Origin of the sequence: Siminovitchia acidinfaciens, from assembly GCF_003605385.1 — a bacterium.
GTDB lineage: Bacteria > Bacillota > Bacilli > Bacillales > Bacillaceae_C > Siminovitchia > Siminovitchia acidinfaciens.
Genome location: NZ_QYTV02000003.1, coordinates 115,018 through 172,688, shown reverse-complemented (window position 1 = coordinate 172,688; position 57,671 = coordinate 115,018). Strand labels below are relative to the sequence as shown.

The following is a 57,671-nucleotide window of genomic DNA, read 5'->3' as shown; positions in this document are numbered from 1 at the left end:
CAACTTCTCCTCGAAAACCTTGCAAGCTGCTTCGATTGGTGCAGCTGATGTCATATCGACCCCTGCTTTTTTCAATACTTCAATTGGATAATCGGAGCTTCCCGCTTGCAAGAACTGAATGTAGCGTTTGACGGCTTCTTCCCCTTCATCCAATATCTGCTGGCTTAAAGCTGTTGCCGCACTGAACCCTGTAGCGTATTGGTACACGTAGTAATTGTAGTAGAAATGAGGAATCCGTGACCACTCAAGTCCGATTTCTTTGTCTATATGAAGATTCTCTTCTCCAAAATATTTTTTGTTCAGTTCGTAGTATTCATTTGTCAGCAAATCAGGTGTCAATGCTTCGCCATTTTGTGCTTTTTGATGAATCAAATGCTCAAACTCAGCAAACATCGTTTGGCGGAAAACAGTTCCGCGGAAGCCCTCTAAATAATGATTGATTAAATATAAGCGTTTTTGTTTGTCATCAGTTGTTTTTTGCAAATAATCGCCCAATAAAGCCTCGTTACACGTAGAAGCCACTTCTGCCACGAAAATGGAGTAATTGCCATATGGGTATGGCTGCGACTTTCTGGTATAGTAGCTGTGCACGCTGTGACCGAATTCATGCGCCAGCGTAAATAAATTGTTCACGTTATCGTGCCAGTTCATTAAAATATACGGGTTTGTCCCATATGTTCCCGAAGAATAGGCACCGCTTCGCTTTCCCTTATTCTCCACAACATCCACCCAGCGGTTCTCAAAGCCTTCCTTCAAAATATTGTTATAATCCTCACCAAGCGGTTTCAGCCCTTCCAGTAAGAGTTCCTTGGCTTCCTCATATTTCACCTTCATATTCGCTTCTTTTACAAGCGGAACATAAAGATCATACATGTGCAGTTCATCAACCTGAAGAACTTTCTTTCTCAAGCCGACATACCGTTGAAGAAGATTAAGATTTTTATTAATTGTTGAGACGAGATTGTCATATACGCTTTCAGGAATATTATTCGCTGCTAATGCCGCCTGTCTGGCTGAATCGTAATTTCTCGCTTTTGCATAGAAGTTATCCTTTTTAATTGCTCCACTTAAGGTGCTGGCAAATGTATTTCTAAACTTACCATAAGTTTCATACACATTTTTGAATGCCTGTTCACGTACTTTCCGATCCTGGCTTTCCAAGAACTGAATGTAATTGCCATGTGACAGCTGGACATCATTGCCGTCTTCATCTTTAATAACAGGAAAAACAAGATCAGCATTATTCAACATGCCAAAGGTCGTGCTTGATGAACCAAGCACCTCCGATGCTTCGGCCAGTAAAGCTTCCTGCTCCGCGCTCAATACATGCCCGCGTTTCAGGTTGATCTCATCTAACGCCTGCTTATAAAGCTGAAGACCCTTGTTTTCCTCTAAAAACTGATCCAGCTTACTCTCATCCATATCAAGAATCTCAGGTACAACGTATGAAAAAGCACTTGCAAATTTGGAATAGAGTGATTCAGCGCGTGCATTGAATCCCTGATAATGCGAATTGGCCGTATCCTGATCATAACGCATATGTGCATATGTATATAATTTCCCCATCCGTTCTGAAAGCTGTGATTGGAATTGCAATGCTTCGAATAATGTATCTGCACTTTCATCCAGCCTGCCTTTATACTGTTCCCCTTCTTGAATCGTTTCCTGGATAGAGGTATATTCCTGTTCCCATTCATCGTCCGTTTTAAATATATCCTCCAGTCGCCATGTCAGCTCTTCTGCAACCTCTGACCGGCTTGGAAGTGTCTTTACATTAGTGTCTTGTGCCATAAAAAATCCTCCGTTCGTTTTGTCTAATACCAAATTTTTCATTAAACTATAATTACATATTCTCTTTTTAATAAAAAAGTCCTGCCGTACTGCAGGGAAAGTCATAATTGTTTAACATCTATACTCCATCCATTTTACTAGTATCTCTTCGGTTTGCAATCCCACTTCTTCGATATGGTTTGGCCTAGGTAAGTCCCGGACCATTCTATATAAGTCTTTCCCTGTCTTTTGAAAATAAAACAAATCTTCAAGTAATCGAAAGTAGGCACATACAGCCTTTTCCCATTTATTTTCCTCGTGAAGCGGAAGTACTCGGCAAACAAGGTCCCCTTTTGCAATTCTTTTCCGGAGTTTATAGTTAACATATTTAAGTGAGATTTTCTTGTGAGGTTTCAACTTTGCCAGGCAGTCGGTCCATATGAAAAACTGCCATTCCACTGAGTGCGAAAGGAAGATTTCCATGTAAACAACCGGCAGGCCTATAAGAGGAGATAAAAGAAATGGGTTGGACCCGTCCATATATACAGCTTTTAAAAAAGGATCTGTGACCAGATTTCCATATCGTACCTTTTGCTGAACCCATTTCTGTTTTTCATTAAACCATCTTTCTAATGGGAGATCCAGCTTGTCAACTATCGGGAGGGGAAACTTAATCATGGGGAGCGGCATCTTCTTCAGCCGTGCAAAGACTTTTCTCGGGGTGTACAGGGTTATATTAGAAAGTAAAGACACGATTCCACTCTCAGGTTCATACCCTGCAAGAATTACATTCTCTTGATTTCTGAATGTTAGTGACCAATGGTATTCCGTCAACTCGAACATTTCACTTGCCCTTCTTTTATGGAATGGCAAACCGCCGACGATCCATATCGGAGTAATACCTTGCGCCAAATAACGCTTCGACCTTTTGTCTACAGCATGGACGGAAATAGGCGTACATTGAAACTCGATGGCAAACTGCTCACCATCCTTCTCTACAAGGAGATCTGGCCGCTGTTTGATATCCGGAAGATATCGCTCTAGTGACACATCCAGTCGGTTAGACCTGCACCACTCAAATAAATCCTGCTTTCCTTTTAAATGCTTGGAACTTTCCGGTTCAGAGGTGGTATTTTTACATTGTGAATGGTGACGATGGGAGAAATGGGGAATTCGCACGTGGCCTGCTTTCAATATGAGAGCCTCTTTGCAAGCTGGACAGAAAAATCGTTGATGCTTCCGTAATTGAATGACTTGCTCCCGCATTTCACCTAGCAGCGTGATCAATTTACCTTCATTTGTCAACGCGGTTAACAACAAACTCACTCCTTTCTTTCTCTAAAGTATTCTCCAACCTAGCCCGTTTCTCCTGTTAACGGAAAAAAAGAAAAGCGCAAAGCGCCCGCCTTTAGGCGACAAGCACAAGACGAATTTTGATGAGGGAGTTTTTCAGCCACCGCAGCAAAGCAGCCTATTTCAATCACATCGTGAGCAGCATCTCCATAAATGCTTCATGCAGCTTTGCAACGAGCTGAACAAGGCTTCCTTGAATAAGCTAGCACAATCTTCCTGAATAAGCCTCCTGGAAGCTTGTGATCTCAAGCCGATGGCGCCTGGAACTGGACAAAGCAGATCATAATTCGAAGAAATTTTTTTATCTGATTTTTACTTCTTCTAAAAACAAAAAAACCGATTCTCACTGAAATCGGTTTTTATGCGAAATATTCATTTAAGGTATTGAATACATCATGGTCGATAATTTTTTTGCCGTACTCTTCGAGGCGATGAATTGTAAACGCTGACTCGTGACCATATTCCAGAAGGACGCTTAACACATCTTCTATTTGATCTTCGTCAGATTCCTCATCTGGAAACTTCACGTATAAGTAATATTTATTTTCATACGCAAAAAGCTTTGTTTCGATCTCTTCCAGCCCCTGCCGCTTGGCAAGTGCAAGTACATCCTCAAAGTCATTAAACATTAGAATGAATTCAAGTAAATCATCATCAGATCGCTCATAATGATTCAATTGCAAGTGGTGGTCAAGAAACTCTTCGATCCTTTCGTCAATCGGTAGGTCCTTGAGCTTTTCATCAGGAATAGGCAGTTCAAACCTTTGTCCATCCTTGGACAACTGTGCTTTAGTCACTAAGACCTCCAATCCTTTGTCCAATGCTTGAACCTGGATCCATAATGGGCCTTCCGGCACAAATTCTTCTTCATGATGGATTTCATCCATCATTTCCCAAAACAGTTCTTCGCTTTTTTCGCGGCTGTACCAAATTTCTTCGCGATCAAAGCCTCTTTCTTCTATATCGACATATGAAATATAAAATTTTACTGTATTTTCATTTATACGCTCAATCTCCACAATACAACTCTCCCTTCTTTTGTAGGGTGGCGGTGTTGAAGGGACAATTTATCCCGACAAAGGTATAAATTATTTATTAGTCTTCCCCTTGTACTCTTTATTTTATGATAAACGTTTGCAAAATGGAAACAATAATTGTTCCCATTTTATAAACCATCAAACGCCTATGAAAGATTATCATTGTTCCGCTTATCTTAACCAATAAATCGGAGGAAATCAAGCAATTTTTCCAAAAATTCGACAGTTATTAAAGAAAAGCGCAAGCGCCTTGCTTAGCCCCGACAAGCACAAGACGATTCCCGAGGAGGCAGTTCCTCAGCCACCACAGGGAAGCGGCTTGTGACCTCGAGGGGCTAGGCGCTGGAGCTGGACAATAAGAAATGCGCAAGACGGCCGCTTAGGGGCGACAAGCGCTGGAGGTCAGGCCTGTGAAGTCGCCCTTTGACTTCATTGGCCTGACCGAAGCGACCTCGAGCCCCTGCCGTCTGCAGCTGGACAATAAGAAAAGCGCAAGCGCCTGTCCATCGACTAGAGTGCCTTCGACGAGGTAAAGGAAACACGGTGACGAAGGAGCCGATGTTGACTTACCGTAGGAGGAGGCGCGAAGTGTCTGCTAGTCGATAGGCGCTGAAGCTGGACAAAGAAAAGCGCAAGACGGCTGCTTAGGGGCGACAAGCGCTGGCCGCCTCAAATCGCCACATCCTGTGGCTTCTGTGGCACTAGGACCTCCTGTCCGTCGGAGGCCAGGCCTGTGAAGTCGCCCTTTATCTTCATTGGCCTGACCGAAGCGACCTCGAGCCCCTGCCGTCTGCAGCTGGGCATTAGGCATTGCTTAGGGCGGGCAAACAAGATTTCGGACAAAGCAAACACATTTCTTCAGTATTACCAAAAAAACCTTCATACATCTGATACAGAGCATGAAGGTTTGTTAATATGCTTACGCAAGCTAGCTTAGTTTACCATTTTCTGCGCTTCGCGAAGTTGATACGTTCTGACTTTACGAGGTAAGAAACGTCTGATTTCGTCTTCATTGTAGCCCACTTGCAGACGTTTTTCATCTAGGATGATTGGTCTGCGGAGCAAACCAGGGTTCTTTTGGATAATATCAAACAACTGTTGGAGCGGCAGGGAATCCAAATCGATATTTAGTTTTTGGAATACCTTTGAACGCGTTGAAATGATTTCATCCGTACCGTCCTCGGTCATACGCAAAATTTCTTTGATTTCCTCAAGGCTCAACGGCTCTGAAAAGATATTACGTTCTGTATATGGAATGTTCTGCTCCTCTAGCCATGTTCTTGCTTTTCTGCAAGATGTACAACTTGGTGAAGTGTATAATGTGACCATATTTTAAGCACACTCCCATTTTATTTTAAAATATATTAAGGGTTATTTTTGCTCAGCTTTTAAGTAACCTACATTAGAGTTACTATTATGAAACACTTTATATTATGTATTATACACTATTTATGCCTTAATGAATAGATTTTTTTGGAATTTTTATATGCTGTATTCCTCCCGGTTTTCATTCTGTTATAGTTGGATATAATATATTACTACCCTTAAAGCGTTAGTTTGAAACGCTCTTATCTGAACTTTTTCTTAAATAATTTACCCCATCTTTATTTTTCCATTCATTTTATCAGCTGATCACTTTGTGCCTGGGGTGTAATCCACTCCCTTGGAATATGTATTGCCTGCATTCCAAAGTAAATATTCTTCTATCCCTGAATCATAAAGCGCCTTGATTTGCGCTTCCACTTCAGCTTTTCCATATACACGATAATTTCCACTTCCTAGATAGGAAGCCGTGAAATCCTGGAGCCATGGCCGGGAAATTGGAGGATTCTTCAGTTCCGAAAGCTTTTTATTTTCCACTTTTGCATATTCATGGACAAGTTTATAAGGTTCCAAGTCCGGTTTTGCAATACCAAAGTAGGAAGTCCAATGGCTAGGGTAAATCATCGACGAAATGACATCTACATTCTCAGATATCTTGCTGAAGTTTTGGCCGATGCCCGGAGCTTCAGGTAAAGTGGCTGTATAGCCAAAAATATCCACGGATACTTTGACTCCGTACGGCTTCAATTTTTCCCGTGCATATGCAACAAAATCGGTAACGGCATGGACGCGCTTTTGCACATTGTCTTCCTTCATGTCTTTATACTCGCCCATTCCATATTTCAACTGTTTATCACGATTCTCGAACCCTTCCGGAAACCTGACATAGTCAAATTGGATTTCCTGGAATCCAAGTTTTGCAGCCTCGATGGCAATATCTACGTTATAATCCCACACCTCTTTTAAAAATGGATTGACGAATGCTTCGCCTCTTCCATTAACCCAAACTTTACCTCCATCCTGGAAAGAGAGTTCAGGCTTTTCTTTAGGCAGAATAGAGTCTTTGAAGACCACAATCCTTGCAATAGGGTAAACTTGTTTTTCTTCCATTTTTTCAAGCATGCCTCTCGGGTCTTTTATGTAGCTTTTCCCGATTTTAGCAAATGGCGAATTTTTATCTCCTGTGAATGTCACATTTCCCCAGTCATCCTTAATGTCTATGACCATTGCATTTAAGTCGGTTGAATCTATGAGCTTCATCAGCTCATCAAAACGGCTCCCGCCTGCCGAGTGCCCTGTCACATAAATACCGCGTATGGCATCCGGATATTCAAATGTCAGGCCGGAATCATATACAAAGCGAGGTGATTCCAACGGCAAGGGCTTCATTGTTATTGCTGTTTCCCTTTTCGCATTGGAGTGGATCTGTTTATCATCCTGCGCTAATGCAGGCTGGGATGTAAGCATCAACATGCCAATTAATCCTGCAGTAGTCAGCAGCTTTCTAAATCTCAAAATGTCCTACTCTCCTTTTTCTCCCGGTTATTACTCCTTATATATCCGTTAATTCATTACTATTTTAGCAATTATTACATGAGAATGAAATGATTGTTTTTTCCTGTTACTTCTAGTACTAAAGTAAGATGAAACAGCATGTCTGCTTGATTGTCGTGCAGCCAACAGATATAATAAAAAAGTAGATTGATGATAGAACTTACACATATTTTACATATTTTTTTGCAGCTTATATTAATGGTTCATCATTAATAACCATTCGTCTTATTTTCATGACGAATGGTTTTTCAAAAGAAATAAAGAAAAGCGCAAGGCGCGCAGCCTTAGGCGACAAGCACAAGACGAATTTTGATGAGGGAGCTTTTCAGCCACCACAGCAAAGCTGCTGACTTCAATTACATCATGAGAAGCTTCCTTGATTAGACTTCATGAAGCTTTGCGACGAGGGAAACATACGCTTCATTGAATATGCTGTGCCGCAGGAGCACATTCTTCCTGAATAAGCTTCCGCGGGGCTTGTGACCTCGAGCCGATGGCGCCTGGAGCTAGACATTAATTCGAAACAATTATTTTAACTTATTTTATACTTTCTATTAGAAATAATAATATCTGGCTAAAGCGCCCTGTCCCCCGATGTCACAAGCCAATTCCCACGTACTTTCTTAAGGGCTATCGTCTTGCGATGAAGGAGGCTAAGCGGGGCGCTTGCGCTTATTTTAGGAGGATTTCATATGAAGAAGATTTTTTCCGGAATTCAGCCAAGCGGAGTTATAACCCTTGGTAACTACGTTGGTGCAATTAAACAATTTATTGAACTACAACATGATTATGATTGCTACTTTTGTGTAGTTGACCAGCATGCGATCACTGTTCCACAAGACCGGCTTGAACTTAGGAAAAATATCAGAGGGTTAGCAGCCCTGTATATTGCTGCCGGCCTTGATCATAAGAAGGCAACTTTATTCGTTCAATCAGAGGTGCCTGCACATGCGCAGGCCGGCTGGATGCTCCAGTGTATTTCATATATCGGTGAATTAGAAAGAATGACCCAGTTCAAGGATAAGTCAACTGGAAAAGAAGCTGTTTCTGCCGGCCTGTTAACGTACCCGCCTTTAATGGCAGCGGATATTCTGCTGTATGAAGCTGATCTCGTACCTGTGGGTGAAGACCAAAAACAACACCTGGAGCTTACAAGAGATCTTGCTGAAAGATTCAACAATAGATACAATGAAATTTTTACAATCCCTGAAGTTAGAATCCCTAAAGTTGGAGCAAGAATCATGTCTTTGCAGGAGCCAACGAAGAAAATGAGCAAATCTGATTCCAATCAGAGGGCTTTCATCACTTTACTTGATACACCAAAGCAAATTGAGAAGAAAATCAAAAGCGCGGTGACAGATTCCGAAGGAATTATTAAGTTTGACCGTGAAAATAAACCAGGGGTGTCCAACCTGCTGTCAATCTACTCGATCATGAGCGGGAAAACGATTGAAGAGATTGAAACAGATTATGCCGGAAAAGGATACGGAGATTTCAAAGCAGATTTGGCCGAGGTTGTTGTCCAGGCGTTAGCACCGATTCAGGAAAGATATTATGAACTTGTTGATTCGAAAGAGCTGGATGATATTCTTGATGAAGGTGCCGAAAGAGCAAAGCTTAAAGCAAACCGCATGTTGAGAAAAATGGAGAATGCCATGGGCCTTGGGAGAAAAAGATAACAGTAAATATAAAAATTCCCCTTCTAATACAGTTAGGGGAATTTTTCATTGTTTAAAGTTTGTTTTAGTTAACTTTTGAATCATACTCCATTTCCCATAGCTTTTCAAAGAACGGCTGCCCTTTCACCATATTTTCGCAAAGGATTTGATGTTTTTCCGTCCACCCCTCTTTTGCTTCTTCATAAAGACTTACCCAAACCTTTTCAAAGTCCATTGTTTGAATTTCCGAATAAAGATGCGGGCACCACTCAGTATACCAATATCTTACTTCTGCAGTATTCTTGGAGTTGTACAATTGGTCAAGAGCCATAAAAAGAAGCTGCTTTAAGTGCCGCTCTCTTCGTGTCAAGCCGCGCATTAGAATTGGGTCAGGTGAAAGGATATGAAATTCCTTCTTTTTTTCGACCTCTTTAAATTTATATCTCGTAGGTTCATTTTCTTCGATCATTTCAAATACGAGTTGCTCTTGACGGGGGATGAGCCTGCTCTTTCTCAGAGGGATGGAATATCCCATTGTGTCCACAGCCAGGATACCTTGTCCATCAGTGATTACAAAGCAAGATTCCAGTGCCACGCGCTCATGGTTTTTTCTTAAATAGGCTTTTTGGTAAATATCATTCAATAATTCTTGCGGTATGTCGGTCATATCATTCTCAATCATGTCAAATAAGAGATGCTCGATGTACAAAAGCGGCACTTGATCAAGTAGCTCAATGACATCTTCCCCTCTTCTCCATTCATGGAAATGGCAAACATTATATCCATTCTCTTCCCCTTCAAACCAGTTAACCCATACATCGTGAAGATAAAGCATCCTTAACCCCTCACTTCATAAACTATTTGTTTTTCAGTATGGGCAGGCTGCAGTTAAATTATTCCTATCAATCCATCATTGGGAAAAGCGCTCATTCCTTGGGATTAAACCCGTAAACAGAAATCCAGATTAGAATTAGACCTACTAATAACAAATAACATTCTGGGCGCCTGCCAATATACATAAAGTAATATGAATAGCTGTATCCCATCGGCAAGAGGTTCAAATAAGCGATGATATTGATTCCACCGGCAACAGATAACCCGAATCCTATTAGGTACAGTGCGGCTCTGTACAACATGGCGGTCCCCCGGAACTTCAATTCTTTTAATTGAGGCAAGCTCGTCTACCACATGTATATTCAAAAAGTGGCCATTCATTACCCATGATAAAGAAAAAGGGCCTCCGTCATCCGGAAGCCTGCTCTGGTGTGCGGTAAAAAATGTTTTTGTCTGAAAGGATTTTTTCCGAAGAAATTTCAAAGGAGTCATGAACTGTCAAAGGCTGCTCTCCTTCATAACCTTTTACTAAATCTGCCCCGATGGCATACCCCATCATTTTAGGGATGCCTCTTCTTCCGAATAGCAGATCATCATGCAAAGGATGGGCTTTTTCCAGTTGTAAATGTTCCTTAAAAATACGATTCCAATAATGCTGAAGTTGATCCCTTTTATATAAGGTCATCCAGTCAGCAATATAATCCTTGCCACAATATTTCTTTACAGCATGTTCCGCAAGCCCCTCAAAAACAAGGGAATCAAGTAAATGATAATCCTTCGGGTCTTTTTTAAAACGTTCCATACGAACAGCATGGTGGTATTCATGGACAACCAGAGACTCCCATATCTTCAAATCTTCTACAGGAGAAAGAAACAGAAATATTTTTCGTGGAAATGTCAAACCTGACCGGCCTTTCAGTTCCGACATAAATTGGCGTGAGGGCTCAATAGGAAAAATATAAATACCAACATCATGCGCATTCCACATATCTTTATATTTCTTATAAAACTTCCCGATATGTTCCCATGCTTTTTGTTCCTTTAACCGCGAAAACATATCGTGGGTCCTCCTTGATGGCTGATACATTCCAAACTTTCTCAAATATTGATAATAGTGTGCATGATTTTTAACTTCAGGCGAAGCAAGTTTACACAGTTCCATGGGATTGTAAAAATGTTCATCCATCCATAAATCTGTTCGGATTACCCCCATTTGGCATCCCTCCCCCCATATCCTACGGATTAATCCCCAAAAAGTGCATAAAAAAAGATACAGCGCCCAGTTTGGGTGCTGTATCTTTCTTTATGCATTATACTTTTTAAACGCAATCGTAGCGTTATGTCCGCCGAACCCAAGAGAGTTACTGATTACAGCGTTAATCTCTTTTTTCCTGGACTCATTTGCGACATAATCAAGGTCACATTCTGGATCAGGCGTTTCGTAATTAATTGTTGGCGGAAGGATGCCGTCTTGAATCGCTAGGACAGAGAAAATCGCCTCTACGCCGCCTGCAGCGCCCAGAAGATGCCCTGTCATGGATTTTGTCGAGCTGATTGCAAGATTGTAGGCGTGGTCGCCAAAAACTTCCTTGATAGCAATTGTCTCATATTTATCATTGTAGGGAGTACTTGTTCCGTGAGCATTGATGTAATCTATGTCTTCAGGAGCAAGGCCTGCGTCTTCAAGAGCGATTTTCATAGCCCTAACGCCGCCTTCACCGCCGGGCGCCGGAGCAGTAATATGGTAAGCGTCGCCTGTAGATCCGTAGCCGACAATCTCCGCATATATTTTTGCTCCGCGGTTAAGCGCATGCTCAAGTTCCTCGAGCACAATGACACCCGCACCTTCCCCGATGACAAAGCCGTCCCTATTAAGGTCAAATGGCCTGCTTGCCGTGTTCGGGTCTGGGTTTGTAGAAAGTGCTGTGTTTGCACAGAATCCTGCAACAGCCATCTGTGTAATAGGAGCCTCAGCTCCTCCAGCAATCATAGCATCTGCATCGCCGCGTTGGATGACTTTAAAAGCATCCCCGATAGAGTTCGTACCTGTTGCACAAGCTGTAACCGTACAGGAGTTGACCCCTTTGGCCCCAAGATAGATAGAGACTTGTCCAGTGGCCATGTCCGGTATCATCATTGGCACGAAGAATGGACTTACACGGCGGTAGCCCCGCTTTTGAAAAATCTCAAATTGATTTTCTAGTGTCTCCATTCCCCCAATACCGGAACCGATCCATACACCAATCCGCTCAGCATTGCTATCATTGATGTCCAAGCCCGCATCCTTTACAGCCATTTGCGCCGATACAAGGGCGTAATGGGTGAAGCGGTCCATTTTCCGGGCATCTTTTCTTTCGATAAAGTTTTCTATATCAAAATCTTTTACCTCAGCCGCAACCTTGGCTGAATAATTGTCAGGATCCAGTCGCGTAAGAGGACCAATCCCCGATTTACCAGCTAAAATATTATTCCATGAAGTTTCTACATCATTTCCCACAGGAGAGACAGTTCCCAATCCTGTAACTACAACTCTTTTCTTCATCTATTTGTTCATCTCCTTTTTACTTCTCTATTAAGAAGATATTACTTGTTTTAACGACCCCATCTTAAAGCAATAGCTCCCCAGGTGAGTCCTCCGCCGAATCCTACCAACACAATCAAGTCATCGTCTTTTATTTTTCCTGCTTCCACTTCGTCGGCAATGACCATCGGAATGGATGCGGAAGATGTATTTCCATATTTATGGATCATTTTAGACATTTTTTCTTCAGGCAATTCCAGTCTTTGTCGTGCAGCTTCCATAATCCTGATATTAGCCTGGTGGGGAATCAGCAGATCCACATCATTTTTCGTAAGTCCTGCCTTATCCAACACTTTAACAGATGACTCTCCCATTTGCCTTACAGCAAATTTAAAGACTTCCCTGCCATTCATCATAATATATTTGTCCTGATAAAGATACTGGCCGCCCGTACCATCCGCTCCGAGGTCAAACGCGAGTACACCCCGGCCTTTCGAAACCGGCCCCATCACTACTGCTCCCGCACCGTCTCCAAACAAGACAGCGGTATTTCTGTCATTCCAGTCAGTAATCTTGGACAGCTTTTCAACACCGACAACCAGGATATTTTTACATGATTCAGTTTCGATGAATTGCTTTGCGGTTGCCACTGCATACATAAAACCTGCACAAGCCGCGCTGACATCCATTCCTGAAGCATTGACACAGCCAAGCCTCGCCTGAAGCATGCACGCTACTGACGGAAATGAATGATCAGGTGTCACCGTTGCAACCAAGATCATGTCGATGTCTTCAGGTCCGATTTCTGCATGTTCCAAGGCTTTTTTTGCAGCTTCATAAGCCATATCAGAAGTATTTACATCATCCCCGGCAATCCGTCTTTCTTCAATACCGGTCCGTGTCCGAATCCACTCGTCGGAGGTATCCACCATTGTTTCCAGCTCTTTATTCGTCAACACCCGTTCGGGTATGTACTTCCCGACACCAATTATTCCAGCATTCATAGAAAAGCTTCCCTTCTTTCCATTCTATATAAAAATCCCTATTTGTTATCTTATATTAAGACTTGGTGCTAATTATATCATTTGTTGTTTTTTATGTCACCATTAAATCACTCGTTTAATTCCAACATTTTTTCTTTTTCTATATAGCAGGCCACGTCTTTTGCAGCATCAGACAAAAAGTTTTCATCTTGATAGATCGGTAAATTCCCTGACTTCTCCCAATTTCCTCCCCCATTTTTTTCGACTAGGGCCATGCTTTTCCCTTTTTCGGCAAAAGAAGATGCTAAACTGTATTCTATGACTTGATGATTTCCCTTTACTGATTCAAGCAGCTCATTAAAACTGTGGATGAATGATGATTGAGCTCTTTCGATCGATGGCGGCTGGATAACCAGTAGGGATTCCCTCGCCCTTTTCCCTTCGGCAATTCTTTTCAGCTGTGAAACCAGCTGGTTTCTTACGCCATTATCGTTTTTATTCAGATAGTCCAATGTCGGTATGATATAAAGACACCTTTCATCCAATAAAGCTTGATGAATGGTATCGTCCGTCTTTTCCAGTTCCATATACCTCAGGTTGGCATTTCTTCCGATGAGGAGCCAATTATCTTCCTGTTCTTCTGTAATCCATTGATGATGATCTATTCCATATACTTCAAAACCTCTTTCAAGCAAACGGGAACATAATTCAAAACCGAAGGGTTGACGGGCTCCAAATATTACTGCTGTTTTCATCTCGGCATCCCCTTTCCTCTTTCTTAAATTATCGTATGCACCATCAGTAGGGACTGACCTCTTTTCTCTTTTTTGTCACATGGATTATTGTCTCACTTAAATTGTTTATGATATACTTACGTGGTGGATACTAATATCGATTATGAAAATTACATAGAGAAGTTCTGAAATGGGGGGAAAACAATGAGATACCTGCTTACAATTTTCTGGACGCTTTTGCTAGTAAATATGTTGATGTATGTTGCGGGATCCATGATCGGATCAAGTTATGACTTTGGTACAGCCACAACTTTAGGGGTCATCGCTGTCATTTTGCTCTTTATCGTATCAGCGATACTGCCTGCTCAACCAACAGAAGAACAATAACTCGCCGTGATCCGGCGAGTTATTTTTTTATTTCTTAACCTTAATCATCAATTGGTCCCGCTGCAAGTCAACAACGACTGTATCGAATGGATGGACGTTCCCCGAAATTATTTCCTTCGCCAAGCCTGTTTCTACTTTACTCTGCAAATATCTCTTCAATGGCCTGGCTCCGTATACTGGATCGTATGCCTGCTGGGCTGTAAATTCCTTTGCCGCGTCAGTCATCTCCAATTGAATATGCTGATCCTGCAGTCTTTCCTGAAGCTCTCTTGCAAGCTTTGACACAATACCTTTAATATTTTCCATGCTGAGAGGCTTGAACAGGATAATATCATCCACTCTGTTAAGGAATTCCGGCCGGAACGAGGCTCTCAATTGGCCAAGAACGAGCTCCTTTGTCTGCTCATCAATATGGTCTTCATTTTGCTCCCGTTCCAAAAGAAAGGCCGATCCGATATTGGAGGTCATGATGATAACAGTATTTTTAAAGTCGATCCTTCTTCCCTGAGAGTCTGTGATCCGCCCGTCATCAAGCACCTGAAGTAAAATATTGAAAACTTCCGGATGGGCTTTTTCAATTTCATCAAGCAATATGACGGAATATGGCTTCCTTCTGACAGCTTCCGTCAACTGGCCGCCTTCCTCATAGCCCACATAACCAGGAGGCGCTCCAATCAGGCGAGAGACCGCATGTTTTTCCATATATTCGGACATATCAATGCGAATCATCTGCTCTTCACTATCAAATAAAGTTTCAGCTAAAGCCTTGGCCAATTCGGTTTTACCTACGCCAGTAGGTCCAAGGAATATGAATGAACCGATAGGCCGATTCGGATCTTTGATTCCGGCCCTTGCCCTAAGTACCGCATTGCTCACAAGTTCCACCGCATCATCTTGGCCGATAACACGCTCATGTAAAATATTCTCAAGTCTGAGGAGTTTCTCACGTTCCCCTTCAACAAGCTTAGTGATCGGTATGCCTGTCCATCTGGAAATGATTTCTGCCACTTCGTCTTCTGTCACTTCCTCTTTTACTAAGCGCGATTCAGTTCGCTCCTGGCCTTCCATTTCCTTCAGCTCTTTTTCCAAAGCCGGAATCCGGCCATGTCGAAGCTCGGCAGCAAGGTTCAAATCGTATTCGTTTTCCGCTTCTTCAAGCTCTCTGCGAAGCTTTTCCAACTGTTCCCGTTTTTCTTGGATGCTCGAAATTTCACTTTTTTCCTTTTCCCACTTGGCCTTCATTTCATTTGCCTTTTCTTTCAGGTCAGCGAGGTCTTTTTGCAGAAGTTCAAGACGTTCTTTGCTCGCCTCATCATCTTCTTTCCTCAATGCGGCTTCTTCAATTTCAAGCTGCATGACCCTTCTCGTAATTTCATCCAGTTCACTCGGCATGGAATCGATTTCCACTCGTATATTGGCACAGGCTTCATCAATGACATCAATCGCTTTATCCGGTAAAAAGCGGTCCGTTATGTAGCGATCAGATAATGTTGCTGCAGCTACAAGGGCCCTATCATGGATATTGACGCCGTGGTGGATTTCAAACCTTTCCTTCAATCCACGTAGAATGGAAATCGTATCTTCCACTATCGGCTCGGGCACAAACACCTTCTGGAAACGTCTCTCCAATGCGGCATCCTTTTCTATATAGAGCCTGTATTCATCCAAAGTCGTCGCGCCTATACAATGCAGCTCTCCTCTTGCGAGCATTGGCTTCAGCATATTTCCTGCATCCATGGAGCCTTCCGCTTTTCCGGCGCCTACAATTGTATGAATTTCATCAATGAAAAGTAAAATCTTGCCTTCGCTCTTTTTTACCTCCTGTAAAACAGCTTTGAGACGTTCTTCGAACTCTCCCCTGAATTTGGCTCCCGCGATAAGAGATCCCATATCTAGCGCATATATTATTTTATCCCTTAATCCTTCAGGCACATCTTTTCTGACGATTCGTTGAGCGAGCCCTTCAACAATGGCAGTTTTGCCGACACCAGGCTCCCCGATAAGAACAGGGTTGTTTTTCGTTTTCCGCGACAGGATTCTGATAACATTCCTTATCTCCTGATCCCGTCCAATAACCGGATCAAGTTTGCCGGACTTCACTTCCGCCACGAGGTCCCGTCCGTATTTTTTTAAAACTTCATAGGTCGCTTCTGGATTTTGTGATTCCACTCGCTGTCCCCCCCTGATTTCTTTTACTTCTTCTAAAATATTGCTTTTGGTTATTCCATTACGAAAAAGAAACCGTGCGGTTTCATTATTTGATATTTCCATCAAAGCAAGGGCGAAATGCTCAACGGATAGATATTGGTCTTCAAACCCTTTCATTTCTTCCTCTGCTTTGCTGATGAGCGTCGATAAAGGACTGCTCAAATATTGACCGCCTTGTATCCCCTGCCCCGTCACCTGGGGCTTCTGGTCCAATACTTTATCCAATTCAAGCTGTATTTGCCCTTTCGTCAATCCGAGACGCTCGTAGAGCGTAGAAAGCAGGCTGTCATTCCTGTCAATTAAAGCTTTCAAAAGGTGCGGAATATCCAGCTCCGGATGATTCAGCCTTCTGGCAATTTGTTGAGCTTCGGCAATAGCCTCTTGCATGGTCATCGTCATCTTGCTCAAATCCATTATTTAACCTCCTTTTTAAAAGAAATGCGCAAGGCGCGCATCTATCGGCGACAAGCACAAAGCAAATTTTGATAAGGGAGTTCCTCATCCACCTACAGCGATGCAGCTGATTTCAATCACATCTTAAAAAAACATCTCCTAAAATTTACTTCATGCATCGTTGCGACGAGGGAAAGATGGGCTTCCTTGAACACGCTGTACCGCTGGAGCAAAATCATCCTGTATATTTTCATCGTGACTTGCGTACTCGAGCCGACGGCGCCTGGCGGCCTCCTCAAGAACCTTCAGTCCATCGAGGCTGACAGCACATTTTTTATAATAGAAAACCATAATCTAACCTAATGTTTTCGTTACTTTTTTAAAAATAAATAGGCGAAGCCGCCAAAAAGGAGCTTCGCCTATACAATTCCCCATTCAGCAGAATGGCAAAACGGAAGATGATTCAATTAAAATTAAGTAACGCCAAGTGCAATTTTTGCATAACGTGACATTTTGTCTTTTGTCCACGGAGGGCTCCACACAATATCCACTTCCGTTTGTTTAACTTCCGGTATATCAGCCAATGCCGCTGTCACCTGGTCTACAATCACCGGAGCAAGTGGACAGCCCATTGATGTGAGAGTCATGGTCACTTTTGCCGTACCTTCCTCATCAAGATCCACGTCGTAAATGAGACCCAGATTCACGATATCAATGCCCAGCTCAGGGTCGATCACTTGTTCAAGAGCACCATAAATGTTTTCTTTTAATGCTGCATCCACGTTCCCCACTCCTTTCAAAAGGTATTTATTCTTATCATACCAAATCCGTTGCAAATTCAAACAGAAACGACTTTCTTAAAGCAAAAATTCACTGAACCAGTCGACGGTTCTTAACAAGGCCTCGCGAGTCACCTTATGTTCGGCGTGTTCGTCGGCTAGAAAATATAGATGTTCAGGAGATTTTTCATAATCTGGTTTTATTTTTCGGTAAAACTCATAAGTCGGTTGGAACGGAACTACTTTATCTTTTTTACCATGCCAAATTAGCAAAGGTCTTTCCGCCAGCAAATCCGGCTGATTGCTGATATCATAATTCCTTAATGTGGCATACATATCTTCCAATTCTTCCTTGGAGAAAGGGATGGTGAATTCGGCTTTTTCCAAGGAATCGATCTGCTCCCTTGCAAGCTGTTCATGGCAGGGGCTGCCCATCAATGAAACACCTGCTTTGATCCAATCATATTGGGTCAAAGCTCCAAACATAGTAATGCCCCCCATAGAAGTTCCAACTACTCCAATTTGGCTTGAGATCAGGTCCCTTCGGGATAATTCTTCCTTTATACAACCCAGCTCACGGATGGATTGAAGAACAATTTCCCAAAATTCGTAGATCAGCTTTTCCGAGTGTCGGCCGTCACTCCTTTCGCCATGTAGTTTGGCATCCGGCAGGATGACCCGAAAACCTTTTTCTGCAAGGAGATAGCCGAAGTGAAGATTATGCTCTTTTGCTGATGTAAAGCCGTGAAGGAAAAAGACGAGCGGAAGCTTTTCATCTTTTGACCCTTCTTTTACTACATGTAAAACAGGAACACCCTTTATCGATTCGCTATGTATTTCAATCAATCAACTCTCTCCTTTAAGGAAGGCGTGTTTTGATCTTATGCTATATTTTACCACTCCTATTTTTCTCTTACCAAGATTAAGCATCGGTTGTCATTATTTCCCCGATGTTTTTTGACAGCTTCTGTCTACAATATAACTTGAGCGCTTCATGCGTTCCTTCCTACCATCTAAAGGGGCGGTGTTGTCATGGGAAAAAACAGTAAATCCAGACGCTTTACACAGCAAGGAAAAAACTCTGTTGAAAAACATGCACAACGTTTTCCATATCGTTCAACATTGGATGAAGCCGAAAAGGAAAAAATCGAGTTCATGAAAGAATCATCACTCGGAGGTATTTAAGGTGGGAAAAAATAAGCTTTTCCAAGAAGCAAGACATTTTGTTGAGCAGGCCTTAAACAACAGTTCACCGGAAACAATCGATATAGCGAAAAACGCTTTATCCTCCGCATATGCCAACTCCACCTTCGCCCAGCAGCGTCAATTGAGGCTGCTTCAGGAGGAACTTGACCGGATTGAGGGGTCTGACCCCCTTTAACACTTTAATGCATTGGGGGTCTGACCCCAAGGGGAGCATTCTCGCTCCCTTTTTTTATTCCTTCCGGAAGAATCCGAAAACCGTCGCCGTCTCCACGATATTCGTGAATGCTTCGGGATCGACTTCTTTGATGACATGTTCAAGCTCATACAACTCATAACGGGTAACAACGATGATCATCATCTCTTTTTCCTGCTTGGAAAACGCTCCTTTTGCTGGAACCTTTGTGATTCCTCTGACCAGCCTCTCATGGATGGCTTCCGTTAGCTCATCGGCCTTTTTCGTCACAATCATGGCGGTCAACTTTTGATGACGTGTATGAATGGCGTCAATCACTCTTGTCGATGCATATACCGAAAGCAAGGTATATAACGCCTTATCCCAACCATAAAGTGCACCAGCCGTCAGAATGATAATTGCGTTCAACATGAAAAAATATGTGCCGACAGATTTGTCGCTCATCCTTGAAAGGATCATGGAAATGATATCCAGGCCCCCAGTCGATGCCCCAACCTTCAAAGTAATCCCTATCCCGATTGCAGTGATCACACCGCCAAAAACTGCGTAAAGCATAATATCCGCTGTCTGGGTTTTGACAGGAATGAGTTCAAGAAAAATGGAAGTAGCCGCAACTGAAATAAAACTGTAAATCGTAAAAGACTTTCCGACTTTGAACCAGCCCAGGATGGCAACAGGGATGTTGAACAAGAGTAAAAGCATTCCCGTCGATGCATTCACCGGCGTAAATTGGCCAAGAACTTTCGATAATAACTGTGCAGCACCTGCAAAACCGCTGGCATAAACATTTGAAGGGATTAGAAAATAATTCATTGCAATCGCAACGATAAACGCTCCGGCTATGATGACAGCCAGTTTTTTCAACACTTCCCAAAATGAATGTGGTCTCATTATTTCACCCTTATTCAAGTATTTTAACATTGAGGTTTACTTTGAAAGCATATACACTATAAGAAATGCGATTGGCACGGGGCTTCAGGCATAAGTACAAACTTAAGATCCGTGGAGGCAGTATTTTGAGCCTTCAAGGAAAGCAGCTTATATAAAATCACATCGTGAAAATCATCGCTGATCTGACTTTGCGACGAGGCCAACTCTTTGAAAAAAGCTATGCTGCAGGACATATTTTTCCCGAATAAACTTTCTAGACTTATGGCCTAGAGCCCATTGCGCCTAGCGCTAAATATTATATGAAAAAGACAAATATTGTCAAATTATTTTTTCACGGAAGGTGAATTTTTATGACATTGAAACTTTATGCTGACAGTGCATGCGACTTACCGCTGTCATTCTATGAGGAAAATAATGTAGAGCTCATCACTCTTCAGGTGCATATAGAAGACCGGGAATATAAGGACTTGATAAACATCAAGCCTGAACAGGTTTACGAAGAAATTAGAGCGGGAAAAAAGCCAAAAACCTCACAAGCATCTCCCCAGCAGTTGCAAGAGTTGTTCACTTCCCTGGCCGAATCAGGTGAAAGCGGCTTATACATATCAATGTCTTCTGGTCTTTCGGGTACATATCAAACGGCTGTCATGGTAAAAGAGCAGGTAAAAGAAGAATACCCTGATTTGGATTTGACAATCATTGATTCAAAAGCCGTTTCCTTAGGATATGGTTTGACCGTGATGGCTGTCGTTGAACAGATTAAAAATAACGAGCCAAAGGAAGATATTATCAAGTTCGCCCAGTCCAATTGTGACAGGATGGAACATTTATTTACAATCGAAGACCTGGACTTTCTTGCTGCCGGCGGACGTCTATCAAGGTCATCGGCATTTTTCGGCGGCCTCTTAAACATCAAGCCTCTTCTTCACGTAGATGAAGGAAAATTGGTGCCGCTTGAGAAGATTCGTGGAAAAAAGAAACTTATAAAAAGAATGCTCGATCTTATGGAAGAACGTGGAGCCGATCTCGAAAATCAAATCATCGGAATAAGCCATGGCGATGATGAAGAAACAGCTCTAGAATTGAAAAGGTTGATAGAAGAGCGTTTCGGCACGAAAAAATTTTATATCCGTTTGATCGGCGCCATCGTCGCTTCACATGCAGGTCCAGGTACATTAGCGGTATTTTTTCTTAAAAAGCAGGATAACTGACAATGATTAGGGACTCCCCGTCCGGACATACTAATGGAAACAGAGGAAAGGGAGATCATCTTATGCGCTACAATACATCAGACAACGACAAAAAGGCAAGGGATAACCAAGCCCGCCGCGAAGTTAAAAACATTCGGCGTGAAGAAGAGCTCAAAGCCGGAAAGCACCAATACTCTAAGAAAACGGATCATCTTTAATTAAACACGCAGCTTTTGCCTGGCTAATTAGGCAAAACTGCGTGTTTTTATTTAGGCAGAATTCCTTCAAGATTTCACCATTTGTTTTAACCCGTTAACTTTAAGCTCTTGCCACTAAATTCACGAAATCATCAATGACTCACTCGAACTCATCTTTCAACCGAGACGGGCGCTTACGCTTTTCTTTGTTGTCCTTCTCCCCGCTTTCACCTATAATGAAGGAAAACTCTGTCCGGAGGTATAATATGGCAAAGGAAAATTCATTTGATATCGTTTCTAAAGTTGACCTTTCTGAAGTGTCTAACGCAATAAATATTGCAATGAAAGAGATTAAGAACCGTTTTGACTTTAAAGGCAGCAAGAGCAATATCACCTTGGAGAACGACGAGTTGGTACTCATTTCAGATGACGAATTTAAGCTGTCTCAGGTGAAAGATGTTTTGTTTGGAAAATTGATTAAACGGGAAGTTCCAGTCAAAAATATTGACTATGGAAAAATTGAAAGTGCCTTGGGAGGAACTGTTCGCCAACGGGGCAAACTCGTACAGGGCATTGATAAAGATAACGCAAAGAAAATCAATACAATTATCAAAGACAGCAAATTAAAAGTGAAGAGCCAAATCCAGGATGACCAAATACGGGTTACTGGAAAAAACCGGGATGATTTGCAGCAAGTTATCAGCGCGATCCGGGCTGCAGACCTTCCGATAGATGTACAGTTCATCAACTTTCGATAAAATAGGTCAAACTGAATATTTCAATTGCGAATGGGTATATGATACATGTATCCATTCGCTTTTTTTATGAGATTAAGAAAAGCGTAAGCGCCTGCCCATCGACGTACAGACTGAGCCGAAATGCGAAACGCCTTGATCAGCCCCGACAAGCATAAGACGATTCCCGAGGAGGCAGCTTTTCAGCCACCACAGGGAATTGGCTTATGACCTCGAGGGGCTAGGCGTTGCAGCTGGACAGAGTGACTCCAACGAGATAAAGGAAACACGGCGACGAAGGCAGGCTCAAAACGCGACATCCTGTTGCTTCGCTTGCACTAGGACGTCCTGTCCGTCGGAGCCGATGATGACTTATCGTAGGCAAGCTGCTTCTTTGAGAAGCTTCCCGCGCTTTGCGACGAGGTGAGGTTTACTTCCTCGAATAAGCTACGCCGCAGGAGCACTAGAGGCGCGAAGTCTGCTAGTCGATAGGCGCTGGAGCTAGACATAACACTTACTTATTTGAAAGGAATTTTGGTCAAGTTTTATTATTTCTTTAACTACGAAGAAGGAGGGCTATGTATGAGCGAAAATAAAAAGCAAACAATGCCCGAGCAGGTCCAAAATCATCAGCCAGGCATAGAATCCGAGATGGATCCTGTTCCGAAATCAGTAGAACCAGCCTATCAGGGCAGCGGTAAGTTAGATGGAAAAACAGCGATTATTACCGGTGGGGACAGTGGAATCGGAAAAGCTGTAGCAATATACTTCGCCAAAGAAGGGGCGGACGTCGCAATCAGCTATTTGGAAGAAGATGAGGATGCAAAAGGCACGAAAAACTTGATTGAACAAGAAGGAAGAAAATGTCTGCTTATCCGAGGAGATATAGGCGATGAAACACATTGCCAGCAAATCACAAAACAGGTAATTGATGAATTTGGAAAAATTGATATCCTTGTAAACAACGCAGGCGAGCAACATCCAAAAAAGAGTCTACTTGAGATAACTGCCGAGCAGTTGCAAAAAACATTCAGAACAAACGTCTTCTCGATGTTTTATTTGACAAAAGCCGTCCTCCCGCATCTGAAACAGGGAAGCAGCATTATCAATACAGCGTCGATAACAGCCTATAAAGGTAACCCAGGCCTGATTGATTACTCCGCAACCAAAGGTGCCATTGTATCATTCACCCGCTCACTTTCAGCGTCATTGGCAACAAAAGGCATTCGTGTGAACGGTGTGGCACCAGGGCCTATTTGGACACCATTAATTCCATCAACCTTTTCAGCGGAACATGTCGGCACGTTTGGGGCAACTCAGCCGATGAAAAGACCTGGACAGCCCTATGAGCTGGCACCTGCTTACGTCTATTTGGCCTCAAATGATTCCAGCTACGTTTCCGGCCAAATGATACATGTAAATGGCGGAGAAGTGCTGAACGGATAAAGCAAAGGCTCAAACAAAAAAATCCTGTCGCTCCGTCTGCACTTGAACCTCCTGTCCGCCGAAGCTCGGACGTTACACAAGATGAGATTATCTCTTAGAAAAACTTAAAAGCAGCTGCCGAAAAAATTCTCGGCAGCTGCTTTCTGTTTGACTATCTTTGTTCATATGGATTTCGATTTTTTCCTCTTCTCCACGCAACATACATAAAGAGGCCAAAAACTATAAATACCACAAATATCGAAGCGATGAATGGAACATTATACCCTACCTTATCAGCAAGCTTGTACACTTCCATCATTTCTCTATTGATGACAATTTTATACTCTCCGTTTTTGCTTTTTACCAAATCAGAGGCAAACTGTCCACGGAGTTCTTTATCGTCTCCAATTTTATCAGCGGGAATAACCACAGTTTGATCGCTAGTCGTATTATTGATTGCTGCGACAACCGTTTCGCCTTCATACTCCCTTTTAAAGACAAGCATTCCATCTTTTTCGTATAAAAGCTCCATGTTTCCGCGGCTAAGAGCCTTTTGTTCTTGTCGGATCATGCCAATCTTGCCGATAAACTCCATCAGCTCTTCATCGGCACGGAAATTCATGAGTGGAACATTATCCGGCGCCAAGTCACCGTTTACTGCAATTTCAGAACCGTAAAAGACAACAGGTACTTCCGGCTGTGTATATAAGTAGAAAAGGGCCAATTTCCAGCGGGCTCCCGGATATTGTTTGTTGTCCACTATATCCTTTGTAAACCTTGTTGAGTTCTTGTCGTCAAAAAGAGCCACTAACGATTGAGGTTCAGGATACATTTCAGTATTCTTCTCCCATTTTTCAAGCAGTGATTCCGATGGTACATCAATTTTGGAATAGGAATCTCTCAACGTTTTACTCAACGATGAATCAACAACACCTTTGATTCCTGCTTCCTGATATTTTCCCAAATCTTCACTTGTACCTTCGGCTACAGTGCCAGTCAAATAAAAGCTGTCATTCTTTCCCTTAACGGCTGCTGCGAAGTCTTCCCAAAATCCAATTGGTGCCTGGTCAAGTCCGGATAGGCTGTAGCCGTCAATACCGGTTTCCTCAATCCACCACTTGGCAGCATCTATCAGGTAAGATTTCACCTCTTCGTTATTTAAATCAAGCTGTGGCAGCCCCTTGAGCCATTCATTGTCTGAAGGCATGCCTTCATTCTTAAACCAATCATTTTTTGCTGGATCTTTTGTCCATGGATGGTTCGCCCCTACATGAGTCGTGACAAATTCAAACATGACTTTCATATCTTTTTTGTGAGCTTCTTCAACTAGCTCGTTTAATTCTTCAATTGTCCCAAAGTGAGGGTCTGTCTTATAAAAGTCGTTCACCCATTCTCCATGAAAACCATTTTCCTCGTTTTGAAAAATAGGTGACAGCATGATTGTCGTAAATCCCATGTCTTTTAAATAGTCCAACTGCTGGATGATTCCCTTGAAGTCACCGCCCTGGAATTTGTTCGCCGGGTCGGATAAATCGACTCCTTCATCATTACTGTTGTCACCGTTATTAAATCGATCCACTAGTAGTGAATAAACAATTTCATCTTCCCACAATCGTTCTTCTTTTTTGTCGGCACTTGCTGAAAAGGCGGCGGAAAAAAGAAGAAACGGAACAAGCAGGAAAACCAGATATTTTTTGCTCAAATCCGTTACCTCCCTAATACTTCTACGCTCTTAAGATTATCCTTTTCATATGCCGCTCGTCAATTTTATAAGTTCGATGCCTTTTGCTTTTTTTCGAGCCACTGGGTAAAGTGCCTTGCTTCAAGAGGTTTTTCGATAAGATACCCTTGCACGAAGTCGCACCCTAGAGAGGTCAGCATCGCGAGTTGATCATTTGTTTCGATTCCCTCAGCAACTACCCTCAGACCCAATCCGTGACCCATCGTTAAAATGGCATGAACAATGGAAAGTTCGGGTGACTGCTGATTCAGATTTTGAATAAATGAACGGTCGATTTTCAATGCATGAATAGGTAGATGCTTCAAATAGCTCAACGAAGAATATCCCGTCCCAAAATCATCAATTGAAATTTTGACCCCCATCCCCTTTAATTCCCGCATCATACTAACGGTCTTTTTAGATTTATCAATCATGACACTTTCTGTAAGCTCAAGGTGCAAAAACTTCGCTTCCAAACCTGATAATTCAAGAGCTCTTTTTACATTTTCAATGAATCGAGTGCTATCCAATTGATAAGCAGAGACATTCACAGAAGCACCTATATTTTTGAATCCTGCTTCCTGCCACTCCTTCACTTGCTTACATGCGGCATTCAATATCCATTTTCCAAGGGAATGGATCATGCCCGTCTCCTCGGCAATTGGGATGAACTCCAAAGGTGGTATGAGGCCCCACTTAGGATGGACCCAACGAAGCAATGCTTCACATATCTTGATTTCACCTGTTGTAGAGTGGATAATCGGCTGATAGACAAGAAAAAACTCGTTATTCTCAATTCCTTTTCGCAGACTTCTTTCCAGATCTATCCGTTTTTCCAGCTCTATATTCATTTCATCAGAATGAAAAATAATGCTGTCATGAGTATCAGCCTTTGCGTATCTTAATGCTATGCCAGCATTTTTCAATAAGGTTTCTGTGTCCATACCGTCATTAGGGTATTCACTTATTCCAATGGCACCACTCATATAAAACTCCTGTTTTTGAAAGCGCATGGGTTTTTGGATAACAGCAAGGATATCACTGCATAGATTTTCAATCTTCGGACGACTTATGATCCCTTCCAACAAAACAAAAAATATGTTTGTTGAAAAACGTCCGATAAATGACTGCTGAGGCAATACTGCTTCAATTCTCTTAGCCATCCGTACTAGCGCCTGATCTCCTGAAGGGTGTCCAAGTGCATCATTGATAAGTTTAATACGCCCAATTTGTATGAATAGGAATGAAAAATTCTTATTGGTATTTTTTGTTTGATTGATTCGGTTAGAAATAACGTTTTCAATGTTTTTTCTGTTCGGCATCTCTGTCTTCTCATCAAATAGCGAGCAACGTTTTAGCTTTTCTTCAAGCATAAGCTGCTCGGTAATATTCCGCCCAATAAAAAGTATTTCTTCAAAGCCGTTACCCATATCCAAAAAAATTAACTGAAAACAATAACTCATGCTTTCACCTGTATGTGCTGTGATCTCTGTTTCAATTTCGGCTTTTTCAACTTTTCCTTCCGCTATACTTTTTATTACCGACCATATGGCCTCTTTTTGATGAGGAGGAAAAATTGAAAGACAGGATTTTCCTGCCATTTCTTTTTCACTTTTGTCCAAAACTTTTGAGCAGGATGAGTTGATCATTAGGACCTGACCGCTTTTATCGGTTGTAAAGATTAAGTCCATATGATGATCCTTGATCGTTTGAAAGTATTTTTGTGTCATGCTGGACTGTTCCAATATTCTCTCATCCTTTTCGCATCAAATTTTATTGCACTATGTGAATAATTCATTATCATTCATTAAAACAGTTGTTCCTGCTACTTTTTTCCCAATAGAAATAAAAAAAAGTTCCAATCGGATATCATGTCTCTCATCATTGATCAGCCTGTTGGCAATATGGCCGAATCTCCAAGGTTAAAACAGGCACCAACAGCTGTCACGCGATTCGAGTTGTTAAATATCAGGGTAACAGTAAAACTATTAAACAATTAGCTGGTTCAAATTTCCAGTATACTTTCATTCTAATATTTGCCTAAAATCCTGTCACTAGTATTTGTATAGTGCTAAACCAAAATAAAAAAACCGCTGAAATTCAGCGGTTTTTTTCCCAATTACTATGAAAACATATTCCAGCCAAGCGGCAGTTTTAACCCCAGGAAAAATGTAATAGCCAGGGCTGCGATGAATACGACCCAAAGAACCCCAGTATTCCTTCCTTTCGCTCCACGGACAAGGATCATTTCCATCATCGCGATGACAATGATGCCTCCGAGAAATTTGATTCCGTAGAGTGCTGGATTGTATCCCTGATGTTTTGAAAAAAGCAGGACTCCAGTCAAGATAATCAGCAAATAAAAGAGACGCAAGATCATTTGTGTGATTTTCGCACCCTTTTGATTGCCGCCTTTTTGTAAAAGCAGTACCACCACAAATAAAATAAGAGCAACGACCCATGTAGTGATGTGAGCATGAGTATTATCGAACATGTCCAATACCTCCTAAAAAAACGTGTTTGCTTATTCCGATCAATCCCCATTAATCTTACCATACAGGGATTGGGTGACAAATTGCGAACATGCTAGTTCACAGTATTGTGCAATTTGCCGATTCCTTCTATTGTAATTTCAATTTCATCCCCACTTTTCAGCATACGAGGAGGCTTAAAGCCTTTCCCGACTCCGGCAGGAGTACCCGTAGCTATGATATCCCCCGGCTCAAGCGTCATACCTTGCGACAAAGTAGAAATGATTTCTTCTGTCGGGAATATGAAATGTTTCGTATTGGATTCCTGTCTGACTTCTCCGTTGACCGTCGTCTGAATGGAGAGCTCATTCGGATTGTCAATCTCGGAGTGGTGCACAATCCACGGTCCCATTGGGCAAGTTGTATCAAGGCTTTTCCCTATAAAAAACTGTTTATGTCTTTTTTGAAGATCGCGAGCTGTTACATCATTAATAATCGTGTATCCGAAAATGTATTCAAGGGCCTGCTCTTTGGAAATGTTTTTTCCTTTCTTTCCGATGACCAAAGCAAGTTCTCCCTCATAATCGAGCTCATCTGTTACATCTGTATGAGCATCGACTGAATCTTCATGACCGATGACTGTTGTAGGCGATTTTGTGAACACCAAGATGTGCTCGGGAATATCCGCTTCGCTGCCCATTTCGATTGCATGGTCGCGGTAGTTTTTTCCGACACACATGATATTTTTCTTCGGTCTTGGAATAGGAGCCATCCACTTGATATTTTCAAATGGGTGTAATAACTCATCTTTTCCATTTTGCTCCCCCCACTCAACAAGCTCCTTTACAGATTCGTAAAATTGTTCTCCGCTTTCAATTCCTGCAAGGATGGTGGAAGGAAACTCTTTATCTGCTGCTTCTGCGAGAGCCAACACATCCCATACTTTTCGGCCGCTGCTGTCAACAACGCCATATTTTTCTGTACCTTCTAATTTAAAGCTCATTAACTTCATTACCAGCACCTCTTTTTCGTTTTTTTCCATACGTTAAAAAGCGCCAAAATTTCTCAACTGGCCCATGTTTAAATTTGCCCAGCCAAATTTCGGCGAATATTACCTGAATAATGTAAATGGCAATAGCAAGCCATGTCCCCGTCGCCAATGAAATTTTTCCGTAGAGACCCAATCCATAATGATAAAAAATCAATGTTCCAATCAAAGACTGCGTGACATAAATCGTAATTGACATGCGGCCGGCGGAACTAAGCGGATGCAGCAGTTTTGCCACTTTGGCACTTTTCATGATCAAAACGATTCCTGCAATATAAGCAATCCCGAGAACCGGCCCTCCGATCGTGTCCTGTATGTATTGATAGCTGATGGATAAACCCGTCATAAAAGGCAGCATCTTAGCGGCAATTCCAACAGGAAGAGCGATGAGTAAAATGACAAGCCACTTTTTCCATTGAATATCCGCTTTTTCAAGCCACTGCATTTTCCCTGCTCCTGCACCGATCATCATCATTGGCAATATTAGAAATAGATAAATGATAAAACCGCCTGATAAATTATTAGTTTTCCAGTCGGCAATTCTTTGGGAAGTAATCTCCATGAAACTTCCGCTGGCATAAGTTATCTCAGCCTGCTGCAGGCCTGCAATATCAATATAATCAGCAAGGGAAGTTGAATCAAATATAGATACAACTATAAGCATACCCGAAAAGAGCAGCTGCGGCAGCAAATAAAGCCCCCAGCCCAATCCCATCAGCCATGGACCGGATAGTCTCAAAAACAATAATAAAACCATTCCCATTAATGCATAAGTAATTAGAATATCACCATACCAAATAAGAAACGCATGTATGATTCCGAAGATGAGCAAAACGGACAGTCTTCTCACACTGATTGTCCAAAATGATGTTCCCCTGATTGCGGACCGCCTTTGCATGATCACCATTCCATAGCCAAACATGAGTGAAAAGATAGGATAAAAACTTCCTTGCACAAGTATATCTATCCATGTATACCATGTTAAATCCCCATATTCCCACCAATCATAAGGATTGTAGTATCCGTAAGGGGAATGGAAGCCGATCATATTAACAATTAGTATGCCAAGAAGTGAAAAGCCCCTTAAAACATCAAGTGTCTGAATTCTATCCATCACGCCAACCGGGTTTACCTTTTTACTAGCCATAATTACTCCTTTGAGGCCTCTCTAAGCCCCCCACCTCCTTAATCAGAACTGTCTTACAGACTCTCGTATTTCTGTCCAATACCATCGTATAAGTTTGGCTAAAAAACTACAATCATTATTACTTGGATTAACATATTTTATCATGCCATCCCTTTCAAAATAGAAGCAATATCACCAATTCAATTCTTTGTCATAAAATACAATGCATAGTAAATACGGCAATATGGAAGGAAGTGAACGGTATTGCCTGGATTTGTTGGTGCCGTTCAGATCATCAATGTAAGTACAGGAGCTACATTCAATATCGGGGACGTATTTCAAATTCATCCGATTTCCTACGCCAAGACATTTGCGGGTGCGGGTTCGTTTAATACAGGCGAAGGAATCAGGATTCGAAACGATTATTCTTCCACCAACAGCTACGATGCTGACGGCCTGGATCAGGGAATCTTATTAAACTTATAAATGAAGGGCACAGGAGGAAGCCATGATTGTTAATGTTCAGCAGACCATTAATATACAAATGATTAAGATTGGCGGTATAACCAACTCATCAGTGCTGCAAATTGGAACAGCGGGAGTCATAACGCCTTCTTCGCATCTATATAATACAGGTGGTTATACAGCCCCTGCTCCTGCAGCAATAAGCGAAACTCAACTGGCACAGCAGGAAGTCAGTCTGATTCCATTATAAAAAGAAAAGCGGAAGACGGCGCTTAGGGGCGGCAAGCGCTGGCAAGCTCAGAACGCGACATCTTCGAAAAAATCTTCGTAGCGGCTTTGTAACGAGCTGAACAAAACTTCCCGAGTAAGTTATGGCGTAGAAGCAGAGGTTTGTTGACTTATCTTAGGAAAGCGGCTTCCTAGGGTATGATTTCTGCACCTTTGCGATAAAGTAACAAAGTTTCCTGAAAAAGCTTTGCCTTGGAGCCCATTGGGTGCGAAATATGCTAGTCGATATGCGCTAGAGCTCGACCTAGCGCATAGATTTCAAAAGTAATTTCAGTCATTTCCGTATACTTTTTACCATAAGAAAGTGTGGTGTATGTACAACATGCAGGCAAATTACACGATACAGCAGTTATATGCTTTTATAGAAGGACAACAGCAAGAGATCACGCGGCTTAGACAGTCAATACATTACCTTACAAATGAATTGAAAGTGTTGAAAGAAAAGCCGTCAGTCACTGTGGAAAGGCTTGAGTATAAGTTTGATCAGTTAAAGGTGGAAACATTGGAGGGAACACTAAATATTGGAATTAACCCGGCTGATCTGAACTCCATTGAAGATTTTTCCGTGCCGCCAGGGGCTCCAGGATTGCCACAAACTCAGGCTTTTGTACGCCATCACGACCTTTATGATGAAACGTTGGAAAGACTGAATAACTATATTGATAATGATTTGGACACATTGATAAAAGATACAGAAACACAAATCGGCAGATCCCTCGAAGAGCCGTATATCAAGATGATCAAGGAAGATATCCGTAAACAGATACCTGCAAGAGCCGATCATTATTTAGGCTTCTTTAGTGCACAGCCAAACAATAATCTGAAAGAAGAAGAATTGTACGAAAAAGTATATAAGACATTAATAGCGGATATTAACAAAGCTGTTCACGGATTCATTTCCCAAATTCCAAATCAACAGGGAGGAGCGAATCCCCATGGAACTTAATGTAGTAAATAGGGAATTATGCGTCGGACAGATCCGTGTAATCGGGGTGAGCGCCTCTTCTGTTTTGTTGGTCGGTGACGCAAATACGATTCAATTGGCATCCGTCTTTGATACGCCTCCGGAATCGCTGATTATCGGGCCTTTCGTGCCTCTCGGCCGTTAACAAAAAAAGCGCAAGAGCCCGTTTGGCGTGGTACAAAATTGAAATGCGGAAGACAGCCGCTTAGGAGCGACAAGCGCTGGCCACCTCAAATCGCCACATCCTGTGGCTTCGGCAGGCTCAGGGCGCGACATCCTGTCGCTTCGCTTGCACTTGTACTTCCTGTACGTCGGTGGCACTAGGTCTTCCTGTCCGTCGGAGGTCTAGCCAATGAAGGCGTCCTTTGAGTTCATTGGCTGACCAAAGCGCCCTCGAGCCCTTGCCGTCTAAAGCTAGTCACTGGAGCTTTCTGCAATAAGATAAAGGAAACACGGAGAAAATAAGGAGTTGCCATTATGCCTTTAAGAGGTTCTGTAGTAAAAATGATAGATATTAAAAGTATGCTATTCGGATCAGTCGTTGAAGTGGGAGACACTGTACATTTGAAAGCCTACACAAATGCTTTGGCAGTACAAAGGAATAAAGAGCTATTTTTTGTCAATGAAGGTAATTACAATAATTTCAATGCCTTCAAAATACCCATCCCGATTCCTCCGCTTCCTGTGCCGCTGCCCTCCATTACAAAGTATAACGAGTGTCCGGATATCCATGTCGGCAATATACATCTCATAACTATGTCTTCGTCTGCCATCATGCAAATAGGAACTACGAACCACATAAATTCAGAAGCAAGAGTGCTTCATATCCGTCAGATTTCACCTGGGATCCGAAGAGTGGAAGGCCGCAGATCAGGGGCAACAAGCGCTGGAAATCAAACCAGGGAAGTCGTTCTTTGACTTCATTGATTTGATCGAAGCGACCTCGAGCCCCCTGCGCCTGAAGCTGGATAATAAGAAAAGCGGAGACGCCTGGCTCCTCCTCGAAAAGCATAAGACGATTTCCGAACAGGAGCTAGGCGTCAAGCAAATCAAATATAAATAGATAGGGAGATGACAAATGCCTGCTATTGTTGGACCCGTCCAAATTTTTAATGTTAGCGGAGGCGTTGTACAGTTTGGAGACACAGCAGTCATTTCTCCAAAAAGCGCCACAAAATCGTTTGAAGGTTCTGGCTCTTCCAGTACCGGCGGATTTGTTGTTACGAATAACGGAATCAGCGGAACTAACACACTTGATTCGAACTTGATTGACCAGCCAACGGTTGGGAATAATTAAAAAGAGTGCCAAGTTGGAACCAATCTCCCAATTTGGCACTCTTTTATCATAGTTAAATAAAGCATAATTCATATGATGACTGATTTGTCCAGTCACCTATGGCTGCGTGCCTTGTGCTTTTCTTTACATTTTCAAAAGATGTCCGCCATCGAAGAAGTATAAATATTTTTCTTTCACTTGCTTCTTCCAGATCTTTTCGATGGCCTGTTCATATAAATGTATTTGTGTTTTATATCTTTTCTCAAGAACGGTTTTTGCTTGGTCGAAGCCTCCAGGGAATCGTCCCGTGATGGCATCTGTTTTATAATCTAGTAAAACGACTCCATTCTCCTCAACAATGATGCAATCAATGATTCCCTGGACGATGACAGATTCGTCTTCTCCGTCCCAGTCCTCATAGATTTCTTCTGCCGGTATTCCCATTGTGAAAGGTACTTCCCGTTCAGTTTTTGGTGAATGTAAAACCCTTTTGCCCAGATCGGTTTGGAAGAATTGAACTATTTGCTCCGCCGATACGGCATCTGCCTGTTCAAGCGTAAGTATCTCTTTTTGAATCAATTCATCCAGCAATCGCTCAATTGAAATCAATGAAGGCTCTTCATCAAGGGTTACATGCTGCATAACTGTATGCATGACGGTCCCTCGTTCTGCTGGTGATATGGATTGCTTTTGGAGAAACTTTGGTTTGTTGAAGATTGGAGCAGTTGTACGGCTTCCTCCCAAAATAGATGCTGCACTTGCATCATCTTGTAATTCCGCCATCCGCTTCAATTCCGAAACTGTCTGCTTGGACATCCTCTTCGCAGCAATCAAATGTGGATATCTCCAACTTAGCCGGGAAAATACCTTTTCCTTCATAGGTGAACGAATACTGCTTAAACGGCCTTCCTTCACCATTTCAAGCCACCCATCTGATTCTACTTCAGATTCTTCTTCTGTTAGACTCAGGTCGGATGATGACAGTACTTCCACTTTCCACCTTGAAGGGTGTTCATTAATTTCACCCGTGGAGCTTTCAGGAATTCCATCAATACTACAGTCCCTGTGTCTGATGATTGCCGGGCCGAGCCAGTCCATGTATGTCGCAGCAGACGCTCTATCGAATTCTTTCAGGAGCCAATTGCCGCCAATACTCCCTTTCGCCCATTTCTTGATCTCTTTATCAAGGTTTTTCACTATCCCTACAAGAAAAAGCTTTTCCTTTGCGCGTGTAAGTGCTACATATAAAACCCTCATTTCCTCCGCTGCCAATTCCATCCGTTTTTTTCTCTTTAGCGCTAGTTGAGGCAATGATGGATAAGATATCCTTTTGTCAGAATCAATATATTTGCTGGCAAACCCATAATCTTTATCGAATAAAAATGCGCTGTTTATATCTTGCATATTAAATTTGCGCCCTAAGCCGGAAGCAAAAACAATCGGGAATTCCAATCCCTTGCTTGAATGAATGGTCATCAGTCGAACAACATCCTCCTGCTCTCCGAGAGCACGGGCAGCCCCTAGATCCTTGCCTCGGTCCTGCATCCTTTCAATAAATCGCAAAAAGCGGAACAGCCCTCTGAAGGATGTCTCTTCATATTGGGATGCCCTGTCATAAAGTGCCCTTAAGTTGGCTTGCCTTTGTTTGCCACCTGGAAGGCCACCGGCAAATTCATAAAACCCGGTATCGCGATACAATTGCCATATCAGGCTTGAAAGTGCCCCTGTTCGCGCCATACTTCTCCATCCATTCAAATTTTCAAAGAATGAAGTAAGCTTTTCCCTGATCATTTCATGACTCGAATCACCCGAAATTTTAATGAAGCTTTTTACTGCATTGTAAAAGCTTCCTTTCCTGAACTGCGCCCTAATTTGGGCTAATGCCTCTTCATCAAGGCCGACGATCGGAGAGCGGAGCACTGCCGCCATCGGGATATCCTGATCCGGATTGTCCACGACCTTTAGTAGAGACATCATCACCGCAACCTCTGTGGCTTCGAAATATCCAGAAGTGAGATTTGCATAAACAGGAATTCCTTCATGTTTGAATTCATCCATGATATCTTGTGCCCAAGTTAATGACCTTAGTAGGATGACAATATCTTTATATTGTGCCGGACGGTGCCTGCCTGCTTTGGAATCATAGATAGGTCTTTCACTATCAATGATCTCCCTGATTTTCTTCGCCAAATATCTTGCTTCCAAGCGGGATTGCTCAATTTCCTCTTCGTCAAAACCGCCATCCTCCGGTTTATTGCCAGAGTCTGATTTTTCTTCCAACTGATCGATGAGCGCCACTTCTATCGGATATGTTTCATCAGAAGGATAACTTGCGCCAAGAACGAGCTCAGCATCTCTGTTGTAATCAATTTCTCCAACACTTACCCCCATGATCTGTTTAAAAAGAAAGTTTGTACCATCAAGGACTTCAGACCGGCTACGGAAATTTCGGGATAAATCAATGCGAAGACCGTTATTTAATCCGTCTGGAGAAAACCTTTTGTACTTAGCCAGAAACAGGTTCGGCTCTGCCAGCCGGAACCGGTATATTGACTGTTTTACATCTCCCACCATAAATAAGTTTCCGTCATATTCACCATCAGCGGAAATCAGTTGGAGAATCGTTTCCTGAACCATATTTACATCCTGGTATTCATCCACCAACACCTCTTTGAACTGATTCCGGTATCCGACAGCGATATCTGAAGGGCGAATATCGCTCTTCTGATTCTCATGGTCCACCAAAATATGAAGGGCAAGATGTTCAAGATCGGCAAAGTCAACAATGCCTCTCTCTTTTTTCTCCATGGCAAATTGTATGGCAAAGGCCTTCACAAGACTGACTAGAGCCTGGTAAATCGGATGCATTTCACGCATGTCCCGTAAAAATCCTTCCGCCTCCCTGGAAAATATATCATCAGCCAATTTTTCCAATATTCCCTTCGCTTTCTTCCTCAACGCATCGGCATCTTTAACAAGACCCTCATCATACTCATCGCCACGGCAGCTTTTTGCACGGGTAAACTTCCAGCTGTTCATCGCTTCATGAAGGCTAGCCCAGCTTACTTGAGCTGCTTTCTGCATTCTGGCCACTATTTCCAGGTCATCTAAATAATTGACCGCCCTCGGAGCAGGACCGCCAGGAATTTTCGTCATTTCATAAGCCTGTTCCAGCATTTGCCTCGCTCCGGTAAGTTGCAGCTCAATATCCGCAATCAGCATCTGCGCAAACGGAAGTTCTTCGATGCGGGCCCTTTGCGGAATGTTGTACATATCGACAAGAGCGTCAAGCCAAAGGTCCGGATATGGGTGCGAGCGGGAAAAATCATATAATTTAAGAACAAGCTCCTGAAGCTCGCCATCGCTTCGGTCGCCGGTAAAAGTATCCACCAGCTTGAAAAATGGCTCATTATTTTCCTTTCCGTACTCCTCTTCGAATAAATCATCCAGTACTTCATCACGCAAAAGAGCCATTTCGTTATCATCAGCTACTCTGAAGTTAGGATCAATATCAACCATATAATAATGTTTTCTCACTGCTTCAAGGCAAAAAGAGTGAAGTGTTGAAATGGACGCCCTGTTCAACAGTCCAAGCTGCTTCCTTAAGTGGTTGGATTCGGGCCGTTCGTTAATTGCCTGAGTCAATGCTGCCCCGATTCTAGCTCTCATCTCTGCAGCTGCGGCATTGGTAAAAGTGACGACCAGCAACTGATCAACATCCAGGGGATCCGTTTCCGCTATCACTTTTTGGATAATCCGCTCTACAAGGACCGCGGTTTTCCCGGAACCTGCAGCCGCTGCCACCAATACATCCTGGTCTTTTGCAAAAATAGCCTTCCATTGGTCATCAGTCCATTGCGCATTTTCAGGTTTTACTGGAATATCAGTTTTCAAATTCTTCACCTTCTTCCCGTATACGTGCGATGACATCTTCTCGCTTCTCCTGGTGGATCAAGCGGAATTCATTTGCCGGCAAAGCCGGGTCAAACTGGCAAACCGGTTTGTACAAACAAAACTTGCACGGAGTTTTATCTTTCATCCGATAAGGGTCAATGCCCACTTCTCCTGATATAATTGCATTTCCTGACTCTTGGTAAAGGGATCTTACATGCCTTCTCAAAAGTCCCAGCTCTTCTTTGGTTGCTGATTTTGATCTGGCATTAAGTGTTCCGTCTTTTTTTAAGCCGGCGGAAATAATGTTTGAATCACCCGATTCAAGGGAGAAATCCATCAAACGGACAAGGTCCGGATCTTCAAGAACAAGCCCCTTCATTTTAAATCTCTTGAATATCTCTTCCTCAATTTCTGATAGAGTCATAATTTTATCGCTTTGAATCATCGGATTATGGAGATGGAAATAAAATACGCCTGCCGGAAAGGCCTCCTTGCCAATCAATTGCTTTGAATAAGTAATGATGATGTCCAAATAAGTCAGCATCTGCAATGAAAGCCCATAATAGATCTCACTTAGATCCAGCTCTCTTGAGCTTGACTTGTAATCAATGACCCGCAAATAAACCCCGTTGTCATTTTCCGCTTTGTCCACCCTGTCAATCCGGCCCTGCAGTTCCATTTTCATACCATTTTTCAGCGCAAATGACAATGGTGGCAGCTGTTGTCTCGGACCAAAAGCCAGCTCGATCCCGACCGGGGAAAACCCGCTTTCCTTCGCATGACCGCTCATTGTATATGACGCTCTTCCTATCACCTGTTCAAGCTTCCTTTTAATATAGTAAAAGCGATTGGAGCTTAACAGGATTTGATTTTGCAGTTTCGGGGCCAGATGGGCAACGGCTTCCCTGGCCAGCTGTTCACACTGCTCCTTAGTCAGATCTGCCCACTTCAAATTATTATTGTTCACCTGATCCGCAATCCACTTTAAGGCGGCATGGAACAAATCTCCGATATGCGGCGCCTCAAGCTTGTAGATTTCACGCTCACGAAGCTTTAAACCGTGTAACGCAAAATGAGAGAAAGGACAGCTGTGAAAAAGCTCCATTCTCGATACACTAGCAGTAATATTTTCGCCGTATAGTTGTTTACTCGTATCTTCGGAAAGTTGCTTCGTCTCGTTTCTAAAGAACAGACTTGACAGAATCCGTTCAGCCTTTTTTTTCCAATGTGGATCGGACATATAGAAATTATAGACATCCCACCAAAAATCAGCGATAGGATAGTTCCTTATCTTCAAGTTCAGCTGCCCTGTCAAATATGCAGCCGCTGAATCAGGATGGGACACATATTCGAACTGATCTTCGTTGCCCACTTCCGCCGGATCATTTACCGCAGCTGTTTCAACGATTTCTGGAAACATCGCTCTTATTCTATCTATATATGGAGATGGTTGAAGAGCTTTTCCCTCATCATCTGCCAAAGGATAAGATAGCAGCAGGCGCTCCTCAGCCGATGTAAACGCCCTGTAGGCGACGAACTCTTCATTTAGAAGCTTTCTTCGGCTGTCTGGCGCGATATTCATGCCTGCGTCCATTAACGATGTCCGGTCTTCATCTGAGAGGACTCCCCCTTCGCTGAACTTTGCCGGAAGGATGCCATCATTTAATCCAGCAACGAATGAAACTTTAATGTTAGAAAGGCGTGACTGCTCAAAGTTAGCCACAAACACTTGGTCAATGGCAGGCGGGATCAAAGAAAACCTCATCTCCTCCAAACCAGCATTGATGATTGGGATAAACTCCTCCAGCGTCAACTTTGTATCCCCGAGTATTTCCACGAACTGATCCAGAAGCTCCATGACATCATTCCAGGCCTGATCATGTTCCCTCGATGTAACAAGCTCCCCTTTTTCTTCTGCAGTTTCACTGAGCATTTCCAGCTTGCGTGGAATTTCAAGCTCTTCTAAAAAGAGATAAACAGCTTCGCAAAGCTCCCGTCCAGTCCCCGCTTTTTTCAATCGCCTTGAAAGCCTTAATATCGGGAGAGTGACGATATCCCTCGATACCGCCAGCTCCTTTTCAATTTCTTTCTCTTCGTCCGTCTGCACCATACCTGCCAGTTCAAGGCCGCGGAACCGGCGGTATGTCCAATGTCCTTTTTTCGTCCAGTCCCCGCCTTTGATTCCATACGCCAATACATAGTTTTCCAGCCTGTCCATCTGCTCCCTGAGACTATTCAGATTACCTTCCGGAGGAAAGAGCAAATCAGTTTTTACGACGCGAAAAACATGTTCATATCTCCAATTGCTGTTGATCACTTCCAGTACAGATCGAACCAGTTCAACTAGCGGGTGATTGAGCATGGAGCGCTTTTGATCGATGAAGTAGGGAATTTCGTAATCATAAAAGATCGTCTCCATCTCACCCTGATATTGGTTCGCATTCCGCACCAGGACTGCAATATCCTTGTACCTGTATCCTTCTTCCATCACGAGACGCCGGATCTCCCTCGCTATGCCTTCGATTTCCGCGCGTCTGTTGACAGCTTGCATCAGGTTTATCTCAGGCCTGTCTGCATGTGATTTTACCGGCCTGCTTTGAAACTGGGACTCCAAGAATTTCAAGCTATCATTCTGGAATTTAAAAGCTTCTCTGAGAATGACATCCTCTTCGACCGTTATTTCTCCTTGGGACGCCAACTCATATAAATTTTCATATGTTTCTCCCGTCATTCTGAATAGATTTAGCTCATCCGGCGTTTCATTTCTGAATGGACGATCCAGCATAAGGGAAACAGATACCCTTCTGCTTGTTTTCATGAGACGGTCGATTACCAAATATTCCTGTGGTGTAAAGCTGTGGAATCCATCTATATACACTTCCGCATCTTGCAAATATCCGGACTTGTCAATCGACTCCGCCAGCAGGCTCAAATAATCGTTGGAATCCAAATATTTTCCCGATAATGCCTCCTCAAAATGTCTGTAAATCAATTCGAGGTCGTGCATCTTGTCCGAAAGGGCTTTTTGGGATTGGAAAAACCCCACTTCTTCTCTTTTTTGTGCGAGATCTTCAGGCTGGACACAGTAATGTTTGAACTCCGTGAAGATCTGCTCCACCTGCTGGATGAATCCTGTTTTATCTGATGCCTGCCTAAATAGCTTCAAGTCCTTTTTATGTTCTTCAATTATTTTTTTTATAAGCATATTCAGACCGGTGCTCGTCACATGGTTACGGCTTGCTCCGCCCGTCTCCTGAAAAATGCGCCACGCAAGCCGGGTAAAGCTGAATACTTGAGCACGGATCATTCCGGTAAGTTCATTTGATTGAATCAATTCATACTCGGATAAAAAAGTCATTTGATCCGGAACGATATATAGGATTGGCGGCCCATCCGGCCGCTCGGTCAGCTTTTTTCTAATCTCTTCATAAAAAAGAGCTGTTTTTCCCGTTCCCGTACGGCCAATGACAAAGCGTAGTGACATGCTTTCAACCCCTCGTAATTTTGTCTACTTCAATTAAAATTTCTCTTCAAAATGGATAGCCTTATTATATCATATAACCAATAAATAGAACGTATATTCCCTACCCAGACAGCATATTTTGTGGAGTATAACGAAAAAAAAGCCGCTTCGACTTCCAGCAGCTTTTCTAAATATATATGTATACTTATCCTCGTCTGTATTGCTTTTCCTTCAATTTCACTTCAATCCGTTTTCCGATGGCCCATAAAATTGCGATGACTCCCAGAGCAATGGCGGTCCTAATCGGTTGTCTGATCAATGATATGAGATCATAGCCGATAAAGCTCATAATGAATATCATCACTGCTTTTCCGGTCAACACAGCAAGCATATATTGATAAATGCCAATCTTTGAAAGTCCCGCGACTATATTGACGACTGCCGAAGGCGTAAAAGGAAAACAGAGTAAAAGAAACAGGGGTCCGAATCCCCGCCTTTCAACCCAGGCTGTCAAACTTTTCACCTTGCTGCTCCGCCGGAGCGGGCCTAATATCCTCACTTCTCCAAATCTTCGGATGAGAAGGAAGACAACATATGCTCCTCCGGAAGCTCCGGCCCAAGAAAATAGAAATCCCCAGCCCAGTCCAAAAGCATTGGCATTAGCCATGACAAACAAAAACAGCGGCAAAAAGGGGAGAAAGGCCTCCAAAAAAGGCAGTAATAGCCCCGGTAGCGGACCGAATGAGCGGTACTTTTCAATCATTTCGATTATATTTTCTATCGTCAGCCAGTCTTTGAATGAAAACAAATCCATGAACATACCTCTATTCCGATGAGTAAATGGTCCCGCGCCCTATTTTCTTTAAATTATAGCATAGCCGAGCCAGCCTGTTCTATTCTACAAGCCGCATTCGCAGCGCTAGGAGGAAATATTTTCAGCTTGAAATTTCTAGCCGCGCTTAGTAAAATAAAAAAGGAACAAATGTTCCCATTTAAGGAGGCTGCTCAATGACAAGGATTCCTGGGAATGAGCGGGATATCATTGAACAAGCGATCTATTTGCCCATGCTGCTGACAGTATTACAACGTGACCTATCCGTTGTGGAACAAAGCCCGTTCAAATTAAAAAAACCTTATCGACACTTGATTGAACATACGATGCGGGAGGTGCAGAAGGAACTGGCGGAGGTAAAAAGGTATTTGCACAAAAATAACATCCGGGTGGAACGGATGAAGTCGGATGAAATTTTTACGATGTACTTGTTTTTGTATAAGGGATACGAGGAACACCATAATTATTTCAATCCACGTCTCCGAAACAAAGTCGAGGAATTATTGAACTTTTATTTAGGTGCCGCTCCTTTAAAGGAAGGCGCAAGGCGCGCAGCCTTAGGCGACAAGCACAAGGCGAATTTTGATGAGGCAGTCCCCAGCAACCACAGCAAAGCTACTAACTTCAATACATTGTGAGAAACACCTCTGAACATGCTTCATGCAACTTTGCGACGAGCTGAACAAGGCTTCCTCGAATTTGCTATGGGGCAGGAGCACAATCTTCTTGAATCGGCTCCCTTGCAGACTTGTGACCTCGAGCCGATGGCGCCTGGGCCGCCTTAGACCGCGAAATCCTATCGCTTCGGTGGCACTAGCGCGTCCTGCGCGTCGCCGCCTCAGACCGCCACATCCTCGAAAAAGCTGATGCTTTTCCTTCGTGCGATGTAACGCTGCCGAAGCTTTCCTTGTCCTGTCGCTTCGCTTGCTCTAGCACTTCCTGTGCGTCGGAGCTAGAAAAAGCTCATATTATTCGAAATATGCCTTCCTCCCATAAAAAAGAAGAAGGCATGATCCTTCTTCTACTCGGATATCCAATAGGCTCCATTAGGTTCGGATGCTCGACTTTTTGATAAGTGAACAGGATGCTTGTTGAAATTTTCCATCCTTTTCATGTTTTGTGTAAATTTGATCCTGAGCATGGCTGTACGTGAGACTTGGTTTTCCAAGGAGTAGAAAGAAACCGGGAGCTCAAACCTTTCATTGTTTTGAAACGTGACGATTGTTGAGTATGGGCCATTTTTTTCATACGAAGCAATAAAGTCATGGGAAATCCATGCACATTGAGGACTTGCCGGTGATGCAGTTGGAAATAGATAGATGGAAGTGTAGGGGTCAACCATGATGGGAGCCTTGTGAGTAATGCCGATCAGCTGTTTCGTCCCCTCCCTCCTTCCGCTGTATGAACTTCCAAAATATTCACAGCTTCTTTTCACAATATCAAACGGTCTGCAAGAGGTTAAATAACGGGCACCTGCTTCAATCACTTCGGAGTGAACACCCGTCGGTCGAATCATCATCGTATAAGGATTAATTTCGTAATTCGATAACAACATATCCTTTTCCGCCATTTTTCTGCCCCTTTCTACAGTTTTCATCCAATATGCCTATAATAATAACATAGATTTCCATAATTGTCATCAAAATTCTAAAAAATCAAAACAATAACCAGGACTAAAGAATTATGCCTATTTCCACAATAAAAGACGTCAGAAAATTTAAATTCCTCTCTTGTGTTTTTGCCCAAATCTGTGTATAATTAAAAAAAGGTTCCGAGGTGATCATCGATGGAGAGGAAGAAATCTTATCAGGAACTGTTGAAAGAGTACACGATGACACAGAATCAAAAACAAGCTAAAGCGTTGGAATGGTACACAGAACTTTTCTTAAATGATCTTTTGCAAAAAAGAAGGGAAAAACAGCTGCGTGCGGAAATTGATCTTGCGCTGGATCAAAGAGACGAGAAAGCTTTCATGAAGCTTTCAAAAGAGCTCATAAGTCACATAGGATAATTAAAAGCCACATATTAAATCCCCCTTGATGAAGGGGGATTTTTTTGCGTACATCGCCAATTTTGTTAAATTCTAATCATCTTTTGCCTGTTTTTCAAATTCATCCGCCATCCTAATCCGTTCAAGCATCGTCGGATGGCCGTAACGGAATATTTTTACCAGATACGGCGGATTAACCTGGCTCAGCCCTGCTCTCGTCAAATCCTGAAAAGTCCGGACTGCCGCATCCGTATCTTCAGTCATTTCCAATGCATATCGGTCTGCGCGCATTTCCTGGTAACGAGATACCCAGTTTGTCAGAGGACTTGCAGCGAATAATAAAAACGATGTTATTAACAGGAAAGCCGGGAGTGAACTGATATTTGTCATCCCCTTCACTTTCCATGTTTCTCCCCTCTTCCTAATCCATAGCTCCATCAACTTTGCTGTCAGCCACAGACCCACAAAAGAAAGCAACACGTATCCCGCAATGCCTTTATAAATATGCTTCTCCACATAATGGCCCATTTCATGCGCCATGATGAACAGGACTTCTTCGTCATCCAGCCTCTCCAAAGTTGTATCCCAGAGGACAATCCTTGAATTGGAGCCGACCCCTGTCACATAGGCATTCAATGCGTTGGTCTTTTTGGACATATCCACTTCATATACGTGCTCAGACGGAATTTCCGCTTCATGTGCCAGCGTAAGAATCTTCGTTTCCAGTTGCTTATCTTTCAAAGGGTAAAAATCATTGTAAAGCGGGTCAATGATAACCGGTTGGATGAACATCATGAAAACCGAAAAAGGTATGGATAATACCCAGACGCCCAGCCACCATCTCTTTTTAAACTTTCTCATCATCAGGTAAATGACAAGAACTACAATACACATCGTGGCGTAATTCACCCAGAAATCCAGGAACTGATCCTTCATCCAGGAAGAGAAAAGCTGCGTGGATATATTGTATGTCCTAGAAAACAGATAAGATGTGTAGGCAAATGGAAAGGTGACAATGAATGTGGCAAGTGAAAGCCAAAACAAATAAATGATTGTTTGAAGCGGAAACCATTTCGCCGTATTTCCGGCCCACCGTTCAAACATTGCCGAAATCCCAAACAGGAGAATCAAGTAATAAAACAGCCATTGATATGGTTTGGACAGAAAAAACATCAGGTTCCGGATTTTTGAATATTCCTCACTAAGCATCAGTTCCCTGCTGTTTAAAAAAGTCGCAGGATCTATACTCGTCCCTTTATACATATGCGGAATGGCAGTGTCCGCCAGGAAAAATAGATACACATACATGACTGCACCAAACAAAAGATAAGCGATCACCGCCCGCAATGCCCATTTTCTAACCAATGCTCTCCCCTCCTTGTCCATTCATTATTATATGTAGAAAAGACACCCGGCAGAACAGAACCAATACGTCATATTGTCTCCCCAAAAGAAAAAAATAAGCGTAAAAAGATTCACACCTAAGTGCGTGGACCCTTTTACGCTGGTAAATTAATTCGGCCTTACACGATGGAATATCCTTCATCTTCCACGTCTGCCTGCCACCTTGTAAAAAAACTCTTTCTTTTTTGCATTTACTCTTCGATTTTCGCATTTACTCTCCAATTTTTACAGTACTCCTTTAGCGAAACTTTCAAAGTTAAATAAACATTGAATACATGCTTAAAGCCACAATTGATCCAATGACCACGATGATGACATTTGCACCGAGAAACGCAATGATAAAAGCTGCCGCAGCCCCTACAATCCCATAAATTAGATTACCTTCATTAATTAGTAACGCTGCAGGAAAAATCAATGCACCGAGCGTGGCAAAAGGGACATTTTGCAATACACCCTGGATAAAGGGCGGCAATTCCTTTCCTTTAAACATGACAAACGGCAGCATTCTTGGAATGTATGTAACAGCAGCCATGCCGATAATCGTCAAAATGATCAATGAGCTATTCATTGTCTGTCTCCCCCCTCTTTTTAACGGTTTCAACCGTTTCAATCAAAATTGAGGACAAGAGTGTAGCAGCAACAATGGCCCAGCCTTTTCCCATCACATTCCCAAATACGAAGACACTGTTAAAGACTGCGGCAAGAAGAGCAAGATAAATAACTTTTGTACTTTTTTTCATGGATGGAACAAGCAGACCGATAAACATGGCGTAAAGCGCAATGGCCATACTTTCCTGAAGCACCTGCGGCAGGCTGGCCCCGATACCGTACCCGATGCCGGAGAAAACAACCCAGCTGCCATATGCCAAAGAAATGATCCCAAATAAATATCCTGTTGAAACAGTCCCCGCTTTCGTTGCAGCAACGGAAAAAGTCTCATCTGTTATTCCGAAAGCATAGATGGCTTTTTTCCATGGAACTTCCTTTTCCACTTTTTCGTTCAAGGAAGCGGACATGAGAAAATGCCGGATGTTTACAATGAAAGTCGTCATAATGACTTCCATCGCTCCCGTTCCCAGTGCAAACATGGTGAGTGCCATATACTGTGAAGCCCCCGCAAACACGATGAGGCTCATCAAAACGGTTTCAAATAGCGAAAGACCCGCTGTTTTTGCCAAAAGTCCATAGGTAAGGGCGACCGGTGCATATCCAATGGCAATGCTCACACCGTCCTGGAGACCAAGGCGGAATTGTGAGGTCTTTATTTTCTGTACTGAAGCTTCCAATTCTCCTTCCCCCTAAATCAATCAACTAATCTAATAATTATAGACAGGAAATTTTTTTTCATCAAGAGGAGGAAGATTGTGAAAACAGGGTTATCTCAATAGTTCTGAAGCTTCTTTTACAATAGCCGTGACGATATCCGACGCTCGTTTTTCCACCCGCGCTTCGAACAGCCTCGTGCCCTGTCCTGCCCATAGAGACATATAATCCGGATTATTCAGTTTGGCTGCAGCTTTTCTAATATCTGACGTGAGGGAATTTTGAGATGGGAAAGCCACCGGCTTTGCCGATGATTCAAACTCACTGATGAATTTATTTTTGATGCCTCTTGCCGGCCTGCCCGAAAAGCTTTTTGTGATCACTGTGCTTTCTTCCGTGCTTTCCAGCAGTTGTTTCTTATATGCAGGATGGGCAACCGATTCTTCGGCAGGCAGAAAAGCAGTTCCAAGCTGAACTCCGGCAGCGCCTAGCGTAAGTGCGGCCACAAGACCCCTTCCATCCATGATGCCGCCGGCTGCAACAACAGGGATTCCAACATTATCAGCGACTTGAGGGACGAGTGAAAAGGTTCCTATATTTGCACCGTAAGGATGCTCACTTACATTGAATGTACCCCTGTGTCCCCCTGCATCACTTCCTTGGGCCACGATCAGGTCCGCACCTGCATTCTCGGACTCGATAGCTTCTTTGACCGCCGTTACCATCGCAATCACTTTTATACCTTTTTCCTTCGCCAAAGACATTTTATCCTTTGGTAAAACGCCGAAGGCGGTGCTGATGACAGGGACATTTTCATCCAGTAAAACCTGGAACTGGTCTTCAAACATATTGGGAGATGAATAGTTAGTCTTCTCTTGAATTCCAAGTTCTGCTCTAAAGCGGTTTAACACAAGCCGAGCTTGCTCGATGCCCTCCCAATTATCTTCCATATCGACACAAAATAAATTAGCCGCAAAAGGCTTATCTGTCTGGGCTTTAATGTCGCTAATGTTTTTTCTGATTTCATCAGGTGTCATATAGGCCGCACCAAGAGTTCCGAGAGCCCCTGCCATAGAAACAGCGGCTGCAAGTTCAGCCGTGGCAGCGCCGGCCATCCCTGCCTGCACTATCGGATACTCTATGTTTAAAAAATCACAAATGGAAGTTTTTAATTTAGTCATTTTTTCCTCCATCTTTTTCCATCAGCTTGCGGACATTTTCCTTCGGAGTCCAGCAATTGAATTGATAATGAGTCTTTGTTTCATACCCAAGTCTTTTACAATAATAGTTCATTTTTCCATTTTTTCTTTCAGCAACAAAATAGATGCATGTTGCACAACAGTGATATCTGCTCATAGCCCGCTCCTTGTAGGACTTGATTAAAATGGCAACTCTGGTGGCTTTACGTTTCTTTTATTGTCCAGCTGCGGGCTCAGCGACTAGCAGACTTCGCGGACTAATATGCTCCAAGGCATAGTTTATTCAGGAAGCTATGTTACCTTGTCGCAAAGCTGCATGAAGCTTACTCGCGAAGGATTCACATGATGTTATTGAAGTTAGCTGCTTTCCTACGATAAGTCAACATCGCTCCACTGCGTTCCGCGTGTTTCCTTTATTTCGTCGAAGCCACTCTGTCTGGCTACAACGCCTAGCCCCTCAAGGTCATAAGCCAATCGCTGCTGAAGACAAAGGACGCCTTCTTCAGCGCTCGTCTTATGCTTGTTGGGGCTGAGCAAGGCGTTTCCGCATTTCGGCTCAGTCTGTACGTCGCTAATCGTCGCCCTTCGCTTTTCTATATTATTTCCCCTGATAAACAGGCTTCCTCTTTTCGCTGAATGCCTGGAGTGCCTCGAGCCGGTCCTCGGTGGGGATTGTAAGCTCGTAGGCTTTTCTTTCAATCTCAAGCCCCGTTTGCAGGTCTGCGTTCATTCCGGTTTTGATAGCATACTTTGCCTGCTGGACGGCAATCGGACCGTTGGCAAGTATGGAAGCTGCAAGTTCCATCACTTTTGCCATCAATTCTTCCTGCTCCGCGATATTAGTAATAACTCCATATGTATGTGCCTCTTCAGCCGTCATTCTCTTGGCAGTCAAGATCAGCTCCATTGCTTTTGCTTTCCCGATCAGGCGCGGCAGTCTTTGCGTTCCTCCTGCCCCCGGGATAATCGCCAGACTTGTTTCCGTCAACCCCATCATCGCTTCTTTCACCGCAATCCTGAAATCGCATGCTAAGGCAAGCTCCATGCCTCCGCCAAAAGCGTGACCATTCATCGCAGCAACAGTCGGCTGCGGGAGCTTTTCAATTGCATGAAATACATCTCCGATCTTATGGACATTGCGGCGAACCTCCTGCTCAGATAACGTCTTCCTTTCTTTTAAATCCGCGCCGACACTGAACGCTTTTTTTCCGGCACCTTTAAAAATCACCAGTCGAACATTTCTATCCGTTTTTAACAGTTCAGCTGTTTCACCTAATTCACACAACGTTTCATAATTAAAGGCATTTAAAGAATCGGGACGATTAATTGTAACAGTCGCAATAAAATCCTGTACATCCAACCGAATATTTTTCATAGTTGATCCCCTTCCTTGTTTTTACTCACCTTAATATATTTCTTTATATCTTTTAAAAAACCTCTCTACTTAAAGGTAAAATCACGGAATAAGTCATCCGTGATCATTGAAGAACCCGTTTTTTCAACTCTCTTTTCATAATTTTTCCGGTTGAATTTTTCGGTAGCTCTTCAAGGATTTCAATTGATTTAGGCAGTTTATAAGGAGCCAGCCTTTCAGCAAGATATTGATGCGGTTCCAGCTTAGCTGCCTTTTCATCCCTGGGTACAATAAAAGCCTTCACCGCTTCCCCCTGTTCCGTGTCGGGCACCCCGATCACTGCCGCCTCCAGAACATCGGGATGTTCGTACAGAATCTCTTCCACCTCTCTCGGATATACATTATAGCCGCCGACAATGATTAGGTCTTTCTTGCGGTCGACGATATAAAAATATCCATCTTCATCCATTTTCGCCAAATCTCCCGTATACAGCCAACCATTACGGATAGCCGCGGCAGTTTCATCGGGCAGGTTATAGTACCCTTTCATCACATTAGGTCCCCGGACCGCAAGTTCCCCCACCTCTCCGGCTGGAAGTTCATTGCCAAATTCATCCACTACCTTATTTTCCACGTTGATAATGGAAGTGCCGATTGATCCGGGCTTTCGCGGTCTGTCGAGCGGGTTGAAACATGTGACAGGGGATGCTTCCGACAACCCGTACCCTTCGGATATGACAACATTGAATTTTTCTTCAAAGTTTTTCAGCAAAGCAACCGGCATGGAAGCTCCCCCTGAAATGCAAAGCCGCATGGAGGAAAAATCATCAGGATTGCTGTCCGGATATTGATACAGGAAATTATACATTGTCGGTACACCTGCAAAAATGGTCGCTTTATATTTTTTGGCCACGCGGAAGATTTCCTTCGGACTAAACTTCGGAACGATAATCATGGTAGAGCCGCTTATTAGCGGGGCATTCAAAGCGACGGTCAGGCTGAATACGTGAAACATGGGCAACGTTGTGATAACCGTATCTTCATTGTCCATTTTTAAATAGTCGCGGATATCACGCGCGTTCGAATATAAATTTTCATGTGTCAGCATTGCACCCTTTGGCTTTCCGGTCGTTCCGGATGTGTACAATACGACAGCTGTATCCTCCCTGCTGACAGGTACAGGCCTAAAATCAATATCTCCGGAATGTAGAATTTCCGAAAACGCTTCCAGTTCTATGTTTAATTGAGCGCCGGTTTCACAAATTATATAGTGTTCGATTTTGGGAACTGCCTCCCTCAATTTATCTATATAAGGAACCATCTGGTCCAATGCAATAACCGCTTTGACATCTCCGTCTTTTAATATGTAGGCAATCTCAGACGGGGTATAAGTCGGATTAATGGGGACTGCTATCGCTCCGATGCGCATAATTCCATATAGGCTAATAATGAAATGAGGAGAATTTCCAAGCAAAAGGGCAACATGATCTCCTTTTCTTATTCCTGTATCAGCCAGCCCACTTGCAAACTTGTTGACGGACACATTCAGCGCTTCAAATGTCGTCGCCTCATCCATGAAATAATAAGCAACCTTTTCACGGTGTTTAATTGCTGCCTCTTGTAAACTATCAACTAAATTCATAACGGTCCTCCTATTGAATGAATGATCATTCATTTTTTGGCGTTAAAAATTTCATGATGCGTTACTAATTTTAATTATAATTAAAGTTCAAAAAAGTCACAACCCTTATTTTTTAGGGGCTGTGACCCTTCTTTTAATATATCAGTTCTACGATTTCATCCTTCGTGACGTTTCCGAAGTAATGCGGGATATCTACATTTTCGAGCGCCTTTGCTATTTCCGCCCTTTCGTATTTTACTCCTGCAAGGCGATCTTCAATCTCGCTTACATCCCCAATTCCAAAAAAGTCACCGAAAATTTTACAATCGGTGATCTGGCCTTTATTCACATCCAGACGGAACTCGATCTGCCCTACAGGAAAACGATGGGAGTGCTGTATATTGAATTTCGGTGATCTTCCATAATTCCAGTCCCAGTTCCGATATCTTTGTTCAGAAATTTCATGGATCTTTTCCCAATCGGCTTCCGTCAATTTGTATTCCGGAATTGGATCCTGCCAGTCAAAAATATATCGCAGCAGCATATCCCTAAACTGTTCGGTAGTCATTTGTTCATCCAAAAACTCTGAAATGTTTGCTACACGGCTTCTTATCGACTTGATTCCTTTAGACTCAATTTTATCTTTACGCACCTTTAAAGCTGATACTACGTTTTCAATTTCGGAATCGAACAGTAATGTCCCATGAGTGAACATCCGTCCTCTAGTTGCAAACTGGGCATTGCCGGAAATTTTTCTGCCTTCTACAAGAATGTCATTTCTTCCTTGCAGTTCTGCCTTCACTCCGAGCTTCTCCAATGCTTCAATTACCGGCATCGTAAATTTCCTGAAGTTCATAAAACTTTCGCCTTCATCCTTAGTAATAAAACTGTAGTTCAGGTTCCCTAAATCATGATAGACGGCTCCTCCCCCTGACAGCCTCCTTACCACATGAATACCGTTGCTTTCGACATAGTCCGTATTAATTTCTTCTATTGTGTTTTGGTTCTTTCCAATGATGATCGACGGCTCATTAATATAAAACAGCAAGTACCCGTCATCGTTAATATCGAGGTTTTTTAGAGCAAACTCTTCGATAGCCAGATTGATCCTAGGATCCTTAATTCCCTGATTATCAATAAAAAGCATGATTTTTCCTCTCCTTTATAATGCGTGGTCAAAAAGTTATCGAATCAGAAGGTCGACTACAGGCGTCACGTCCTGCCCATCGAAACTGGACAAAGAAAAGCTTCTAACGATTGCCCATAACAAGTTATACTTTCGAGTAGTTTCGCCGCTTATCATTTGGCGACTTTTGAACATTCTCTTAAATTTTTATACGCATTCCTTCAGAAGCAATCATAACCTCGCCTGTGAATTGCTCTTCAGCTTCATCTTTAAGCTGGGAGAGTTTCCCGAAATGAGGAAGATGCGTCAGGATAAGCTTGTCCACACCTGCCCGGCGTGCAGTATTTCCTGCCTCCTCACTCGTCATATGTCCGGCAGCCCTGCCGTCCATCCCTTTATAAAAGTTCGATTCACAAAGCAGTACGTCAGCTTGTTTTGCAAAGCTTTCCAGTTCTTTAAAATATGAAGTATCTCCTGTATACACGAGCGACTTTCCATCTGCTTCAATTCTCATGGCAAAACAGGGGACTGAATGATGCGTTTGTACAAAAGAAATCTGGAATGGGCCAATATGTAATATTTCTTCAGGCTTATAGGTTATCCCTGAGGTTACATCTTTATAAGTGAGCTGATTGAACCCTTGTTTATCCAGCCCATGCCCATAGATGGGCAGGGTCCTGTCATATTGATTGGTGAACTTTCCAACATAGAGCGCATGCTGGACTACTCCGATATCAGCCGTATGGTCCGCATGATAATGTGAAAGGATGATTCCGTCCAGCTTTTCAGGATCAATGATGGTTTGAAGCTTCGATAAAACAGCACTTCCACAATCTATTAGCAAATGGAAATCATCATGGGTCAACAAATATCCGGAGCTTGCTTCTCCAGCTTTGGGAAATCCCCCCCAGCAGCCAATGATTGTCAATTCCACCTTGTTCACTCCCTTTCATCTCACCTTTAACTATAACTATACTAAAATTTATTTTTTTTGGCTTATATAAAGAAATGCGGAAGGCGCCTGGCCACCTCAGGACGCCACATCCTCGAAAAAGCTGACGCTTTTTCTTCGTGCGATGTAACGCTGTCGAAGCTTTCCTTGTCCTGCGCTTCGCTTGCACTAGCACTTCCTGTGCGTCGGTGGGCACTAGGTCCTCCTGTCCGTCGGAGCTAGACATAACGAATCGTCGTTCAAATAGAAATTCCTGTCTAATTTTATAGTTTCTTTAAAACTTATAAAATTTTCTATTGACACAAAATCAACTGTTATAATACAATATAAACAACGAAGCACCGTTGTATAACAAAATTAAGGGAGTGGAAAAGAAAATGATTGAAAACGTAGTAGAATTCTTTAAAAATTTACCTCCAAAGAAATGTACAGAATGCGGAGAAACCGTATCAGAACAACACGAGTGCTATGGTACGAAATGTGATAAGTGTTTAGATTTCAAATAAGTTGATATATCCTCCCCCGCCGTCGGGGGTTATTTTTTTATCTCATCTGTTATAATACAAAATCAAAACCGGGAGCGCCTGTCCGCCGATGCATTAATCGATGAACAGGCGCCATAGCTGGGCGTTGCTTTAATATGGTCTTACAATACATAATACAACAAAGAGGAGCTGTCATAATTGACGCCAGCTCCTCTCCTATTGAATTAACGCCCAGCCCCGACAGCCTCGCCAATATTTGAAAAACCATCTCTTTTCAGCAATTCAACCAGTCTTGTATTAATTGATTTTACAATCCCTGGCCCTTCATAGATCATGCCAGTATATACCTGGATCAGACTGGCGCCTGAAAGAATTTTTTCATAGGCATCGTCGCCAGTAAATATTCCGCCAACCCCTATGATAGGTAATTGATTACCGACTTCTTCATATATTTCTTTAATCCAGACTGTTGATCTGTCTTTTAGCGGAAGGCCGCTGAGACCCCCGGCTTCCTCGACATGAGACTTGGATGCCAGCCCTTCCCTGGATAAAGTCGTATTTGTAGCGATGATTCCGGATAGCCCTTCATCCAAAGCAGCACGCACAACATCATGCATATGTTCATCTGTCATATCGGGCGCCACCTTTAAGAAGATCGGCTTGTTCGCGGCACCTTTTGCCTCCAATTCAACCTTTTTCTTCTGAATGGAAGAAATTAATTGTTTCAGGCTTTCTATCTCCTGTAAGTCACGCAAATTAGGCGTATTGGGTGAACTCACATTGATGACAAAATAATGTCCGTACGGATAAAGTGCATCCAAACACTTTTCATAATCACTTGCCGCTTCTTCATTTGGAGTGACTTTATTTTTTCCGATGTTGACGCCGATCGGTACTCCTGCTGCTTCATAGTTATGTAAATTCTTTTTTACAGCCTCTGCCCCTTCATTATTGAAGCCCATGCGATTAATCACAGCACTGTCATCAACGAGGCGAAACAGTCGAGGCTTTTCATTTCCGGACTGCGCAAGCGGTGTGATTGTACCGACTTCAACAAATCCGAATCCCATGGCTGACAAGCCATGATAAACTTCAGCATTTTTATCGAAGCCTGCAGCCAGCCCGACTGTATTTGGAAACCGTATGCCGCAGACCTCTGTGGCCAAGCTTTCATCATTGACCTGATACATAGAACGCAGCAAGCCATTTCCTCCTGATTTTTCGGCAAGCTTCAACGCAGACACCGTACGATGATGCGCCTCCTCAGGGTCCAACTTAAATAAAAATTTCTTTATAAGAGGGTATATGACTCCTCACGCCTTTCTATCATTCCATATAGATTTCTTTCTCGATTGATATTACCACTATCGACCGCTACTCTCAATAAGGTGGTGCTTTCATTTTTGTCTGACTGGCAAAATTTCACAAGGTTTTATTTAAAATGAATTATTTCTGAACAATGGCCGTTTACTGCCAATGCAATGCATATATTGGTATAATAGAGGCAAATGCGCGATTTTTTGGAGGGTTTTATTTGAAAAAAATTTTTTCCGTTATTTTCATATCTTTTATACTCATATTAAGCGCTTGTTCGTCGCAAAAAAGCGGCACGCCCATTGAAGATTTTAACTTTACAGATCAGGACGGGAAGCCTTTTGGGCTTGAAGATTTAAAAGGTAAGGTCTGGGTCTCCGATTTTGTCTTTACGAACTGTACAACGGTATGCCCACCGATGACGATGAATATGGCCGAGCTACAAGAAAAAGTGAAGGAAATGGGCCTCGAAGATGTCCATTTTGTTTCGTTCACTGTTGACCCAGAAATTGATACACCTGAGGTTTTAAAGCAATATGGCCAATCCTTTGGCGCCGACTTCTCCACATGGCACTTTCTCACAGGATATTCACAGGAAGAAATCGAGGATTATGTACCAAAAAATTTCAAAACCATTGTAAAAAAACCGCGGGATGACGACCAAGTCATCCACGGAATCACCTTTTACCTGTTTAATAAAGATGGTGAAATCATCGGTGATTATCCCGGAGATAAAGAAGTTCCATTTAAGCAGATCATTAAGGATATAAAGGCAGCACTTTAATTAAAAATAACGGAAGAAAAAGTCCTGCTTTGACTTTTTCTTCCGTATTTTTTATGCCTCTTCAGCTGTGTGTCCAACTGCATACTGTCTCTTATGCTTGTAAATGAAAAACCCAAGCGTTAAGGCCATAAAACTGACCAGGAAGCCGAACAGAATGCCTAAGTTATGCCACATGAAACTGAAATCACCGCTTGATATGACCGCTTTATATGCTTGAACGGAATAAGTCATTGGCAAAAATGCATTGAACCATTGCAGCTCATGTGGAATCAATTCAAGTGGGAATGTACCTGCGCTCGTTGTCAATTGCAAAATCAATATGACAATGGCTATAAATCTTCCCGGATCGCCAAGCAGCGTGACAAGAAATTGGATTAATGCTACAAATGCCAAGCTTGTAATGATGGTTGTCAATATAAAAAGAAGGACACTTTTTACTTCAATTCCGAGTCCGAAGAGCATGACAACGACCGCCAACAACGATTGCAGAACACCCACAATCGCAATAACCCCGAATTTCCCCATAAACCAGGATACTCCGTTTTTCGGCCTTCCCGCAGGTTCTCTCAACGGAAAAACTATTGATAAAAGCAAGGCGCCTACAAATAAACCAAGTGACAAGAAGTAGGGCGCAAATCCGGTTCCATAATTCGGAACTTTATTCATGGGGTGGTTTTCCACTTCCACCGGCTCGCCCATCATGTCGTATGTCCGGTCATCGGCATGGACAGATCCCGCCTGCTTGGCCGCATCACCAAGTTTTTCTTTCATATCAGCGGCCCCGTCATCCAGTTTCTGTGTGCCATTCGCCAATTCGTTGGAGCCTTCAGCCAGCTGTCTGCTTCCTTCACCAAGCTGACTTGATCCTGCTGATAAGCTGTTCATGCCACCGTACACCTGCTTCGCTCCGCTGTTCAGTTCTGCAGCACCGGACTTGGCTTCATTCAGCTTTTCATCAAAAGTGGACATGCCTTTCAACAGCTCGCCTTGTCCGCCAGCTAGCTCATTTGCCCCTTTTAAAAGATCATCTGACCCGCTGGCAAGTTCCCCCAATCCTGATTTCAATTGCTTCTGTCCATCATTCAATTGACCGACCTTATCGCTTATGATGGCCGCGCCTTTTTGTAATTCACCGGCGGAAGTTTTTAATTGATCCGTTCCAGCCGCTAATTCAGCACTGCCGCTTTCCAGTTGTGAAATCCCTTCCTGCAGTTGACCTTTTATTTCCTTGCCCAACTGAGCTTTCAATTCATCGGGAATTGGAAGAGCTGCAAGTTTGGCATCTATTCCATTTAGTTGTTCCTTCATCTGGACAATGCCTGCATTCAATTGATTGGCTCCTTGTGATACAGAATCTGTACCAGCTTGGAATTGTTTCAGTTTTTCAGCCAATTGCCCTGTTCCGTCATGGATTTGGTCTGTACCCGAAATGATGGTGTCCATGGAGCTTTCCGCCTGTTGTAGCCCTTCTTTCATATTTTTGGAACCGGCTGCCAATTTTTCGGATCCATGGGTTGCCGCTTTTGCGCCATTCACAAGTTGCTTGTGCCCTTCAGCCAGTTGATCAAGTCCATTTGCCAATTTTTCAGTTCCTGATGCCAGCTCCCCTGTACCAGATTGGATTTGGGACACACCATCTTGGAACTCAATGGATTTTGATGCGAGCAGACCTAAGCTCTCCTTTAGCCGATGCGATCCTTCATTGATCTTTACTGTACCTTCGTGAAGCTCACTCGCCCCTTCACTGGCTTGCTCAAATCCATCCGCCATCTCTTTCACTTTATCAAACATTGTCTCCGCATACGTGGCAGTCACTTCCTTGGAGACTGCCGCTCTGATTTCCTTGGCTGCAGTTTCTCCTATTTGTGCGGACAAGAAGTTATATCCTTCATTAGGTACATAATTCAACTCAAGCTTCTTCGGGTTTTCATCCATCAAGGTTGTTGCATTTTCCGAAAAGTTTTCAGGAATTTCAATCAGCATGTAATACTTCTGCGCTTCCAGCCCCTGATATCCTTCCTTCTTTGTGACAACCTGGAAAGAGAACTGATCATTGTCCTTTAATTTATTTACAAGCTCATATCCCAAGCGCAATTCTTCCCCTTCAAAGTCGGATCCTTTGTCATTATTGACAACGGCGACCGGGAGGTCTTCCAATTTGTCGTACGGATCCCAAAATGCCCATAAAAACATGCCGCTGTATAAAATCGGGATCATCATCACAGCGATAATAGGTATTAACAATTTTTTATTCCGGAAAATCTCTTTCCACTCTGCAGTAAATAGTGTTTGTTTCACTTCATTTCTCCCCTTAAAACAATATGACTATTTTCCTCATGTGGTCACACGTTTGATAAAAACAAGGACTATCACATGGACAATCCTTTAAACAAATAAAATTCGAATAAAGAAGCAATCTTTTCTTCATCCAACGGTTGATGATATTTTTCCCAATCAAATATAAGAGAAACGTATAGCTTCAGCATGATGAATGCAGTAATTTCCGGATCACATTGCCTGATTTCCCCTTTTTGAATGGCTTCCTCCACTTTTTCCCTAATATAATTGATTATGGCACTTTCCACTCTTTGAATCACTTCCATAACCGCCGGTGTGCCAATTTCCTTCTCTTCCTGAAACAGCTTGATCGTCAGCTGATGTTGTTTGCGAAATTCCAACAGACGATAAAGTGCCCTGTTGGCATTTTCATGGAAAGAGAGGTCGTCCTGGATCGTTTCTTCTGCCTCAAACTTCATTTCTTTAATTAGAGCGGTCACAATTTCGGCAAGCAACTCCTCTTTATTTTCAAAAAAATTATAGATAGTTCCTTTGCCGACATTGGCAATTTTTGCAATTTGATCCATCGTTGTCGCTTTGTAGCCAAACAGAGAAAAAGATTTTGACGCCGCCTCTATAATAAGTTGCTTCCGGTCAACAGCCATCCTATTCACCTCGCCCTCATGACCAAAATACCAATTTAGTCAATTCGTTCAAAATAAAAGATACCATAGGTATCCTTAAAAGACAAGAATAATTGATAAGGAAAAGCCCCTTATCTAAAATCTTACCGGTAATATTCTATCAAAACAAAAGGAACGGCTCTGGACCGTTCCTGAAATTAACTAATATATTGTAAGACTTCTTCCACCGCAGCTTTCCCCTGATCGATGCAATCGGGAATTCCCAGACCTTCATAGGAACTGCCGGCAATGAATACACCAGGCATTATTTCCTTAAAATTGGATTTGATTTTATCAATCCG

Annotated in this window: 55 protein-coding genes (2 of these 55 only partly in view); 18 read left to right on the top strand and 37 right to left on the bottom strand. The window is 42.8% G+C overall.

From position 1 onward, the window contains the following. The 5 genes from pepF to D4T97_RS08170 all read right to left on the bottom strand — a co-directional run. Positions 1-1,791, bottom strand: the 5' portion of a protein-coding gene (gene pepF, locus D4T97_RS08190; RefSeq protein WP_126049524.1) for an oligoendopeptidase F. 33 nt of this gene lie to the left of the window's left edge; only the first 1,791 of its 1,824 coding nucleotides appear in the window; its start codon is at positions 1,789-1,791; its stop codon lies beyond the left edge, outside the window. 111 nt (positions 1,792-1,902) lie between these two features. Further along, positions 1,903-3,087 carry a competence protein CoiA gene (locus tag D4T97_RS08185; protein WP_164525508.1) on the bottom strand — a complete coding sequence of 395 codons (1,185 nt, stop codon included), beginning with the start codon at positions 3,085-3,087 and terminating at the stop codon, positions 1,903-1,905. A 395-nt stretch (positions 3,088-3,482) separates the two neighbouring features. After that, complete coding sequence (gene mecA / locus D4T97_RS08180) at positions 3,483-4,142, bottom strand: adaptor protein MecA (RefSeq protein WP_126049520.1); 660 nt, start codon at positions 4,140-4,142, stop codon at positions 3,483-3,485. Positions 4,143-5,093: 951 nt separating this feature from the next. Beyond that, positions 5,094-5,489, bottom strand: coding sequence for a transcriptional regulator SpxA (gene spxA / locus D4T97_RS08175; RefSeq protein ID WP_018705420.1), 396 nt, complete (start codon positions 5,487-5,489; stop codon positions 5,094-5,096). 303 nt (positions 5,490-5,792) lie between these two features. Beyond that, on the bottom strand, positions 5,793-6,998 hold the full coding sequence (locus D4T97_RS08170) for a putative glycoside hydrolase (RefSeq protein ID WP_235872191.1): 1,206 nt from the start codon (positions 6,996-6,998) through the stop codon (positions 5,793-5,795). Positions 6,999-7,729: 731 nt separating this feature from the next. On the opposite strand from D4T97_RS08170, the gene trpS reads away from it, so the two are divergent. After that, complete coding sequence (gene trpS, locus D4T97_RS08165; protein ID WP_126049518.1) at positions 7,730-8,716, top strand: tryptophan--tRNA ligase; 987 nt, start codon at positions 7,730-7,732, stop codon at positions 8,714-8,716. Positions 8,717-8,780: 64 nt separating this feature from the next. Here the strand turns inward: trpS and D4T97_RS08160 are convergent, their stop codons facing one another. From D4T97_RS08160 to D4T97_RS08135, 6 genes are all read right to left on the bottom strand, one after another. Beyond that, complete coding sequence (locus tag D4T97_RS08160; RefSeq protein ID WP_126049516.1) at positions 8,781-9,530, bottom strand: YjbA family protein; 750 nt, start codon at positions 9,528-9,530, stop codon at positions 8,781-8,783. 91 nt (positions 9,531-9,621) lie between these two features. Continuing rightward, a complete protein-coding gene (locus tag D4T97_RS08155; protein ID WP_126049514.1) occupies positions 9,622-9,831 on the bottom strand; it encodes a hypothetical protein in 210 nt (69 codons plus the stop codon). Positions 9,832-9,938: 107 nt separating this feature from the next. Next, entirely contained in the window at positions 9,939-10,742 is an 804-nt protein-coding gene (locus D4T97_RS08150) for a DUF2268 domain-containing protein (RefSeq protein WP_126049512.1), read from the bottom strand. A gap of 90 nt (positions 10,743-10,832) precedes the next feature. Next, positions 10,833-12,071, bottom strand: a complete 1,239-nt coding sequence (fabF, locus tag D4T97_RS08145) for a beta-ketoacyl-ACP synthase II (RefSeq protein ID WP_126049510.1) — start codon at positions 12,069-12,071, stop codon at positions 10,833-10,835. Positions 12,072-12,121: 50 nt separating this feature from the next. Next, positions 12,122-13,054, bottom strand: a complete 933-nt coding sequence (locus tag D4T97_RS08140) for a beta-ketoacyl-ACP synthase III (protein ID WP_126049508.1) — start codon at positions 13,052-13,054, stop codon at positions 12,122-12,124. 107 nt (positions 13,055-13,161) lie between these two features. Then, positions 13,162-13,788: a Rossmann-fold NAD(P)-binding domain-containing protein gene (locus D4T97_RS08135; protein WP_126049506.1), complete on the bottom strand. Its 627-nt coding sequence runs from the start codon at positions 13,786-13,788 to the stop codon at positions 13,162-13,164. A 183-nt stretch (positions 13,789-13,971) separates the two neighbouring features. On the opposite strand from D4T97_RS08135, the gene D4T97_RS08130 reads away from it, so the two are divergent. Then, the gene (locus tag D4T97_RS08130; protein WP_126049504.1) at positions 13,972-14,154 is read left to right on the top strand and encodes a YjzD family protein; all 183 of its coding nucleotides are present in this window, start codon (positions 13,972-13,974) and stop codon (positions 14,152-14,154) included. 27 nt (positions 14,155-14,181) lie between these two features. On the opposite strand, the gene clpB is transcribed toward D4T97_RS08130, so the two are convergent. The 3 genes from clpB to yjfP form a co-directional block, all read right to left on the bottom strand. After that, a complete protein-coding gene (clpB, locus tag D4T97_RS08125; RefSeq protein ID WP_126049502.1) occupies positions 14,182-16,776 on the bottom strand; it encodes an ATP-dependent chaperone ClpB in 2,595 nt (864 codons plus the stop codon). A 452-nt stretch (positions 16,777-17,228) separates the two neighbouring features. Then, positions 17,229-17,537 carry a metal-sulfur cluster assembly factor gene (locus D4T97_RS08120; RefSeq protein WP_126049500.1) on the bottom strand — a complete coding sequence of 103 codons (309 nt, stop codon included), beginning with the start codon at positions 17,535-17,537 and terminating at the stop codon, positions 17,229-17,231. 75 nt (positions 17,538-17,612) lie between these two features. Then, positions 17,613-18,380: an esterase gene (gene yjfP, locus D4T97_RS08115; RefSeq protein ID WP_126049498.1), complete on the bottom strand. Its 768-nt coding sequence runs from the start codon at positions 18,378-18,380 to the stop codon at positions 17,613-17,615. Positions 18,381-18,566: 186 nt separating this feature from the next. Here yjfP and D4T97_RS08110 point away from each other — a divergent pair, with 186 nt between their 5' ends. Continuing rightward, positions 18,567-18,719, top strand: a complete 153-nt coding sequence (locus D4T97_RS08110; RefSeq protein WP_126049496.1) for a competence protein — start codon at positions 18,567-18,569, stop codon at positions 18,717-18,719. Position 18,720: 1 nt separating this feature from the next. Beyond that, a complete protein-coding gene (locus tag D4T97_RS08105) occupies positions 18,721-18,915 on the top strand; it encodes a DUF3813 domain-containing protein (protein ID WP_126049494.1) in 195 nt (64 codons plus the stop codon). 54 nt (positions 18,916-18,969) lie between these two features. Here D4T97_RS08105 and D4T97_RS08100 read toward each other — a convergent pair whose 3' ends face one another. Beyond that, a complete protein-coding gene (locus D4T97_RS08100) occupies positions 18,970-19,824 on the bottom strand; it encodes a YitT family protein (RefSeq protein ID WP_126049492.1) in 855 nt (284 codons plus the stop codon). A gap of 350 nt (positions 19,825-20,174) precedes the next feature. Between D4T97_RS08100 and D4T97_RS08095 the strand changes: the two genes are divergently transcribed. The 4 genes from D4T97_RS08095 to D4T97_RS08080 all read left to right on the top strand — a co-directional run bounded on the left by D4T97_RS08095 (position 20,175) and on the right by D4T97_RS08080 (position 23,391). Then, complete coding sequence (locus D4T97_RS08095; RefSeq protein ID WP_126049490.1) at positions 20,175-21,035, top strand: DegV family protein; 861 nt, start codon at positions 20,175-20,177, stop codon at positions 21,033-21,035. Between the two features lie 62 nt (positions 21,036-21,097). Further along, entirely contained in the window at positions 21,098-21,232 is a 135-nt protein-coding gene (locus tag D4T97_RS08090; RefSeq protein WP_126050227.1) for a DUF3941 domain-containing protein, read from the top strand. A 245-nt stretch (positions 21,233-21,477) separates the two neighbouring features. Continuing rightward, on the top strand, positions 21,478-21,969 hold the full coding sequence (locus D4T97_RS08085; RefSeq protein WP_126049488.1) for a YajQ family cyclic di-GMP-binding protein: 492 nt from the start codon (positions 21,478-21,480) through the stop codon (positions 21,967-21,969). 558 nt (positions 21,970-22,527) lie between these two features. Continuing rightward, positions 22,528-23,391, top strand: a complete 864-nt coding sequence (locus D4T97_RS08080; RefSeq protein WP_126049486.1) for an SDR family oxidoreductase — start codon at positions 22,528-22,530, stop codon at positions 23,389-23,391. A gap of 151 nt (positions 23,392-23,542) precedes the next feature. Here D4T97_RS08080 and D4T97_RS08075 read toward each other — a convergent pair whose 3' ends face one another. The 5 genes from D4T97_RS08075 to D4T97_RS08055 all read right to left on the bottom strand — a co-directional run bounded on the left by D4T97_RS08075 (position 23,543) and on the right by D4T97_RS08055 (position 29,756). Beyond that, positions 23,543-25,072, bottom strand: a complete 1,530-nt coding sequence (locus D4T97_RS08075; RefSeq protein ID WP_126049484.1) for an alpha-amylase family glycosyl hydrolase — start codon at positions 25,070-25,072, stop codon at positions 23,543-23,545. A gap of 65 nt (positions 25,073-25,137) precedes the next feature. Beyond that, positions 25,138-26,835 carry a GGDEF domain-containing phosphodiesterase gene (locus D4T97_RS08070; RefSeq protein ID WP_164525507.1) on the bottom strand — a complete coding sequence of 566 codons (1,698 nt, stop codon included), beginning with the start codon at positions 26,833-26,835 and terminating at the stop codon, positions 25,138-25,140. Between the two features lie 377 nt (positions 26,836-27,212). Then, positions 27,213-27,584, bottom strand: a complete 372-nt coding sequence (locus D4T97_RS08065) for a YisL family protein (RefSeq protein WP_126049480.1) — start codon at positions 27,582-27,584, stop codon at positions 27,213-27,215. A 92-nt stretch (positions 27,585-27,676) separates the two neighbouring features. Then, positions 27,677-28,573: a fumarylacetoacetate hydrolase family protein gene (locus D4T97_RS08060; protein ID WP_126049478.1), complete on the bottom strand. Its 897-nt coding sequence runs from the start codon at positions 28,571-28,573 to the stop codon at positions 27,677-27,679. Beyond that, positions 28,554-29,756, bottom strand: coding sequence for a DUF418 domain-containing protein (locus D4T97_RS08055; protein WP_235872190.1), 1,203 nt, complete (start codon positions 29,754-29,756; stop codon positions 28,554-28,556). The genes D4T97_RS08060 and D4T97_RS08055 overlap by 20 nt, the downstream gene beginning before the upstream one ends. A gap of 243 nt (positions 29,757-29,999) precedes the next feature. Here D4T97_RS08055 and D4T97_RS08050 point away from each other — a divergent pair, with 243 nt between their 5' ends. The 6 genes from D4T97_RS08050 to D4T97_RS08025 all read left to right on the top strand — a co-directional run bounded on the left by D4T97_RS08050 (position 30,000) and on the right by D4T97_RS08025 (position 32,749). Next, positions 30,000-30,221, top strand: coding sequence for a spore germination protein (locus D4T97_RS08050; protein WP_126049474.1), 222 nt, complete (start codon positions 30,000-30,002; stop codon positions 30,219-30,221). Positions 30,222-30,243: 22 nt separating this feature from the next. Next, positions 30,244-30,450: a spore germination protein GerPB gene (locus D4T97_RS08045; protein WP_126049472.1), complete on the top strand. Its 207-nt coding sequence runs from the start codon at positions 30,244-30,246 to the stop codon at positions 30,448-30,450. A 360-nt stretch (positions 30,451-30,810) separates the two neighbouring features. Then, positions 30,811-31,434 carry a spore germination protein GerPC gene (gene gerPC / locus D4T97_RS08040; protein WP_164525506.1) on the top strand — a complete coding sequence of 208 codons (624 nt, stop codon included), beginning with the start codon at positions 30,811-30,813 and terminating at the stop codon, positions 31,432-31,434. After that, positions 31,424-31,597, top strand: coding sequence for a spore gernimation protein GerPD (locus tag D4T97_RS08035; RefSeq protein WP_126049467.1), 174 nt, complete (start codon positions 31,424-31,426; stop codon positions 31,595-31,597). The genes gerPC and D4T97_RS08035 overlap by 11 nt, the downstream gene beginning before the upstream one ends. Before the next feature lie 332 nt (positions 31,598-31,929). Continuing rightward, positions 31,930-32,370 carry a spore germination protein GerPE gene (locus tag D4T97_RS08030; protein WP_126049465.1) on the top strand — a complete coding sequence of 147 codons (441 nt, stop codon included), beginning with the start codon at positions 31,930-31,932 and terminating at the stop codon, positions 32,368-32,370. Between the two features lie 160 nt (positions 32,371-32,530). Next, positions 32,531-32,749 carry a spore germination protein gene (locus tag D4T97_RS08025; protein WP_126049463.1) on the top strand — a complete coding sequence of 73 codons (219 nt, stop codon included), beginning with the start codon at positions 32,531-32,533 and terminating at the stop codon, positions 32,747-32,749. 123 nt (positions 32,750-32,872) lie between these two features. Here D4T97_RS08025 and addA read toward each other — a convergent pair whose 3' ends face one another. The 3 genes from addA to D4T97_RS08010 form a co-directional block, all read right to left on the bottom strand. Beyond that, positions 32,873-36,622: a helicase-exonuclease AddAB subunit AddA gene (gene addA / locus D4T97_RS08020; RefSeq protein WP_126049461.1), complete on the bottom strand. Its 3,750-nt coding sequence runs from the start codon at positions 36,620-36,622 to the stop codon at positions 32,873-32,875. Further along, the gene (gene addB / locus D4T97_RS08015; RefSeq protein ID WP_126049460.1) at positions 36,612-40,106 is read right to left on the bottom strand and encodes a helicase-exonuclease AddAB subunit AddB; all 3,495 of its coding nucleotides are present in this window, start codon (positions 40,104-40,106) and stop codon (positions 36,612-36,614) included. Before addB ends, addA begins: the two co-directional genes overlap by 11 nt. Positions 40,107-40,290: 184 nt before the next feature. Continuing rightward, on the bottom strand, positions 40,291-40,899 hold the full coding sequence (locus D4T97_RS08010; RefSeq protein ID WP_126049458.1) for a TVP38/TMEM64 family protein: 609 nt from the start codon (positions 40,897-40,899) through the stop codon (positions 40,291-40,293). Between the two features lie 194 nt (positions 40,900-41,093). Here D4T97_RS08010 and D4T97_RS08005 point away from each other — a divergent pair, with 194 nt between their 5' ends. Further along, a complete protein-coding gene (locus D4T97_RS08005; protein ID WP_235872189.1) occupies positions 41,094-41,555 on the top strand; it encodes a hypothetical protein in 462 nt (153 codons plus the stop codon). A 383-nt stretch (positions 41,556-41,938) separates the two neighbouring features. Here the strand turns inward: D4T97_RS08005 and D4T97_RS08000 are convergent, their stop codons facing one another. After that, the gene (locus D4T97_RS08000; protein WP_126049456.1) at positions 41,939-42,487 is read right to left on the bottom strand and encodes a competence protein ComK; all 549 of its coding nucleotides are present in this window, start codon (positions 42,485-42,487) and stop codon (positions 41,939-41,941) included. A 216-nt stretch (positions 42,488-42,703) separates the two neighbouring features. Between D4T97_RS08000 and D4T97_RS07995 the strand changes: the two genes are divergently transcribed. Next, positions 42,704-42,928 (top strand): IDEAL domain-containing protein, encoded by a 225-nt coding sequence (locus tag D4T97_RS07995; RefSeq protein ID WP_126049454.1) that lies wholly within the window; start codon positions 42,704-42,706, stop codon positions 42,926-42,928. Between the two features lie 72 nt (positions 42,929-43,000). Here D4T97_RS07995 and D4T97_RS07990 read toward each other — a convergent pair whose 3' ends face one another. From D4T97_RS07990 to D4T97_RS07950, 9 genes are all read right to left on the bottom strand, one after another. Beyond that, the gene (locus D4T97_RS07990) at positions 43,001-44,272 is read right to left on the bottom strand and encodes a M48 family metallopeptidase (RefSeq protein WP_206435545.1); all 1,272 of its coding nucleotides are present in this window, start codon (positions 44,270-44,272) and stop codon (positions 43,001-43,003) included. 295 nt (positions 44,273-44,567) lie between these two features. Further along, on the bottom strand, positions 44,568-44,879 hold the full coding sequence (locus tag D4T97_RS07985) for an AzlD domain-containing protein (RefSeq protein WP_126049450.1): 312 nt from the start codon (positions 44,877-44,879) through the stop codon (positions 44,568-44,570). Next, the gene (locus tag D4T97_RS07980) at positions 44,872-45,597 is read right to left on the bottom strand and encodes an AzlC family ABC transporter permease (RefSeq protein WP_126049448.1); all 726 of its coding nucleotides are present in this window, start codon (positions 45,595-45,597) and stop codon (positions 44,872-44,874) included. The genes D4T97_RS07985 and D4T97_RS07980 overlap by 8 nt, the downstream gene beginning before the upstream one ends. Before the next feature lie 90 nt (positions 45,598-45,687). Beyond that, the gene (locus D4T97_RS07975; RefSeq protein WP_126049446.1) at positions 45,688-46,755 is read right to left on the bottom strand and encodes an NAD(P)H-dependent flavin oxidoreductase; all 1,068 of its coding nucleotides are present in this window, start codon (positions 46,753-46,755) and stop codon (positions 45,688-45,690) included. After that, entirely contained in the window at positions 46,748-46,930 is a 183-nt protein-coding gene (locus D4T97_RS07970; RefSeq protein ID WP_126049444.1) for a hypothetical protein, read from the bottom strand. The genes D4T97_RS07975 and D4T97_RS07970 overlap by 8 nt, the downstream gene beginning before the upstream one ends. Before the next feature lie 441 nt (positions 46,931-47,371). Next, a complete protein-coding gene (locus tag D4T97_RS07965; protein ID WP_126049442.1) occupies positions 47,372-48,148 on the bottom strand; it encodes an enoyl-CoA hydratase-related protein in 777 nt (258 codons plus the stop codon). 103 nt (positions 48,149-48,251) lie between these two features. Then, positions 48,252-49,769: a fatty acid--CoA ligase family protein gene (locus D4T97_RS07960; RefSeq protein WP_126049440.1), complete on the bottom strand. Its 1,518-nt coding sequence runs from the start codon at positions 49,767-49,769 to the stop codon at positions 48,252-48,254. 133 nt (positions 49,770-49,902) lie between these two features. Further along, positions 49,903-50,895, bottom strand: coding sequence for a lipoate--protein ligase (locus D4T97_RS07955; RefSeq protein ID WP_126049438.1), 993 nt, complete (start codon positions 50,893-50,895; stop codon positions 49,903-49,905). 178 nt (positions 50,896-51,073) lie between these two features. Beyond that, entirely contained in the window at positions 51,074-51,808 is a 735-nt protein-coding gene (locus D4T97_RS07950) for an MBL fold metallo-hydrolase (protein WP_126049436.1), read from the bottom strand. A 395-nt stretch (positions 51,809-52,203) separates the two neighbouring features. On the opposite strand from D4T97_RS07950, the gene yhfH reads away from it, so the two are divergent. Continuing rightward, a complete protein-coding gene (yhfH, locus tag D4T97_RS07945) occupies positions 52,204-52,332 on the top strand; it encodes a protein YhfH (protein WP_126050224.1) in 129 nt (42 codons plus the stop codon). Positions 52,333-52,535: 203 nt separating this feature from the next. Here yhfH and D4T97_RS07940 read toward each other — a convergent pair whose 3' ends face one another. After that, positions 52,536-53,618, bottom strand: a complete 1,083-nt coding sequence (locus tag D4T97_RS07940; protein WP_126049434.1) for a quinone-dependent dihydroorotate dehydrogenase — start codon at positions 53,616-53,618, stop codon at positions 52,536-52,538. A 227-nt stretch (positions 53,619-53,845) separates the two neighbouring features. Here D4T97_RS07940 and D4T97_RS07935 point away from each other — a divergent pair, with 227 nt between their 5' ends. Beyond that, positions 53,846-54,409: an SCO family protein gene (locus D4T97_RS07935; RefSeq protein ID WP_235872188.1), complete on the top strand. Its 564-nt coding sequence runs from the start codon at positions 53,846-53,848 to the stop codon at positions 54,407-54,409. A gap of 51 nt (positions 54,410-54,460) precedes the next feature. On the opposite strand, the gene D4T97_RS07930 is transcribed toward D4T97_RS07935, so the two are convergent. The 3 genes from D4T97_RS07930 to hemY all read right to left on the bottom strand — a co-directional run. Beyond that, on the bottom strand, positions 54,461-56,707 hold the full coding sequence (locus D4T97_RS07930) for a YhgE/Pip domain-containing protein (RefSeq protein ID WP_126049429.1): 2,247 nt from the start codon (positions 56,705-56,707) through the stop codon (positions 54,461-54,463). Positions 56,708-56,778: 71 nt separating this feature from the next. Continuing rightward, positions 56,779-57,351: a TetR/AcrR family transcriptional regulator gene (locus D4T97_RS07925; RefSeq protein WP_126049427.1), complete on the bottom strand. Its 573-nt coding sequence runs from the start codon at positions 57,349-57,351 to the stop codon at positions 56,779-56,781. A gap of 176 nt (positions 57,352-57,527) precedes the next feature. After that, positions 57,528-57,671, bottom strand: partial view of a protoporphyrinogen oxidase gene (hemY, locus tag D4T97_RS07920; protein WP_126049425.1) — the final stretch only. 1,266 nt of this gene lie beyond the right edge of the window; only the last 144 of its 1,410 coding nucleotides appear in the window; its start codon lies off the right edge, out of view — the gene reads right to left on this strand; the stop codon is at positions 57,528-57,530.

Bases quoted from the DNA above. Each gene is read 5' to 3' on its own strand.
- D4T97_RS08085 (WP_126049488.1), top strand. From the start codon at position 21,478: ATGGCAAAGGAAAATTCATTTGATATCGTTTCTAAAGTTGACCTTTCT.
- addB (WP_126049460.1), bottom strand. From the start codon at position 40,106: ATGTCACTACGCTTTGTCATTGGCCGTACGGGAACGGGAAAAACAGCT.
- D4T97_RS07985 (WP_126049450.1), bottom strand. From the start codon at position 44,879: ATGAATAGCTCATTGATCATTTTGACGATTATCGGCATGGCTGCTGTT.
- D4T97_RS08090 (WP_126050227.1), top strand. From the start codon at position 21,098: ATGCGCTACAATACATCAGACAACGACAAAAAGGCAAGGGATAACCAA.
- D4T97_RS08135 (WP_126049506.1), bottom strand. From the start codon at position 13,788: ATGAAAACAGCAGTAATATTTGGAGCCCGTCAACCCTTCGGTTTTGAA.
- D4T97_RS07995 (WP_126049454.1), top strand. From the start codon at position 42,704: ATGGAGAGGAAGAAATCTTATCAGGAACTGTTGAAAGAGTACACGATG.
- D4T97_RS07975 (WP_126049446.1), bottom strand. From the start codon at position 46,755: ATGACTAAATTAAAAACTTCCATTTGTGATTTTTTAAACATAGAGTAT.
- D4T97_RS08065 (WP_126049480.1), bottom strand. From the start codon at position 27,584: ATGTTCGATAATACTCATGCTCACATCACTACATGGGTCGTTGCTCTT.
- D4T97_RS08010 (WP_126049458.1), bottom strand. From the start codon at position 40,899: ATGGATTTGTTTTCATTCAAAGACTGGCTGACGATAGAAAATATAATC.
- clpB (WP_126049502.1), bottom strand. From the start codon at position 16,776: ATGGATTTGAGCAAGATGACGATGACCATGCAAGAGGCTATTGCCGAA.
- fabF (WP_126049510.1), bottom strand. From the start codon at position 12,071: ATGAAGAAAAGAGTTGTAGTTACAGGATTGGGAACTGTCTCTCCTGTG.
- D4T97_RS07925 (WP_126049427.1), bottom strand. From the start codon at position 57,351: ATGGCTGTTGACCGGAAGCAACTTATTATAGAGGCGGCGTCAAAATCT.
- yhfH (WP_126050224.1), top strand. From the start codon at position 52,204: ATGATTGAAAACGTAGTAGAATTCTTTAAAAATTTACCTCCAAAGAAA.
- D4T97_RS08130 (WP_126049504.1), top strand. From the start codon at position 13,972: ATGAGATACCTGCTTACAATTTTCTGGACGCTTTTGCTAGTAAATATG.
- D4T97_RS08140 (WP_126049508.1), bottom strand. From the start codon at position 13,054: ATGAATGCTGGAATAATTGGTGTCGGGAAGTACATACCCGAACGGGTG.
- trpS (WP_126049518.1), top strand. From the start codon at position 7,730: ATGAAGAAGATTTTTTCCGGAATTCAGCCAAGCGGAGTTATAACCCTT.
- D4T97_RS07955 (WP_126049438.1), bottom strand. From the start codon at position 50,895: ATGCTTTTTATTGATAATCAGGGAATTAAGGATCCTAGGATCAATCTG.
- D4T97_RS08080 (WP_126049486.1), top strand. From the start codon at position 22,528: ATGAGCGAAAATAAAAAGCAAACAATGCCCGAGCAGGTCCAAAATCAT.
- D4T97_RS08095 (WP_126049490.1), top strand. From the start codon at position 20,175: ATGACATTGAAACTTTATGCTGACAGTGCATGCGACTTACCGCTGTCA.
- D4T97_RS08110 (WP_126049496.1), top strand. From the start codon at position 18,567: ATGGGAAAAAACAGTAAATCCAGACGCTTTACACAGCAAGGAAAAAAC.
- D4T97_RS08025 (WP_126049463.1), top strand. From the start codon at position 32,531: ATGCCTGCTATTGTTGGACCCGTCCAAATTTTTAATGTTAGCGGAGGC.
- D4T97_RS08060 (WP_126049478.1), bottom strand. From the start codon at position 28,573: ATGAAGTTAATGAGCTTTAAATTAGAAGGTACAGAAAAATATGGCGTT.
- D4T97_RS08160 (WP_126049516.1), bottom strand. From the start codon at position 9,530: ATGCTTTATCTTCACGATGTATGGGTTAACTGGTTTGAAGGGGAAGAG.
- D4T97_RS08030 (WP_126049465.1), top strand. From the start codon at position 31,930: ATGCCTTTAAGAGGTTCTGTAGTAAAAATGATAGATATTAAAAGTATG.
- spxA (WP_018705420.1), bottom strand. From the start codon at position 5,489: ATGGTCACATTATACACTTCACCAAGTTGTACATCTTGCAGAAAAGCA.
- D4T97_RS08045 (WP_126049472.1), top strand. From the start codon at position 30,244: ATGATTGTTAATGTTCAGCAGACCATTAATATACAAATGATTAAGATT.
- D4T97_RS07970 (WP_126049444.1), bottom strand. From the start codon at position 46,930: ATGAGCAGATATCACTGTTGTGCAACATGCATCTATTTTGTTGCTGAA.
- D4T97_RS08055 (WP_235872190.1), bottom strand. From the start codon at position 29,756: ATGGCTAGTAAAAAGGTAAACCCGGTTGGCGTGATGGATAGAATTCAG.
- D4T97_RS07965 (WP_126049442.1), bottom strand. From the start codon at position 48,148: ATGAAAAATATTCGGTTGGATGTACAGGATTTTATTGCGACTGTTACA.
- D4T97_RS08100 (WP_126049492.1), bottom strand. From the start codon at position 19,824: ATGAGACCACATTCATTTTGGGAAGTGTTGAAAAAACTGGCTGTCATC.
- D4T97_RS08150 (WP_126049512.1), bottom strand. From the start codon at position 10,742: ATGGGGGTAATCCGAACAGATTTATGGATGGATGAACATTTTTACAAT.
- D4T97_RS08035 (WP_126049467.1), top strand. From the start codon at position 31,424: ATGGAACTTAATGTAGTAAATAGGGAATTATGCGTCGGACAGATCCGT.
- D4T97_RS08155 (WP_126049514.1), bottom strand. From the start codon at position 9,831: ATGTTGTACAGAGCCGCACTGTACCTAATAGGATTCGGGTTATCTGTT.
- D4T97_RS08005 (WP_235872189.1), top strand. From the start codon at position 41,094: ATGACAAGGATTCCTGGGAATGAGCGGGATATCATTGAACAAGCGATC.
- D4T97_RS08000 (WP_126049456.1), bottom strand. From the start codon at position 42,487: ATGGCGGAAAAGGATATGTTGTTATCGAATTACGAAATTAATCCTTAT.
- D4T97_RS07960 (WP_126049440.1), bottom strand. From the start codon at position 49,769: ATGAATTTAGTTGATAGTTTACAAGAGGCAGCAATTAAACACCGTGAA.
- gerPC (WP_164525506.1), top strand. From the start codon at position 30,811: ATGCAGGCAAATTACACGATACAGCAGTTATATGCTTTTATAGAAGGA.